The following is a 57671-nucleotide window of genomic DNA, read 5'->3' as shown; positions in this document are numbered from 1 at the left end:
ACTGTGCGCGCAGGGGGCCTTGACATGCCCCGATTGGGCGCTGGAGGCGCCCGTGGCCGTGTTAGGTTCCCTTGCGAAGCCACACAACGGGACAGGTGAAACGGTGCCACTTCCTTCTTTGACCCCGGAGCAGCGAGCGGCGGCTCTGGACAAGGCCGCGGCGGCGCGGCGTGAACGAGCCGAGATCAAGAACCGGATCCGGCATTCGGGAGCGTCTCCGACGGAGGTGCTCCACGAGGGACAGACGAACGACGTGATCGGCAAGATGCGGGTGAGCGCGCTGCTGCAGTGCATCCCCGGTGTGGGCAAGGTCCGCGCCCAGCAGATCATGGAGCGGGCGGGGATCTCGGAGACGCGGCGGGTGCGCGGCCTCGGCTCGAACCAGATCGCCGCGCTCGAGCGCGAATTCGCCGAGTGAGCCGAACCGAAGTTCTCCCCGGCTCGTTGGACACTGGTGTGACGATGACCACGCACCCGAGGAACCAGACAGACAACCCGGCCGGCTCCGGCCGGGCCGGCAGGTCGACGACCGGGGGAGCTGTGCTGACCGTACTGGCCGGGCCGACGGCGGTCGGGAAGGGCACGGTGGCCGCCGACGTCCGGGAGCGCTACCCGGACATCTGGATCTCCGTTTCGGCCACGACCCGCAAGCCCCGGCCGAACGAGGTGCACGGCGTGCACTACCTGTTCGTGTCCGACGCCGAGTTCGACCGGATGATCGCCGACGGTGAGTTGCTGGAGTGGGCGGTGGTGCACAAGGCGGCCCGCTACGGCACCCCGAAGCAGCCGGTGCTGGACAAACTGGCCGAGGGCCGCCCGGCCCTGCTCGAGATCGACCTGCAGGGTGCCCGCCAGGTCCGCGAGTCGATGCCGGAGGCGCAGTTCGTCTTCCTGGCCCCGCCGAGCTGGGACGAACTGGTCCGGCGCCTGGTCTTCCGCGGCACCGAGACTCCGGAGGAGCGGGAGCGCCGGCTCGAGACCGCGACCGTCGAACTGGCCGCCGAGAAGGAGTTCGACGCGACGATCGTGAACGCGTCGGTTCGGGAAGCCGCTGATCAGTTGGTAAAGTTGATTCGATCACCCTCCATCTCTGGAAAGAGCTGACCTTGTCTGGCAACCAGCCCGTCGCCATCGGCATCACGTCGCCGCCGATCGACGACCTGCTCACCCGCACCGACTCCAAGTACAAGCTGGTGCTGTACTCGGCCAAGCGGGCGCGGCAGATCAACGCCTACTACTCGCAGCTGGGCGAAGGCCTGCTCGAGTACGTCGGTCCGCTGGTCGAGACCCACGTTCAGGAGAAGCCGCTCTCGATCGCGATGCGCGAGATCAACGAGGGCGTTCTGACCTGCACCGACATCGACCCCGAGGCCGAGGCGGAAGCCGCCGCCGCGGAGAAGTCCGAGTAGTTCTCGGGCGATGGCGACCGGGTCCGCCGGCGTGGGCCGGCCGAATGTAGTGCTCGGAGTCGGCGGCGGTATCGCTGCGTACAAGGTCTGTGACCTGCTGCGACGGCTGACCGAGTCCGGGCACAGTGTGCGGGTGGTCCCGACCGCGGGTGCGCTGGAGTTCGTCGGTGCGGCGACCTGGGCCGCACTGTCCGGTCAGCCGGTGACGGCCGATCCGTTCGACAACGTGCATGAGGTTCCGCACGTCCGGATCGGCAAGGCCGCCGAGCTCGTCGTGGTCGCTCCGGCCACCGCCAACCTGATCGCCAAGGCCGCCCACGGCCTGGCCGACGACCTGCTCACCAACACGCTGCTGACCGCGCGCTGCCCGATCCTGTTCGCGGCCGCGATGCACACCGAGATGTGGGAGCACCCGGCCACTCAGGCGAACGTCGCCACCCTGCGGTCCCGTGGCATCACCGTGCTCGACCCGGCCGTCGGCCGGCTCACCGGCACGGACACCGGCCGCGGCCGGTTGCCCGAGCCGTCGGAGATCTTCGCGATCAGCCAGTTGATGCTCGCCGACGAGGCCGCCCGCGCCGCCGGTCATGAGGTCGCCGACCTCACCGGCAAGCACGTCCTGGTCAGCGCCGGCGGGACCCGCGAACACCTCGACCCGGTCCGCTACCTCGGCAACTCCTCGTCCGGCAAGCAGGGCTACGCCCTGGCCCGCATCGCCGCCGCGCGCGGCGCCAAGGTCACGCTGGTCGCGGCGAACTCCGAGCTGCCCGATCCGGCTGGCGTCCAGGTCGTCCCGGTCGTCAGCACCGGCGATCTGTACGACGAGATCACTGGTCGCGCCGCGGACGCGGACGCGATCGTGATGGCGGCCGCCCCGGCCGACTTCCGTCCGGCCGAGGTCGCCGAGCACAAGATCAAGAAGACCGAGGACGGTGCGGTCCCCGCGATCAACCTGGTGCAGAACGTGGACATCCTGCAGACGGTCTCGCACGACCGCCGCCGGGCGAACCAGGTGATTGTCGGCTTCGGCGCCGAGACCGGCGACGCGGAGCACTCGGTGCTGGAGCTCGGTCGCGCCAAGCTGGAGCGCAAGGGCTGCGACCTGCTGGTCGTCAACGACGTCTCCGGCGGCAAGGTCTTCGGCAGCGACCTGAACGACGCCGTCATCCTCGACCGCGACGGCGGCGCCCTCCCGTTCCCGTCCGGCAGCAAAGACGCGCTGGCCGGAGTGATCTGGAACCTGGTCGCGGCTCACTGGAAGTAGAGGACAGGACCTGTCCGCTTCGGCGGTTAGCGTCGGGGTATGGAGATCAGCTGGCAGGCCGTCGTCGCCCGGCGGATGAAGCGACACCACCTGACCGACCCCGGTGCCACTCCGGTCGACGTCGTACGGGCGATGTGTGGGGCGCATGCCCAGGTGTTGTCGGCGGGGGAGATGTCCGTGGCTCTCCGGCTCGCGGATGCCACCCGGGAGACGGTGCAGCAGGCCGACGGACTCGTGAAGACGTTCGGGCCACGCGGGACCGTGCATCTCCTGCCGCTCGACGATCTCCCGATGTGGACCGGGGCGCTCTCCGCTCTGCCGACCGGGCTCGCGCCGCCCTTCATGCGGATGACTCCGGAGCAGACCGCGGAAGTCATCGCCGCCATCGGTGAAGCGCTCGCTCACGACGACCTGACCGTCGACGAACTCTCTGACGAGGTCGTACGGCGTACTGGGTCCTGGGCGGGTGACCTGGTGATGCCGGCGTTCCAGGGCTACTGGCCACGGTGGCGGCAGGCGATCTCGGTCGCGGCCAACGCCGGCGTCCTCTGCTACGGACCCAACCGCGGCCGCAAGACGACGTACTCGAACCCGCACCGCTTCCAGCCGTTCGAGCCGATGAACGGCGACGCAGCGCTCACCGAGCTTCTCCACCGCTACCTGCACTCCTACGGACCCGCGACGCCGCAGCAGTTCGCCCGCTGGCTCAACACGACGCCGACCTTCGTCAAGCCGTACTTCGCCGGCCTCCCGCAGGTGCAGCTCGACGGCCAGCCCGCCTGGCACGCACCAGGCGACGGTGACTTCGACGACGAGCCGCCGCGAGGCGTCAGGCTGCTGCCGTACTTCGATGCGTACGGCGTCGGCAGCTACCCGAGAGAGCTGTTGTTCCCGGGCAAGGCCTTCACCCGGGCACTCGCCCGCGGGCAGGCCGGCAACTACCCGCTTGTGCTGATCGACGGCATCGTCGCGGGCGTCTGGCACCACAAGAAGGCCGGCCGGACGGTGCACGTCACCGTCGAGGCGCTCACCTCCCTCAACCGCACGCGACGCCGGCAGCTCGAAGCCGAGGTGGACCGGTCGGCTGCGATCCTGGCCTGCACACCGTCGCTCACCGTGGGCGACGTCGCGGTCGGTCCGCACGCCTGAAACCCGACCCTCTGTCCACGATATGGCCGCGAATCCCGTATAGTGGAGGAATTCGGAGGGTCGCCGGGACGCGGGCCGAAACTGCTGGCATACTTCCCAAGATGCATCGCCAACCGTCGGTGCATTTGGGGGGATCGCGCGGCTGCCGCAGACAGCCGCGTGGCACAAGAGGAATCCGAGGGAGAACTGTGGCGAGGCGCCTTTTCACGTCCGAGTCCGTGACCGAAGGTCACCCGGACAAGATCGCTGACCAGATCAGCGACTCCATTCTCGATGCCCTGCTGGCCGAGGACCCGCGCAGCCGGGTCGCGGTGGAGACCTTGATCACCACCGGGCTGGTCGTGGTCGCGGGTGAGGTCACTACGGCGGCGTACGTCGACATTCCGGGGATCGTGCGGGCACGCATCCTCGAGATCGGGTACGACTCGTCGCTGAAGGGCTTCGACGGCGCGTCCTGTGGGGTGCAGGTCGCCATCGGCAGTCAGTCGCCCGACATCGCCCAGGGTGTCGACACGGCGTACGAGACGCGCTCGGACGCGTCGGAGGACGCGCTGGACCTGCAGGGGGCGGGCGACCAGGGCCTGATGTTCGGCTACGCGTCGAACGAGACGCCCGAGTTGATGCCGCTGCCGATCACCATCGCGCACCGGCTGTCCGAGCGGCTGTCCGAGGCCCGCAAGGACGGCACGCTGGCCTACCTGAGGCCGGACGGCAAGACCCAGGTCACGGTCGAGTACGACGGTGACAAGGCGGTCCGGATCGACACCGTGGTGGTGTCCAGCCAGCACGCGGCCGACATCAGCCTGGACTCGATGCTGACGCCGGACATCAAGAAGCACGTGGTCGACCCGGTGCTCGAGCAGTTCGACATCGACTCGGCCGGCTACAAGCTGCTGGTGAACCCGACCGGCCGGTTCGAGGTCGGCGGCCCGATGGGTGACGCCGGGCTGACCGGCCGCAAGATCATCATCGACACCTACGGCGGGATGGCGCGGCACGGTGGTGGCGCGTTCTCCGGCAAGGACCCGTCGAAGGTGGACCGTTCCGCGGCGTACGCGATGCGCTGGGTGGCGAAGAACATCGTCGCCGCCGGGCTGGCCGACCGGGTCGAGTGCCAGGTCGCGTACGCGATCGGCAAGGCCGCGCCGGTCGGTTTCTACGTCGACACCTTCGGCACCGAGTCCGTGCCGGTGGACAAGATCGCCGACGCGGTCCGCGAGGTGTTCGACCTGCGTCCGGCCGCGATCATCCGCGACCTGGACCTGCTCCGGCCGATCTACGCCCAGACCGCCCGCAACGGCCACTTCGGCCGCACCGGCGCGGACTTCACCTGGGAGCGGACCGACCGGGTCGAGGCGCTGAAGGCCGCGATCAACAAGTAGTTGTCCACAGGGGGACGGCAGTGCTCACGCGCACTGTCGTCCCACCGGACTAGAGTTTCCCGGTGACATCGAACGGGGACTCGCCGGAGCAGCTGACACTGCTGCGGGATACCGTTCGCAAGTCCCGGACCAAGGAGCCGGCCGGCATCACCGAGACGTTGCCGGTGGCCCGGATCGCGGTCGATGTGTCGCTGCCCCATCTGGACCGGCCGTTCGACTATCTCGTGCCCGAGGATCTGGCCGCGGCGGCGCAGCCCGGTGCCCGGGTGAAGGTGCGCTTCGCCGGCAAGGACCTGGACGGGTTCGTGCTGGAGCGGCTGGAGTCGTCCGACCATGAGGGCAAGCTCGTCCGGATCCGGAAGGTCGTGTCGCCCGAGCAGGTGCTGACGCCGGAGATCGCCGACCTCTGCCGCGCGGTCGCCGATCGGTACGCCGGAGTGTTCGCGGACGTGACGCGGTTGGCGGTGCCGCCCCGCCACGCGAAGGTCGAGGGCGAGGCGCTGCGATGCAACCAGCCCGCGCCGCCACCGGTGTCCACCTCGCGCTCCGAATGGTCGCAGTACCCGGCTGGGTTCCTGGACGCGATCGCGCGATCGGAGTCGCCGCGTGCGATCTGGACCGCCGTGCCTGGGGCTGATTGGCCGCTCGCGTTCGCCCAGGCCGCGGCTGTGTGTGCGGCGTCGGGGCGGGGTGCGTTGCTGTTGGCGCCGGATGCGCGCGATCTCGAGCGGTTGGCCGCGGCGTGTACGGCGGTGCTCGGGGAGGCGGGGTTCGTCACACTGTCGGCGGATCTCGGGCCGACCGCTCGCTACCGCGCCTTCCTCGCGGCGTTGCGGGGGTGTGCACGGGTGGTGATCGGGACGCGGGCGGCCGCGTTCGCACCGGTGGCGGACCTTGGGCTGGTCGCGTTGTGGGACGACGGTGACGACTCGTACGCCGAGCCGCGGGCGCCGTACCCGCATGCTCGTGAGGTGTTGATGCTGCGGGCGTTCCGGCAGAAGTGTGCGGCGTTGGTCGGTGGGTTCGCGCGGTCGGTGGACTCGGCGGCGCTGATCGAGTCAGGCTTCGCGCACGAGCTGATCGCGGACCGGAGTGTGATCCGGGCGGCGGCTCCGGCGGTGCACATCGCGGGGGAGTCGGACACGGATCTGGCCCGCGACCCGGCCGCCCGCGCGGCGCGGCTGCCGCATCGGGCCTTCGAGATCGCCCGGGAGGGGCTGCGGTCCGGGCCGGTGCTGGTGCAGGTTCCGCGGGCCGGGTATCTACCGAGCCTGGTGTGTCAGACGTGCCGAGCGCCGTCGCGGTGTTCGACGTGCGGCGGGACATTGCGTCGTACCGGGGGACCCGGACCGGCGAGTTGCAGTATCTGCGGACGGCCCGCGGCCGACCACCGTTGCCCGGAGTGTGGTGACACCCGCATGCGCGCCGCCGTCGTGGGAGCCCGTCGTACGGCGGAGGAGTTGGGGCGAGCCTTTCCCGGAGTGGTGGTTCGTACGTCGGGGGGCGACAACGTGCTGGACGTCGTGCCGGACAAACCGGCGCTCATCGTCAGTACGCCGGGCGCGGAACCGGTCGCGGAGGGGGGCTACAGCGCGGCGCTGCTGCTCGACACGTGGCTGATGCTCGCCCGCCCGGATCTGCGCGCGCCGGAGGAAGCAGTACGGCGGTGGTTCAACGCGGCGGCTCTGGTCCGGCCCGCCCGCGATGGCGGCACAGTCATCCTCGTCGGTGAGCCGTCGGCGCTCCCGCTGCAGGCAGTCGTCCGTTGGAGCCCAGAAGGCTTTGCCACGCGCGAGATCGAGGAGCGCCGGGCCGCGCGTCTCGCGCCCGCTGCGAAGCTCGCCGAACTCACCGGACCCGCCGACGCGGTCGCCGACCTCATCACTCGGCTGCGCCCGCTGCTACCAACCACGGCCGGCCTCGAGGTCCTAGGCCCTGTCGACGTCGACGACGAGACTGTCCGAGCGGTGGTCCGTACGCCGCGATCGGCTGGAACCGCCCTCGCGCGCTCGCTCAAGGAAGCCCAGTCCGCGCGCACGACGAAGAAGAACCCCGGCTCCGTCCGAATCCAGGTGGACCCGCCCAGCTTTGGTTAGGCCGTGCCTTAGGCGGTGGACGCCAGGGGAGTGGCGGCGGTCAGGAGTTGGCTGCCGAGGGAGGTGCGGTAGTAGAGCACGGTCCGGCCGTCGCGGCGCGAATCGACCACACCGGCGTTCCGCAGGATGCCGAGGTGCACGCTCAACGTCGGCGCGGACACCCCGAGCTGATGGGCCAGATGCGTCGTCGACATCGGCAGATCCAGGTGACTCACGATCGCGGCCCGGGTCCGCCCGACCAGGTCGGCGAGCGGCGAGTCGGCCGTCTCCAGCCGGTCCTCCCAAAGTCGCCCGAGACCGCGCGGCGGGTACGTGATCGTCGGCACGTGCGGCGCCGCGGTCACCGCCAGCGCGGCCGGCCAGTTGAACACGCACGGCACCAGCAGCACACCCTGGCCGGTCATTGGCTCGCCGTGGCAGCAGAACGGCCGCTCTATCACGATCCGATCGCCGGTGAAGCGGACGGACGGATGCAGGCTCCGGAACAGCCGCTCCAGCCCACCACTGGCCAGCTCGTCCAGCCGGAAGGCCAGATCCTCCTGCAGCAGCGACCGCATCCGCCGCCAGTCGGGCTCGATCGCACGCCGCCAGTACGTCTCCAGCGACGAGGTGATCAGCTCCAGCGCCTTGGCCGGGTGGGCGATCAGGTCCGGCAGCAGGGGATGCGGATTGTCTGCCTGCACGTGGCCGATCTCGTTGACCACCAGATGGTGTGGCGTGGCGGCGATCGTGGCCAGGCCCGACTCCAGGCTGGTCGACCGGCGGGGTGGCGCCGGCGTCATGAAGTCGGGGATGTAGCCGACCGGCGGAATGAGTGCCCTCAGCAACGTCAGATCCGGGCCCTCGATGATCGGCCGCACCTTCTGCAGCCACGGCCCGTGCACACTGCGCGCGGTGTTGTTGCTGAGCGCCCGAACACTGGTCACTGCCTCCCACACCGGTGAGAGCGCGAACCGGATCCGGCCGACGTCGCCGGCGTTCAGGCTGATCGTGATCACCCGAGCAGGCTACCCCTCGATTAGGCCTGTGCCTAATGTTCGACACCGCCCGAGCTCACCGGGAGAGTTGTCACCATGAGTGCTGTCGCCGTCGAGTCCCCTGCGCCCGCCGCCCTGCCGAGGGCTTTCTGGGCACTCTGGGTCTGCCAGCTCGTCAACCGGCTCGGCAGCTTCGTGCAGCCGTTCCTGGTCCTCTACCTGACCCACGACCGCCACCTGTCGGCCGGTACGGCGGGTGCCGTCGCGGCCGCGGTCGGAGCCGGTAGCGTCGCCGCCCAGCTCAGCGGTGGCTGGCTGGCGGACCGGGTCGGGCGCCGCCTGACCATGCTGACCTGCTTTTTCGGCACCGGCGCCGCCCTGATCCTGCTCGGCTCGGCCCGGTCGATGGCGATGATCTGGGTGACCGCCTTCCTGGTCGGCCTGCTCGGCGACCTGTTCCGTCCGGCCGTCCAGGCGACCGTGGCCGACCTGCTCGAACCGGGCGAACGCGTTCGGGCGTACGGCCTGCTGTTCTGGGCGATCAACCTCGGCTTCTCGGTGTCCACCGTGAGCGCGGGCGTGCTGGCCTCGGTCGGCTACGGCCTGCTGTTCTGGCTGAACGCCGGTACCTCGGTGATCGCGGGTCTGGTGATCTGGGCGATGGTGCCGGAGAGCCGACCGACACCTGAGGCCGGCGTACCGCGCCGGCCGCTACTCCCGGTGGTACTGCGAGACACCGTGTTCCTGCTGATGATCCTGCTCCAGATCGGCTACGCGACCATCTACATGCAGGGCTATTCGACGCTCCCGCTGGCGATGGCGGGCGACGGACTGCCGTCCTCGACGTACGGGTTGGTGATCGCGCTGAGCGGCGTGGTGATCGTGCTGATCCAGCCGTTCCTCGGCAAGTGGCTGGTGCGGATCGACCGGCCGAAGCTGCTCGCGGCGTCGATGCTCGTGGTCGGTCTCGGGTTCGGGATCGGTGCCGTCGTCCACACCTGGTGGGGTTACGGGCTGTCGGTCGTGGTCTGGACGGTCGGCGAGATCGGCTTCGCGGCAGTCATCGGTGCCGTGTTCGCCGACCTCGCTCCGATCGACCTGCGGGGCCGCTACATGGGTCTGGCCGGGATGGCCTTCGGAGTCGGCACGGTGATCGGCCCTCTGACCGGGACCAATGCCCTCGAGCACTTCGGACCGACTGTTACCTGGCTGGGCTGCGCCGTACTCGGCGTGGTGATCTTCATCGGGCAGTACTCGCTGGCGCCGGCGCTGCATGCGCGGGCTGCCGCGAACGCGGCGACCGCATGAGGTGAGCCGTGACCACGGTCGCGGCGATGACCGCGGTCGCGATCCAGAAGGCTCGGTGCGGTGTCGCCGGGTGGTGCAGGAACACTGTGCCCAGGCCGGCGACGCCGAGCGTCCCGCCGAACTGCTGGACCGCGTTCAGCAGGCCCGCCGCTGACCCGGTCTCGTGCGGCTGAACCCGCTGGAGCGCTTCGGTGAAGAATGCGGTTGTAAACAATCCGACACCGGCGCCGCCGAGGGCGAGCCCGGGGAGCAGCCGGTAGTTGGCGATGACGATGCCGACCAGCAGTACGCCGAGACCGACGTACATGAGCCGTGAACCGAAGCGGCCGATCAGCCACTGACCGGCGATCCACGCGGTGATGCCGGTCGCCGCCGACCACGGCAGCAACGCGAGGCTCGAGCGCATGACGCCGTGATGGAGCGTTAGTTGCTGATGTAGTACGACGACCAGAGTGAGGCCGCTCATCACCGCGAAGAACAACGTTGAGGTGACGAGGGCTGCGCCGAAGCCTCGGTGGGTGAACAGACTCAGCTCGATCAGGCGGCCGCGGCTGTAGCGCTGATGCAGTAGGCACACGCCGAGCAGTGCGGCACCGGCGGGGAGCAGGTACCAGTTCTGCGACTGCAGGATCGGGTAGACGACGAGCGCCGTACCCGCGGTGAGCAAGACGGTGCCGACGAGGTCGACGGCAGGTCGATGCGGCGACTTGGACTCGGGAAGTAGATGCGCGAGCCCGAGGACGGCGAGGCCCAGGGGGACGTTGACGAGGAACACGGCCCGCCATGACGTGGCCTCGGTGATCAAGCCGCCGAGCAGCGGACCGGAAATGCCGGCAAGGCCCATCACCGGGCCGATGGTGCCGAGAGCCTTGGGCAACTCCGGTCCCTCGAAGCTGGATCTGATCAATCCGATTGTCTGCGGGATGATCAGCGCGGCCGCCACGCCCTGCACGACCCGCGCTCCGATGAGTACGCCGGGCTGTGTCGCCAGGGCGCACGTGCTCGACGCCATCACGAAGCCCGTGACCCCGATCCGGAACATCCGCCGCCGGCCGAAGACGTCGCCGAGGCGGCCGCCGGTGATCAGTAGCGCGGCGAACGGCAGGGTGTAGGCCGCGCTGAACCAGGGGATGTCGGACGCTCGGCCGCCGAGGTCGGCGTGGATCACCGGCGCCGCGACCTGGACGATCGTCGCGTCCAGCAGATTCATTGCCTCGGCTACCAGTAGGGCGATCAGCCCGATCCATCGTTTCTGCATGCGCCAACTGTCAACGGCAGTGGCTTGGTAGTTCCAAGTTCTGGTCGATATCTGCGCATATCTTCCATGTGAGCGCCTATTTCGACATGATCTTCACATGCTGGATGAGATCGATCGCGCTGTGATCCATGCGCTGCAGATCGACGGGCGGGCGCCGTACAGCCGGATCGGGGAGGTCCTGGAGGTATCGACGCAGACGGTTGCACGCCGGTACAACCGGCTGCGGGCGGAGGCCGGACTGCGGGTGGCCGGTCTGCCGGATCCCCAGCAGGCTGGGCGTTCCCAGTGGTTCGTCCGGCTGACGGCGACACCTCAGGCTGCGCAGGATCTCGCGAGTGCTCTCGCGCGGCGGCCGGACACGAGCTGGATCAAGCTGGCATCGGGTGGCACCGAGATCATGGCGATTGTCCACACCACGCCGAGCGACGGGAACGCTTTGCTCCTGCACGACATCCCGAGGACTGCCGGCATCACGTCCGTGTCGGCGCAGCACCTCCTACATCTGTACGTCGGCGGCCCGACGGCCTGGCGGGGTCGCGCGAAGAGCCTGACGCCGGAGCAGGAGACCACGTTGCGTCGGGTGGTTGCGCCTATCGGTCAGATCCGCCCGCTTGATGCCGGTGATGCGAAGCTCCTCACCGCGCTCGGTGAGGACGGTCGCGCCACGCTCGCGGACCTCGCCGTACGCACTGGCTGGTCGGCGGCGACCGTCGCGCGGCGGCTCGACGAGCTGCAGCACACCGGCGCGCTCTTCTTCGACGTGGACGTCGACCCGGCCGCGCTCGGTGCCACCACCAGCGCGATGCTCTGGCTCTCGGTCCCGCCCGCGCACCTGGACGCCGTCGCCCGCGCCCTGGCCGAACACGACGAACTCGCCTTCGTCGCCGCGACCACCGGCCGGACGAACCTCGTCACCCAGGTCCTCTGCCCTGACCCCGCAGCCCTCCACACCTACCTGACGGACCGCCTCGGCGCGATCGACCACATCACCGCCCTCGAGACCGTCCCCGTCCTCCGCACCGTGAAGGCCGCCGCACCCTTCACCCCCAGTCTCGTAGGGTTGCGGGCATGACTGAGCGGACGATCGACGCAGTGGTGTTCGACATCGGCGGAGTGTTGCTCGACTGGAGCCCGGACTACCTGTACGCCGACCTGATCCCCGACGAGCTCGAGCGGACCCGGTTCCTGACCGAGGTCACCACCCCGGCGTGGAACCACCAGCAGGACGCCGGCCGGCCATGGTCCGAGGCGATCGCGGAGCTGACGAGTCTGCACCCGCAGCACGCCGACCTGATCGAGGCGTACGACACCGGCTGGCTGACGATGGTGAAGGGCGTCTTCGAGGACACCGCCGCGGTCGTCACCGAGATCCGTGCGCTGGGCATCCCGACGTACGCGCTGACCAACTTCTCGGCGGAGAAGTGGGAGGTCGCGCGGGAGGCGTTCGGAATCCTCACCCGCTTCGACGGCGAGATCGTGTCGGGCGTCGAGCAGACGGTGAAGCCGGACGAGAAGATCTACCGGATCCTGCTCGAGCGCTTCCACCTGGACGCGGCGCGCACGTTCTACACCGACGACATGCAGTACAACGTCGACGGCGCTCGCGCGGTCGGCCTCGACGCGGAGCGGTTCACCGGCGCCGCCGACCTCCGCGATCAGCTCCGTGCCCGGGGCATCGCACTACAGTGAACCGGTGACCTCTGTGCCGGACGACCGCTCATCGTTGATCAGGTCCGACGACCGCGACACGGCCGTCGAGCGTGTTCAGGAGGCCTACACCAGTGGGCTCATCTCGCACGAGGACATGGATCAGCGCCTCCACCAGGTGCTCACGGCGACGACCCAGCACGACATCTATGCGGCTCTGTCCGGGCTTCCCGCGCCGGATGCCGGCACCACGTCGACGATCTCTGCTGCCTCCGGGCGCATCCGGCGGCGCGGCGAATGGCTGGTGCCCAGGACGCTGAAGGTCCACTCCTCGTTCGGGCGCGTGCGACTGGACCTGTCCCGGGCGATCATCAAGCATCGGGTCGTGGACATCGAGCTGCAACTCGGCACCGGCGGAGCCAAGATCATCGTGCCGCGCGATGCGATCGTCGATGTCGAAGGCCTGCGCACCGGATGGAAGGACTCGCAGTACCAACCGCCACGGCAGACCGGTCCAGCAGGACCGACGATCCGGATCTCGGGGTCCATGGGGTTCGGGAAGCTGAGAATCCGCCACTCGCGCCGCTAGGGCGTGTCTCCCTAGGCGACGGCTGCTGATATCGCCTCGGTGTACGTCGGGCTGCCGGACAAGTCGGCGGCTTCGACGTACACCGTGTTGTCCTGGCAGGTCATCGGTGTGAGCACGGTCCCGGGCTTGCCGGCGTACATACGCTGTGGACTGCCGAGACCGGGGCGCCAGCGGTTGATCTGGTAGACGTCCTCGCGACCCGTGACGGTCCGGGTCTCCCAGAGGATCCAGTTGCCGCAGGCAATGATGGTGTCGGTGACGACCGAGCCGAGAGGGCGGGCGGGGGAGTCGGCGGACTCGCGGACGTACGCCTTGCTCTGGTACTGGTCCGGGTCGGTGGCGCCGACCTCCGACCACACCGTTGCCCCGCGCACCGATGCGCCGCTCCACTGGATGCACCTGGTTGCCGCCGGCACCGGCTGGGCCGGACCGCCGGTCAGCGGTGCGGTCAGGAGGCGCTTGCAGCGGCGGGTGGTCTCGGGCGCGGTGATCTCGCTGAACGTGACCGAGTCCGCCGAAACCACCGGATCCGCGACGTACCCGGGGTCGGCGACGCAGGTGACAGTCCGTCCCTTCAGCGTGGCGAGGTCGGCGACGATCAGGCAGGACCGGTTGCGTGCATCGGTCGAGCTGTAGACGAACGTGCCGTCGTACGCGCCGATCTCGGGTTCGGAGACCTTGGGGAGCTGGGACAGTTCGGCCGAGCGGCCGGTGGTCAGGTCGTAGCGGAACACCTTGATCTCGGGCGCCGGACCGTCGGACCGGATGTCCTCGATCAGGGCCCAGTGGTCGTCGATCACCACCGGCGACTGCGCGACGAAGCCGGCGGCCGGGGCGTGCCGGATCACCACCTTCTTACTGCTCCGGTCGGTCACGGTGGTGATCCCGGCCTCGTCGCTGGCGCGGGTGACGACGTACTTGCGCTGTTGGGTGACCAGGTGCAGGCCGTCCACCGGTTGCCGCATCACCTTCGTCCAGGCCGGGACCGCCGTACCGGAGTCGGTCGGCGGGCCCGGCGTTCCCGTCGGGGTCCGGCTCGGTGGGCTGGACGGCGGGGGGCTCGGCCCGTCCTTCGAGGAGGACGAGCAGCCGGCCAGCAGGAGGACGAGAACGGTGCCTACGGCAACGGTGGCACGACGCATCCGGTCAGAGTCCGATGTTCTTGAAGGAGTTGGCCAGGGTGGCGTTCAACAGGGCGGACGCCGGGATGTTCTTCGGTCCGTCGGTCACGTTGCCGCGGCTGTTGAACCGGCGTTCGTTGAACACCTCGAAGATTGCGATCGTGTTCTTGGCCCGGTCGTAGCCGCGGCCGACCTGGTAGTGGCCGCTGTGGTTGAAGGCGAGGTAGGGAAAGTACCGCTTGAGCAGTTGCACGTGCTCGATGACGGGTGCCTTGTAGACGCCGAGGTGCTTCTCGTGCACGGTCATGAACGTCTTCGAGTTCCAGCCGGACACGTTCTGCACGATGTAGGTGCCGGCGGACTTCGGCCAGGCCGTCTTCAGGTTGGTCTGCTTGACCATCGCTGAGATCGCCGTACCGGACGTGGTCGCGCCGAGGTCCTTGGCCCAGGACGCCTGCGTGTCCTTCTGGTTGTCGTCGGCCCAGTCGATCGACTGGAACGTCGCCGGCCCGCACCAGTACCCCTTGTCCTGCGAAGTCTGAAACCCCTTCATGATGTACGCCGACCCCGGAGCCACAACCGGCACCACAGACGGAGTCACGGGTGTAGGAGTCCCCTGAGTGGGCGCAGTCCGCGTAGGCGTCACCGTCGGAGCAGCAGTAGGCGCAGGTGTCGCGGTCGTGGTCGCCGTGGCAGTAGGCGTTCCGGCCGCCCCCTCCGCCGGGCCACCTGGCCCCGCCCCGTCGTCCGTCCCCTCCTCTTTCCCGTTCGCCGTCGGCGCGGCCGACGGCGAACGGGGCTCAGCCAGGAGCCGCAGGTCTCGCGCTTTTGCCCGCCCATCCCAGGCGGCTCGCATTTCGTCCAGTTCGGTGGCGACCCGGGCGCTCTTCGGCATCGCCGCGCGTTCCGCCACGAAGGCGGCCGGGGTCAGATCCCCGGTCGGGATGTCCTGCTCGACCCCGACCTCACCGTCCGCGCGAACGGCCGGCGGGCTCACCACCTCCTGCAACTGAGCCCCAGTCGGCACCTGGTCGACAAACCCCAGCCCGAGGCAGTAGTTCTCGTCCTCCAACGTGAAGCAACGCAGGATCGACGACGCCTGCGCAGACGTATCCGCCGCCTTCAACTGCAGATCGTTCGGCGACGTCTCCGTCACCTGCTTCACCACATCACTCCACGATCGCGCCGCCTCAGGCTCGGCAACCGCCTCGCTCGGCGGCGTGGCAGTTGGGGCGGTAGTCGGAGCGGTAGTCGGGGCGACCGTGGGCTCCGCAGAGGGGACCACAGTGCGAGGCGGTCCGGAGGTCTCCGGGTCGCGCGGTTGGTAGGCGGCTGCGGTGAGGGGTGCCTGTGCAAGCAGTGCACCCAGGAGGATCAGAGTTGCCCCCCGTGCTGCTGTGGGCATTGGGTCTCCCGTTGGGCGTGTGACGACAGTGACTGAGGGTACGCCTGAGACCACAGTACGTGCTTGTGGCAACAATGTGGAGAGCCCCCTGCCCCCTGAATCCACTCCCGGTGCCAACTAGACTTGGCCGGTCCCGGTCCGTGGAACGCTGTGGAGAGTCTGTGTCGGTCCAACCCATCCGCCTGTTCGGCGACCCCGTCCTGACCACCAAGGCCGAGCCGGTCGTCGACTTCGACGCCGAGCTGCGCCGCCTGGTGGCGAACCTCACCGACACCATGCAGGACGCGCCCGGCTCCGGCCTGGCCGCGCCGCAGATCGGCGTCGGCCTGCGGGTTTTCACGTACCACGTCGAGGGCGAACTCGGGCACCTGATCAACCCGGAGCTGACCCTGTCCGCGGACGAGCAGTTCGGCCCGGAGGGCTGCCTGTCGATCCCTGGACTGACCTTCGACTGCCGCCGCGCCCTGTCCGTGATCGCCAAGGGTTTCAACATGTACGGCGACCCGGTCGTGATCGAGGGCTCCGACATGCTCGCCCGGGCGATCCAGCACGAAACCGACCACCTGGACGGCATCCTCTTCGTCGACCGGCTCGACACCGTCACCCGCAAGCAGGCGATGAAGGCGATCCGCGAGGCCGAATGGTCCGGCCTCAGCGGCCCGCCGCAGGTCAGGATCTCGCCCCACCCGACGAACGGATTCGGCTTGTGAGACTCGTCTTCGCCGGTACGCCGGAACCTGCTGTCGCCGCGCTGAAGGCGATCGTTGCCAGCCGCCACGAACTCGTCGGCGTCGTGACCCGTCCGGATGCGCCCGCCGGCCGCGGCCGCAAGCTGGTCGCCTCCCCGGTCGCGCAGTACGCCGAGGAGCTCGGGGGCATCGAGATCCTCAAGCCGGTCAAGCCGCGGGACCCGGACTTCCTGGCCCGGCTGACCGAGATCGCCCCGGACTGCTGCCCGGTGGTCGCGTACGGCGGTCTGCTGCCGCAGGCGGCGCTGGACATCCCGCCGCGCGGCTGGATCAACCTGCACTTCTCGGTGCTGCCCGCGTGGCGTGGTGCCGCGCCGGTGCAGCACTCGATCATCGCCGGGGACGACGTGACCGGCGCGAGCACGTTCCGCATCGTGAAGGCGCTCGACGCCGGCCCGGTGTACGGCGTACTGACCGAGCCGATTGGTCCGCACGACACTTCGGGCGACCTGCTCAGCCGGCTGGCCGAGTCGGGCGCGAAGCTCCTGGTCGACACGCTGGACGGGATCGAGGCCGGAGTACTGGAAGCGCGGGAGCAGCCGGCCGACGGCGTGACGCTCGCGCCGAAGATCACCGTCGAGGACGCGGAGCTGGATCTGGCCGCGCCGGCGCAGCGCGTGGATCGGGTGGTGCGTGGGTGCAACCCCGCGCCGGGCGCCTGGACGACGTTCCGTGGCGAACGGTTGAAGGTGCTCGCGGTCCGGCTGACCGACGAGGAACTGAAGCCGGGGGAGTTGCGCGCGACCAAGTCGAGCGTCACGGTCGGAACCGGGAGCAAGGCGGTCGAGCTGGTGACGGTGCAGCCCCAGGGCAAGAAGCCGATGGCCGCGGCCGACTGGGCCCGCGGTGTCCGCCTGACCGACGAGGACCGGTTGGGACCGTCCGGTGAGTGACCGGAGTCCGCGCAATCGGGCGCCGCAGCGTCGGCCGGATCGGGTGCGCGGGGTTGCGTATCAGGTCATCCGTCAGGTCACGGCCGAAGGTGGCTACGCGAACCTCGCTCTCAACAAGGCACTCCGCGAGCAGCGACTCAGCGGTCGTGACGCGGCGTTCTGCACCGAGCTCGTGCACGGCACACTGCGCTGGCAGGGCACGTACGACGCCTTCCTCGCCCGCAGCGTGTCGCGCCCTCTCGCCGATCTCGACCCCGAGCTGCTCGACCTCCTCCGTCTTGGCACCCACCAACTCCTCCGGATGCGCGTCGACTCGTACGCCGCGGTCTCCGAGATGGTCACCCTCACCCGAGCCGAGATCGGCCAGAAACGCAGCGGCCTGGTCAATGCGGTTCTCCGCAAGATCAGCCAACGCACCCTCACCCAATGGATCGACACCGTCGCTCCGCCGGTCGAGGAGGATCGCCTCGGCCACCTGGCGATCGCCAAGGCCCACCCACGCTGGGTCATCGAGGCCTTCGCCCAGGCTCTGGACGATGACGTCGAAGCACTGCTGGACGCCGACAACGAGCCGCCTCGGGTGACGCTGGTGGCTCGGCCTGGGGTGTCCGATCTCGACGAGTTGGTGGCGGCGGGTGCTACTGCGGGGCGGTGGTCGCCGTATGCGGCTGTGCTGGAGGGCGGGGGTGATCCCGGCCGGATCGACGCCGTCGCGACCGGGCGAGCGGGCGTGCAGGACGAAGGCTCCCAACTGGTTGCGGTCGCATTGGCGACGGCCGAGGTTGAGGGCGACGACGCGAGCTGGCTGGACCTGTGTGCAGGACCCGGCGGGAAGTCGGCGTTGCTGGCAGCCCTCGTGAATCAGCGCGACGGTCAACTGACGGCAGTGGAGCCCCTCAAGCACCGCGCCGAACTCGTCCGCTCGAACCTGCGCGCGATCCCGGGGGAGCACAAGGTACTCATCGGCGACGGCACCAAGCCGACCTGGCCGGCCGGTTCATTCGACCGCGTGCTCGCCGACGTCCCGTGCAGCGGCCTCGGCGCGCTCCGCCGCAGGCCAGAGGCCCGCTGGCGACGTACGCCGGAAGACGTCGCCGAACTGCGCCCACTCCAAGAGGACCTGCTCGACTCAGCCATCACCTCGGCCCGCCCGGGCGGCGTGGTCGCGTACGTCACCTGCTCCCCGCATCCCGACGAGACCCGAGCGGTAGTGGACGCAGTACTCGCCAAGCGCGACGACGCCAAACTCGAGGACGCCCGCCCGCTGTTCCCCGGCGTACCCGACCTCGGCGACGGCCCCGACGTCCAACTGTGGCCGCACCTGCACGGCACGGACGCCATGTACCTCGCGCTCATCCGCCGGACCTAGAGGGGCCACCACCTGGACCTGCTGTCAGGTGCAAGAGGCGGGACGGTCATGATAGACGGGTGACAACGATCGCCCCGGCGCCTCGCTCGACCCGACAGCATCACCTGATCGGGCTGACCGCCGCCTTCGGCATCGGCATGCTGGTGGCGGTCCAGTCCCGGCTGAACGGCGAGCTCGGCGACGTCCTCGCCGACGGCATCGCGGCCGCCCTGATCTCGTTCGCCACCGGACTCGCCGTCCTGATCGCCGGTGCCGCGCTCGTGCCGCAGATCCGTCACTCACTCGGCAACGTCTGGCGGGCTATCCGTACGCCGATGCGCGGGCACGGCGGCCTGCGCTGGTGGCAATGCCTCGGGGGCCTCTCGGGTGCCTTCCTTGTCGCCACCCAGTCGATCACCGTGTCGGTGATCGGCGTCGCGGTCTTCACCGTGGCCGGCGTCGCAGGCCAAGCGATCAGCAGCCTCGTCGTCGACCGGCTCGGCTTCGGTCCCGCCGGCCCGCAGGCGTTCACCACCGTCCGCGTTGTCGGCGCGCTGGTCGCGCTGGTCGCAGTAGTACTGGCGGTCTCGGATCAACTCGGTCACCCCGACGGCCTGCTGCTGGCGATCCTGCCCGCACTGGCCGGACTCGGCGCCGCAGTCCAGCAGGCGATCAACGGACGAGTCGCGCGGACCGCTTCACCGGATGCGTACGGCGCGATCGCGGCCGGCGTGGTCAACTTCCTGGTCGGGTTCGTCGCGTTGCTGCTGGTGTTCCTCGTCGATCTCGGGTTCGAGGGCTTGCCGCACCACCTGCCGAGCGAGCCGTGGCTGTACCTGGGCGGCTCCTGCGGCGTGATCTTCATCAGCGCCGCGGCCGCCGTGGTCCGCGTGGTCGGCGTGTTCGTGCTCGGCCTCGGCACGATCGCCGGTCAGTTGATCGCGAGCCTTTTCATCGACCTGTTCCTCCCGGCCGCCGACAACGCGGTCACTTCCCCGGTCGTCGCCGGGACCGTGCTGGCCCTCGCCGCCGTCGTGATCGCGGCGGTGCCGAACCTCCGCCGCCACTAGCCCGTCGTCGCCGTCGCCACGACCGCCGGCTTACGCCGCAGCGACGCCAACAGCCCCTGCGAGACTGCGACGCCGAGCAGTACGACGAGGCCGCCGACCGGCTGGTACCAGGTGAGGTGCTCGTGCAGCACGATCACGCCGACCAGGATCGAGAACACCGGCATCAGGTACGTCACCATCGACGCACGACTGGCGCCGATCAGGCGGATGTTGCGCATGCTGAGCACGAACGCGAGTCCGCTGCCCAGGGCGCCGAGCGCGAGCACGCTGGCGATCACCTCGATGGACAGCGACCAGGGAGCAGGCGGTGCCTGCCCTGTCACGATCGGCGCCACGATCGCCAGTTGAACCGTTGCGCACAAGAACATGCTGGCCGACAAGGCGGTCCCGGACAGGGAGGTGCTCGCGACGAAACGCTTCTGGTAGGGGATCACGACGCCGTAGCTGACCGCCGCGAGCATGCACAGCGCCTGCCCGAGCAGGTCCGCACCACCGTCGACGTGCCAGGCTCCGAGGACGACCAGCATGCCCCCGAATCCGACGACAAGACCGGCGACCCGCTGCGCCGAGAACGTCTCGGTCCGGAAGACCAGTACCGCCATCGGCAACACGATGAGCGGCGTGATGCCGTTCCAGATGCCCGCCAGCAGGGACGGGATCCGCTCCTCGCCGAACCCGAACAGGGTCCACGGGATCGCCGAGCCGGCGGCGCCGACGACGAAGGAGTGCATCCACAGCCGCGGGTCGCGGGGAAGCGGTTCGCGCTTGATCGCGAGGATCACCAGCAGCACCGTCGCGCCGGCGATCACCCGCCCGAGCGCGAGGTACAGCGGGTGCAGTTCGCGCACCCCGACGGAGATGAACAGGAAGCTGCAACCCCAGATAGCCGCGAGGGCCAGCATCGTCGGGAGCCAGGCCTGCAGCGGGACCTGGTCAGTAGTCGTCTCGGTGCTCACTCCTGACATCCTGCACTACCTGATGGACAGTTCGTATATATCTGCCCGGCATCGGGCAATGGTCGTGGGAAATAGCCACCCGGTGACTGAGGTCTTGTCCGGCGGGGGAGGATGACGGCCATGGGTGCCTTCGACGTGATCTCGGTCCGCAAGCAGTTCCCCGCGCTCGACGAGGGCGCCGCACACTTCGACGGTCCGGGCGGCTCGCAGACGCCGCGCGTGGTCGCGGACGCCGTCGCGGCCACGATGGTCTCGGCGATGGCGAATCGTGGTCACCTCACCGCGGCCGAGCGTCGGGCCGACGAGATCGTCGTCGCCGGCCGCGCGGCGATGGCCGACCTGCTGGGTACGGATCCTCGCGGCATCGTCTACGGACGCAGCATGACCCAGTTGACGTACGACTTCTCCCGCACCCTCGCCAAGTCCTGGGGACCCGGCGACGAGGTGATCGTTTCGCGCCTCGACCACGACGCGAACGTCCGCCCGTGGGTCCAGGCCGCCGAGGCCGTCGGCGCGACGGTCCGCTGGCTGGGCTTCGACACCGAGACCTCCGAACTGGACGACATCGCGCCGCTGCTGACCGACCGCACTCGCCTGGTCGCCGTCACCGGCGCGTCCAACCTGCTCGGCACCCGACCCGATGTCGCCCGCATCGCGGATCAGGTCCACCAGGCGGGGGCGCTGATCTACGTCGACGGTGTCCACCTCACCGCCCACGCGCCGGTCGATGCGACGTACGCCGACTTCTACGCGTGCTCGCCGTACAAGTTCTTCGGGCCGCATCTCGGTGTGCTGACGGCAGCGCCCGAGTTGCTCGAGACGTTGCGGCCGGACAAGTTGCTGCCGTCGGCGGACGTCGTACCGGAGCGCTTCGAGTTCGGCACGCTTCCGTACGAGCTCCTGGCCGGGACGACCGCGGCGGTCGACTTCATCGCCGGACTCGGTGGGACCGGGAGCACCCGTCGTGAGCGTCTGCTCGACTCGCTGCGGCTGGTCGAGGAGCACGAGGACAACCTCCGGGAGGACCTCGAATCCCGGCTGGCTGCCATCGCTGGGATCACGCTCCACGGCCACGCATCCCGCCGTACGCCGACCCTGCTGTTCACCGTGGACGGCTGGGAACCGTCGGCGGTGGCCGCACGCCTGGCGGCGGCCGGCGTCAACGCTCCGGCCGGCTCGTTCTACGCCTACGAAGCCGCCCGCCACCTCGGTCTGGGTTCGGCTGGCGGGGTCCGCGTTGGCCTCGCGCCGTACACGGACCAGTCCGATGTGGACCGTCTCGTGGACGCGATCGCCCGTCTTGACGATTAATCAGGCGACTATCTAAAGTCTGTGGGGAAATTCGTTCGAGGGGGTTGGGTGAGAGAACCGAGCGCGGTCTTCGTCCAGGTCGGTTCTGCGGACGCCATGACCACGACGGTCCGGAACGGCACGACCTGGTCGGCTGCCGGAGTCGAGGTGGACTGGTCCAACGGCGCAGTCGACGTGGCCGCCGCCGCTGTCTCGCGAGTCGCCCTCCGCTGGGCCGAAGCCTTGCCCGCCGAAGCCCTCGTGCTCGGCGACGCCTGGGAGCGCTCGTACGGCGACCTGCAGTGGCGCCATCTGCAACCCGAGCGACTGCTCCCGTGGTACTTCCTCACCCACGATCCGCGGACCGGCAGCACGACAGGCGCCGGCGTAGAGGTCCAACCGAATGCGTTCTGTGCGTGGACGGTCGACGCGGATGGGTTCACTCTGTGGCTAGACCTTCGCAACGGTGGCGGCCCGACCCAGCTGAACGGCCGGACCCTGACCGCCGCGATCGTCCGGAGTTTCGACGACGCCGGCACCCCCTGGCAGACCGTGGAAGCGGCGGTCGCCACCATGAGCTCCCGGCTACCGGCACGACCTGAGCCCGCGCCGGTAGTCGGGGCCAACAACTGGTACTACGCGTACGGCCAGAACTTCGACGAGAAGGCGGTGCTCAAGGACGCCGCCACGATCGTCGAGCTGGCCGACGGTCACCCGGTCAAGCCGTTCAGCGTGGTCGACGACGGCTGGTACCCGGGCGGTATCGCGTCCGGCGGTCCGTGGGACCTCGGCAAGCCCGGTGTCTTCGACGACATGGCCGGTACTGCGGCCGCGATCAAGGAGCTCGGCGCCCGGCCCGGCCTGTGGTTCCGCCCACTCCTGGTCCGCGAGGCCGGCCCGTGGAGCCGCCCCGGACCCGGCAACGGCCGCGCACTCGACCCGTCGTACCCCGAGGTCCTGGATCTTGTCCGTGCGGATCTGCAGCGGTTCAAGGGCTGGGGTTTCGAGCTGGTCAAGCACGACTTCAGCACGTACGACGTCTTCGGCCGGTTCGGACCGGCGATGGGGTCGCGGCTGACGGACAGCGGTTGGCAGCTCCACGATCCGACGCGGACGACGGCCGAGATCGTGCTGGCGTTCTACCGCGAGATCCGGTCCGCGGCTGAGGGCGTCGTACTGATCGGGTGCAACACCGTCGGGCATCTCGCGGCGGGGCTGGTCGACGTACAGCGCACCGGTGACGACACCTCCGGCCGGGACTGGGAGCGGACCCGGAAGATGGGCGTGAACACGCTCGCGTTCCGGCTGCCGCAGCACAACCGGTTCTTCACCGTCGATGCGGACTGCGTCCCGTGTACGCCGGAGACGCCGTGGGAGCTGAACCAGCGCTTCCTGGATCTGGTCGCCCGGTCGGGGACGGCGCTGTTCGTGTCGGTCGATCCGGCGGCTCGGACGGAGCAGACGGACCGGGCGTTGAGCGACGGTATTCGGTTGGCGCTCAGCGGCGGAGACGCGTCCGGGATCGAGCCGGTGGACTGGCTCGTGAACACCACACCCAACGCGTGGCGGACGGGGAGCGGGACCATCGACTACGACTGGTCACGTCCGTGGGGTGCGGACCCGGTGTCCGGCTGATGGGGGAGTTGTGAGCGTTCGCCGGGGCACGAACCTCGATCGCGTCGGCGGTTTCAACGACGCGGTGGTCCTCGACGCGATCCGCCGCAGTGCCCGACTGAGCCGGGTGGAGCTTGCCGAGGTCACCGGTCTGTCCGGCCAGGCGATCTCCAACATCACTCGCCGACTGCTCGACGCGGGACTGGTCCGTGAGGCCGGTCGGCAGAAGAGCACCGGCCTGGGCAAGCCGCGCACACTGCTCGAGCTGGAACCCGCCGGCCAGTACGCCGTCGGCGTTCACCTCGACCCTGCCGTCGTGACCGTCGTCGTCCTCGACCTCACTGGCGACGTGATCGCGCGTCGCAGCGTGGGTACGCCGCACGCCGACGACCCGGAGGTCCTGATCGACGGGATCGCGGCCACGATCGAGGACGTGATCACCGAGGCCGGGGCACCGCGCGATCGCGTGACCGGTGTCGGGATCGCCGCGCCCGGACCGATCGACGTCGATCGCGGCGTAGTCGTCGACCCGCCCAACTTGTCCGCCTGGCATCTGGTCCCGCTACGAGACGAACTGCACGAGCGGATCGGCCTGCCGGTCCTGCTGGACAAGGACGTGACGGCGGCAGCGTCGGCCGAGAAGTGGGCCGGCGGAGGCGGCAGCTTCGTCTTCTTCTACCTCGGCACGGGTGTGGGCGCCGGGCTCGTGATCGGCGACGAGGTGGTCCGCGGATCGTCCAGCAACGTCGGCGAGATCGGTCACGTGATCGTCGACCCGGACGGCCCGGTCTGCTACTGCGGACGCCGCGGCTGCGTCGGCGAGACCAGCCAGCCGCGCTACCTGGTCCAGCAGGCGATGCAGGCCGGAGTACTTGCTCAGGGCATCGACCTGGACGATCGCGGTGCGGTCGACGCGGCGTTCGCCCGGCTCTGCTCGGAGGCCGAGGACGGGCCGGGGCTCGCGCGCGAGATCGTCGCGGTGCTGGCCCAGCGGATCGCCAAGGTGGTCGAAGACATCGCGAACCTGCTCGACCTCGAACGCGTGGTGTTCGGCGGCCCGCACTGGGAGCAGCTCGCGCCACTGCTCGGCGACGCGGTCCGCGTCGCCCTCGAGGAACGGTTCCTGGTCCGCTCGGTGCACCCGTTCGAGGTCGCCGGTACGGCGCTCGGCGTCGACGTCGGTGCGATCGGCGCGGCCAGCCTGGTGCTCGACCAGACGTTCTCGCCCAATCCCTCGGTCCTGCTGCCCGACCGTGAATTCGTTGCTGAAAGGTGATGTGTCGATGATCGATCCCGAGGTTCTGTCCCGCGCCACCGAGGCGGTTCGCCGGGCGACCGGCGACGAGGTGATCGCGGAGATGTTCCGGCGGTCGATGGCCGAGAACCTGCCCGCGGTGGCCGAACGGCTGCCGGACGGCACGACGTTCGTGCTCACCGGCGACATCCCGGCGATGTGGCTGCGCGACTCCGCCGCCCAGCTCCGGCCGTATCTGCTGCTGTGCAAGGACGATCCCGCACTGCAGGACATGCTGATCGGCGTCCTGCACCGCCAGCTCGAGTACGTCGTCCTGGACCCGTACGCGAACGCGTTCAACCGCGAGCCCAACGGCGAGGGTCACACCGACGACGAGACCGAGATGTCGCCGTGGGTGTGGGAACGCAAGTACGAGATCGACTCGCTGTGCTTCCCGCTCGACCTGGCCTACCGGCTGTGGCGGATCACCGGACGGGCGGATGTGATCGACCAGCGCCTGCGGGCCGCGGCCGACGCGATCATCGACCTGTGGACCGTGGAGCAGGACCACGAGGCGAGGTCGCCGTACCGGTTCCAGCGGGATGAACCGGACATGCTGCCGTCGGACACCCTGGCCCGCGAGGGGCGCGGCCGGCTGACCCGGCCGACGGGGATGTCGTGGAGTGCGTTCCGGCCGAGTGACGACGCCACCGAGCTCGGGTTCAACGTGCCCGGCAACATGTTCGCCTCCGTGGTGCTCGGCTACCTGCAGGAGATCGCGGCCGAGGTGTTCGCGGACGAGTCACTGGCCGCGCGGGCCAAGGAACTCAAGGCCGACATCGACGACGGCATCGCGCGGCACGGCATGGTCGACCACCCGGAACACGGCCGGATCTACGCGTACGAGGTGGACGGCGCCGGGGCCACCCTGCTGATGGACGACGCCAACATGCCGAGCCTGCTGTCGATGCCACTGAGCGGCTACGCCGCGGCTGACGATCCGACGTACGTCGCCACGCGCCGGCTGCTGCTGAGCGCCGAGAATCCCTTCTACTACAGCGGAACGCACGCCGCCGGTATCGGAAGTCCGCACACGCCGACGGACCAGGTGTGGCCGATCGCCCTTGCGGTGCAAGGTTTGACGAGCGCGTCGGCGGAGGAGCGCCAGCGGTTGCTGGAGCTCCTCCGAGACACCACGGGTGGTACCGGCCAGATGCACGAGTCGTTCCACGTCGAGGATCCGGCCAACTTCACCCGCGAGTGGTTCTCCTGGGCGAACGCGATGTTCTGCGAGCTCGCGCTGGTTCACGCCGGGATCAGGTGACGTCCCGCCGCCGGGTCGTCCAGGCAGCCAGTCCGGCAAAGACCGCACAGTAGGCGAGCAGGGTCAGGAGGGCACGGCCGCCGCTGACCGCATCCCGCACTCCAGGAGGTGCGTCGGCCGCGGTGATGCCGGTGACGGCGAACACCAGCGATCCGGCGTTGGTGCCCGGCAACGCGTTGGACACCACGTCGAGGTCCGGCAGCAGGCTGCTCACGACGCCGGCCAGCAGGGTCTCGATCCCCAGGATCCACACAACGCCCAGCCCGATCGGCAGCGCGACGTTGCGGAAGGCAACCGCCAGGACCGCGCCGGCCAGGCACCACATCATCAGCACCAACCAGCCGCCGGCGAGACCGCGCAGCAGGTCGAGCGGTCCCGGCCAGCTCGTCGAGCCGTTCTCGGCCGCGGCGATCCCGATACTGCACAGCGCAGAGGCGACGAAGATGCCGAGCACCCAGACCACGATCATGGTGCCGAGGGCGAGGAACTGTGCGGTCAGTACGGAGGCCCTACCGGGCCGCTGGGTGAGGATCGTTTTCAGCGTGCCCCAGGTGTACTCGCCGCCGATCACGATCGCGCCCAACACCAGGGCAAGCGCACCGGCGAAGATCGGATAGCCGCCGATCGTGTTGTCCAGCACGTGGCTCGGCAGCATGCCCTCGAGGACCTGGGCCCTCGGTACGCCGTCGGTCCCCGGGTTGTCGTCGCCAGTGGCGTAGCCGAGGTACGGCAGCAGATAGCCGAAGATCAGGCTCAGCACCAGCCCGGCGCCGAACAGCACCCACACCGCCGATCGCTTGCGGAGCTTCAGCAACTCCGCGCGGTAACTACCCAACATCGGTCTTCTCCTCGCTGGTGGTGAGCTCGAAGAAGATGTCTTCCAGAGCCCTCTCCGTGCTGTGCAACTCCGACACCGCGATCCCGGCCTCGACCAGGACCCGGTTCACCTCGGCGGCCCGGTCCGGGGCCACCTTGACCCGCAGCGTGTCGTCGTACAGGTGGACCGTGCCGGTGCCGAGGAAGTCGGTGAGGACCGACTGCGCGGTCTCCCGCGGTGTGGCCCGGACCACCAGTTCCTGCTCGCCGCGCAGGTCCTCGACGTTGTGCTCGGCAACCATCCGGCCGGAGTTGATGATCCCGACCCGGTCGCAGATCTGCTGCACCTCGCCGAGCAGATGGCTGGACAGCAGCACCGTCCGTCCCTCGGAGCCGAGCTCCCGGATCAGCCGGCGCATGTCCCGCATCCCGGCCGGGTCGAGCCCGTTGGTCGGCTCGTCCAGGATCACCAGCTCCGGGTCCTTCAGCAGCGCGGCCGCGACCCCGAGCCGTTGCTTCATCCCCAGGGAGTACGTCGAGAACCGGTCCTTGGCCCGATCGGCGAGATCGACCAGGTCCAGGACCTCATCGATCCGTTCCCGCGGCACCTCGGCGTACTCGGCCAGCAGCCGCAGGTTGTCCAGACCGGACAGGTACGGATAGAACGCCGGCGACTCGATCATCGACCCGGTCCGCCCGAGGACGTCGGCCTGTCCCGGTGCGCCACCGAGCACGCGGACACTGCCGCTCGTCGGCGCGATCAGCCCGGTCAGGATCCGCAAGGTGGTCGTTTTCCCGGCGCCGTTCGGTCCGAGGAACCCGTAGACCTCCCCGGGCAGCACCGTCAGATCGACCCCGTCAACCGCCAGGGTGTCGCCGTACCTCTTCGTCAACCCGGTCACCTCGACCAGCGGAGCAGCTGTCTCGTTCATAGCAACGAGACTGCCGGTCGAGCGCCTGGCGCCGCGTCGGCCCGGGGGAGTGACTCCGGCTACCGCGACGGGAGTACTCAGATCTGGTGGATGTGAATCGCCAGGCCATCACAATCGTCGCGCGCTGCGAAAGCCACGCTCAGACGAGCACTCCCGCGTGCATTGTGATGGGCTGGGCGACCGCTACTCAGCCGAGCCAGCCGGGGCGGACGAGGCCGGTCTGGTAGGCGACGACGACGAGCTGGGCGCGGTCGCGGACGCCGAGTTTGATCATGGCGCGGCTGACATGGGTCTTCGCGGTGGCGGGGCTGAGCACGAGGCGCTCGGCGATCTCGTCGTTCGACAGGCCCTCGCCGACCAGGGCGACGATCTCCTTCTCGCGCTCGGTCAGCACGTCGAGCTCCTTGCTGGCGTGCGGCTGCCGGCTGCGCGTCGCGAACTCGGCGACCAGCCGCCTGGTCACGCCGGGGGAGAGGAGCGCATCGCCGCGCGCCACCACCCGCACCGCCTGCAGCAGCTCGACCGGCTCCGTGTCCTTGACCAGGAACCCACTGGCCCCGACCCGCAGCGCCTCGAACACGTACTCGTCCAGATCGAACGTCGTCAGGATCACCACATGGACGTCGGCCAGCGCCTCATCGGCTCCGATCAGCCGGGTCGCCTCGAGCCCGTCGGTCCCGGGCATCCGGATGTCCATCAGCACGACGTCCGGCTTCTCCGCCTGCGCGACCGCGAACGCCTCGGCCCCGTCGGACACCTCACCGATCACCGTGATGTCGTCCTCGGCGTTGAGCAACGACCGGAACCCGGCCCGCACCAACGCCTGGTCATCCGCCAGCAGCACCCTGATCATGCGCTCACGCTAGAGCATGCGTCAGGCCAAGCCACTGCGTCAGGCGAGTCCGGCGTCGTGCGCGAGGAGGGCGATCTGGGTCCGGTTGCCGAGCTCCAGCTTGGTCAGGATGTGCGAGATGTGAGCCTTCACCGTCGCCAGGCTCATGTACAGCTCAGTGGCGATCTGCGCGTTCGCCTTCCCCTGCGCGACCGCGAGCATCACGTCGTACTCCCGTGGTGACAGCCGCTCGAGCGCCTGCTGTGCCGTCGTGTGCGCGTCCGCCTGGGTGGCGGCCCGGTCCATCAGCCGCCGGGTGATCGCCGGCGACAGGATCGGGTCGCCCGCGGCCACCCGTCGTACGGCGTCGACGATCTGCGCCGGCGGGGTGTCCTTCAGCAGGAACCCGCTCGCCCCGGCGCGGAGCGCGTGCAGCACGTTCTCGTCGGTGTCGAACGTCGTCAGGACGACGACCTCGGGGGGATTGGTCCGGGCCCGGAGCCGGCGGGTCGCGACGATGCCGTCCACCCGGGGCATCCGCAGATCCATCAGCACGATGTCGGGGAAGTGCGCGTCCACCGCGGCCGGGACCTCGTCGCCGTCGGCCGCCTGGCCGACCACCGCGATCCCGTTCGTCCCGTCGAGCATCATCTCCAGGCTGGCCCGGACGAGCGCGTCGTCGTCCACCACCAGCACGCGGATGGTCGCGTTCTCGTTCCCGGTCATGCGGGCCACGGTAGCGAGGCTTCGAGCCGGAACCCGCCGCCGGGCGCCTTTCCGTGGTCGAGCGTGCCGCCGGCCAGGTGGACGCGTTCGGTCAGGCCGACCAGCCCGGTCCCGCTGCCCGGGGTGAGCGGCGTTCCGTTCGATGCCGGGTTGATCAGCTCGATCCGCAGGCCGTCGCCCGGTCCGCCGGCCACGGTCAGCCGGACCGGATGCCCGGCCGCGTGCTTGCGTGCGTTCGTGAGCCCTTCCTGCACGACCCGGTACGCCGTCCGTCCGGTTGCCGGAGGCAACGTCGTCGCGTCGGCGACATGGTCGTCGTACGAGACCGTCGTACCCGCCTCGCGGGACTCGGCCACCAGCGCGGGGAGATCGCCGAAGGTCGGCTGCGGCCGCCCACCGGGCATCTCGTCGATCTCGGTGTCGCGCAGCACGCTGATCACCTCTCGCAGTTCGTCGAGCGCCTGGTGGACGCCGGAGCGGATGACCCCGGCAGCCTTGGCGAGCTTCTCCGGTGACGAGTCCGGCCGGTACTCGAGGGCGCCTGCGTACGTCGCCAGCAGCGACAACCGGTGGGCGAGAACGTCATGCATCTCGCGGGCCATCTGGGTCCGCTCCAGAGTGCGCGCCTCGGCGACCCGCCGGCCCTGCTCGGCCTCGGCGCGCTCGGCTCGCTCGCGCAGAGAGTCGACGAGTTGCCGGTGGGCTTGGTTCCACTGACCCCAGCCGAGCAACGCGGCGTGGACGGCGACGTCGAGGATGGCGAACCACAGGTAGGTGATGTTGCCGTCGGAGCGCCAGAGTCCCTGGACGAGGTGGCCGGCGGTCCCGGCCAGCGCGACGAGGGCTGCCGTACGCAGCGGGAACCGTTGGGCAACCGTGAGTGTGCCGACGGTCGAGGGCGGAGTGCCGGCGGGGGAGAGGGCTGCGAGTACGGCCAGGCCGAGCGCGGTGGAAACGGGCCGGCGGGGCAGCAGAAGGAGGAGTCCGGTCGAGACGATCCCAACGATGATGTCGAGCGGTAGCCATTGGGTGTCGCCAGTACTGGCCACCCGGCCGTAGATGCTGGCGGCCGACAGGACACCGACGAGGGCCACGCCGACCAAGTACGCCCAACGATTCCGCCTCACGGGCGCACAAACCTCCATGCCGCCGACCCTAGGGCCGGGCTGCCGTTCCCCACCACCGACCAAAGTCGATCCCTTCCCGACTTCGGACCAGCCCACCAGAGTCCTTCGCCGAGTCGAGGCGACCCGTGTCCCCGGCCGTAGCCGTCTTTTGGTCGTCGGAGTGCTTCGCGGGCTGGGGACTGCTCGCGATCCTGGAACGCTGCTAAGGAGTCTGCAACTGAGCCGCCTGGTAGAAGCCCCGGATATGCGCGGTCACCAACTCGGCCGCGCTGTCCGGCTCGCCCGCACGGATCGCCGCCACGATCGCGCGGTGCTCGCCTCGCAGCGTGACGGCCATTGCCTCCCAGTCCGGCAGATTGGGTACGGCGGCCAGCACGTACCCATGAATCGCGGATCGCAACGACGCCATCACCGCGGCGATCAGCACGTTGCCCGCCAGCCCGGACAGCGCCACATGGAACTCCGCATCGAGCAGGTGGAACTCCTCCGGCGACAACCCGTCGGCGTCCATCCGGTCCAGCAGGTCATCGGCGATCTTCAACTCGGCCACGTCCAGCCCTGGCGCGCGGCCGGCGGCCTCTCGCGCGGACCACGACTCCAACAGGATCCGGGTCTGCACGACGTCGCTCATCGGCAGGTGATTGGTTGCCAGGTGCAACCGCAGTACGGCGGTCAGCGGTGACACCGGTTCCGCGACGATCACCGCGCCGGCCTCCGGACCAGACCCGGTCGCGGTCCGCACCACGCCCATCGCTTCGAGGACCCGGACGGCCTCGCGCACCGAGGGGCGGCTGATGCCCAGTTGCTCGGCCAGCGTCCGCTCACCGGGCAGCCGCCCGCCGATCCGCAACCGCCCGGCGGCCAGGTCGGCCTCGACCCGGTGCAGGACCAGCTCGTAGTTCTTCACGCGACAACCCCCGCCTCGGTTGTGGGCGACTCTACCTGTGTGGTCGGACCACACGCTATGCTGTGGTCCGACCACACGATCAGGTGCGCCTGCTCGTCCGCCGAACCGGCCGTTCCGGAGTTCTGATGACCGATCGACAGCTGCCCAAATGGTCCGAGCTGAAGCCGCTGCTGCGGCCGAAGCCGATCACGGTGAACGCGACCGACCGCCGGCTGGAAAAGGCGCTCACCATCACGGACCTGCGGGCGATCGCCAAGCGCCGGACGCCGCGGTCGGTGTTCGACTACACCGACGGAGCGGCCGAGGCGGAGATCAGTCTGCGCCGCGCGCGCCGGCTGTTCGCGGAGATGGAGCTGCAGCCGTCGATCCTGCGCGACGTGTCCGACATCGACCTCGGGACATCGATCCTGGGTGGGCGGTCCGAGCTGCCGTTCGCGTTCGCGCCGACCGGGTTCACCCGGATGATGAACCACGAGGGCGAGAGCGCGGTCGTGAAGGTCGCCGAGGAGCTCGGCATCCCGTACGCGCTGTCGACCATGGGCACCACCTCGATCGAGGACGTCGCCGAGGCCGCGCCGGCCGCGCGGAAGTGGTTCCAGCTGTATGTGTGGAAGGACCGCGACGCCGGTGAAGACCTGGTGAAGCGGTCGGCCGCCGCGGGCTACGAGGCCTTGATGCTGACAGTCGACGTACCGGTCGCCGGTGCACGGCTGCGCGACGTACGGAACGGCTTCACCATCCCGCCGCAACTGACGGCCAAGACTGTGCTGGACGCATCGCTGCACCCGGCGTGGTGGGCCAACCTGCTGACCACGCGGCCGCTGACGTTCGCGTCGCTGTCCACGTGGGACGGCACGGTCGCCGAGCTACTGGACAAGCTGTTCGACCCCACGATGACCATCGACGACCTCAGCTGGCTGCGCTCGATCTGGGACGGTCCACTGATCGTCAAGGGCATCCAGACCGTCGACGACGCCCGACGGGTGGTCGATGCCGGCGCGGACGCGATCGTGCTGTCCAACCACGGCGGCCGCCAGCTCGACCGGGCTCCGACACCGCTGCGCATCCTCCCGGACGTTCGCAAGGCGGTGGGCAGCGACGCCGAGGTCTACCTAGACACAGGCATCATGTCGGGCGCTGACATCGTCGCGGCGATCGCTCTGGGCGCGGACGCGTGTCTGGTCGGCCGTGCGTACCTGTACGGCCTGATGGCCGGCGGCCAGCGCGGTGTGGCGCGTGCTGCGGAGATCCTGACCAAGGAGGTCCGCCGCACGATGGCGCTGCTGGGCGTCTCGCAGGTGGCGGACCTCAACCCGTCACACGTCCGACTGCCGGAGTAGGCCGCTACAGCGGCAGGTTGGCGATGATGCGCAGGCCACCCGTCGGCGTGCGGATGGCGGTGAGCGTCCCGCCGAGGGCGGTGGCTCGCTCACGCATGCCGATGATGCCGTTGCCTTCCTTCGGCGGGCCTGCGAGGGACTGACCGTCGTCGTCGACCTGCAGTACGAGCGACTGTTCGCCGTACTGGATGCGGACGGTCGCCTCGCTCGCCTTCGCGTGCCGGACGATGTTGGTGAGCGACTCCTGGATGATGCGGAACGCGGCCCGGTCCAGTCCGGTCGGGAGCTGATGCGGATCGCCGTGGACGACGGTGTGGACCTCGAGGCCGGCCATCGATGTCCGGCTGATCAGATGCTCGAGCCGTTCGAGTCCTGCGACCGGTTGGCGTGGCGCGGTCTCGTCGGACTGCCGCAGGATGCCGACGATCGAGCGCAGCTCCACCAGGGCTTCCTTGCTGGCGTCCTTGATCGCCGAGAGCGCCGGTCCGGCCTGTTCGGGCTGCCGGTCGACCAGATGCAGCGCGGTCGAGGCCTGCACATTGATCAGCGAGATGTGGTGCGCCACCACGTCATGCAGCTCCTGTGCGATCCGCAGCCGTTCCTCACCGGCCTTCCGCAGCTCCGCCTCCCGGCGGGTCCGGGCTGCAGCCATGACGCGGTCGCGGTGCGCCCGGAAAAGCTCGGCAACGAAGCCGAGGACGACGAAGCACGTGGCGACGAGGAGAACCTGGTACACACCATCCTCGTTGATCCCGAGCACCAACCGGCCGAGGAGGTGCCCGACGTACAAGGTGATGAGGCCGGTCCAGCCTGCCAGCCGGTAGCCGCGCCGGATCACGCTGAAGACCGCGATCACGAACGCGAAGATCACCGGGCCGTACGCGTACTGCATCAGCATGTAGACGAGCGTCGAGCCGACCGTTGCCCACAGCACCGGAATCGGCCGGGTCTGCAGCCAGTACAGCGACACCGTCCCGATCAGCACCAGGACGACCATGAACCAGTCGGCCGCCCGGCGTTCCGGCTCGCCCCGGGACGCGCCGAGCGAGCCCACCACGCCGATCAAGGAGAGCACCAGCGGCAACGCGATCCGCCGCACCCGGGCCAAGGCGGTGGGTGCGGTTTCGGTTGTCAGGTCAGTCGTGCTCACAGTACGAAACCGTACGGGGCCGCGCGGTCAGGTGTCATCGTCGCCACGGAGTACTTCGTTCTGCTCCGCCGGGAGTATCCGGAGTCAGTACTTGACTTTGTAGATCTTCTCCTCGTACGCCTTGCCGTAGTACTCCTCCAGCTCGGCCAGATCGGTGTCCTTCCGCTCGAGGGTCTTCGCGATGGTGGGCCGGTTCGCCATCGCGGTCGGGTCCCAGGTCTCGGGCTTCCACAACCGCGAGCGCAGGAACGCCTTCGAGCAGTGATGGAAGACCTCCTCGATCTCCACCAGCAGCGCGAGCTGCGGCCGGTTGCCCTTCACGATCATCTCGTCGAAGAACGGCGCCTCGCGGACGATCCGGGCCCGGCCGTTGATCCGGAGCGTGTCACCGCGGCCCGGGATGAAGTAGACCAGGCCGACGTGCGGGTTGGAGAGGATGTTGGTGAAGCCGTCGACCCGCCGGTTGCCGGCGCGCTCGGGGATCGCGATCGTGCTGTCGTCGAAGACCTTGGTGAACCCGGCCGGGTCGCCCTTCGGCGAGACGTCGCAGCTGCCGTCGGCGGCGGACGTCGCGATCAGGCAGAACGGCGAGACCGACAGCCACTGCCGGTCGAGCTCGTGGAGCTCCTTGCGGGTCTTGTTGGCGACGGGACCTAGCGGCTGCGGGACCACGCTGCGCAGCTCGTCGTACGTCGTGATCTCGACCAGTCCGGGGATGTCCATCAGACGGCGTTCTCCTTTGCCGGCAACGGCTGGTCCGTCTCGCTGACGGTCCTCGTCCGTGCAGCCCATCGTACGGCGGGACCAGTTGCGCAACTGGTCCCTAGGAACAGTGCACCCACAGCGATCCAGCCGATCGGACCCCACCCCAGGACCACTGTGGTCAGCAGCGCCGGACCGAGCATGCGAGCAATCGCAGGGCCGGTGCCGAAGAAGCCCTGGTACTGGCCCTGTTTGTCGGCCGGCGCCAGTCCGAAGCTGATTTCCCAAGCACCGGACGCCAGCTTCATCTCGCCGAGCGTCAGCAGCGCAGCGGCGGCGACCAGTACGACGGCCGCAGTCCAAGTGCTCATCTTGGCGGCGGAGATGGCGAACACCGCGCACGCGGCCAACATCGCGACTCCGGCGAACCGGACCGAGCGGGTGGCGGTCCGCAGGTCCCGAACGCTGCGGGCGATCCGCACCTGGAAGAACGTGACTCCGAGCGTGTTGACGATCAGCAACGAGGCGACCACCCAGTCCGGTGCGTCGGTGCGCGAGACGATCCACAGCGGTGCGACCAGGCTGAGCAGCGGCATGAACAGCAGCATGATCGAGTTCAGCAGCGCGAGGACGGCGTACGGGCGGTCGTGCAGTACGGCGAGCCGCGGCTCACCCTTCACGCGCAGTCTGACCGCCACCGACGGCACGCGGTGGAGCAGTCGGGCCGCGATCAGGAAGCTGAGCGCGTCCAGTGCGAAGACGGTCAGGTACGCCGTTGATGTGTCGAAGCGGAGCGCGAGGCCGCCGAGTGCGGCGCCTGCTGCGAGGCCGGCGTTGACTGTGGACTGGAGGAAGGCTCGGATGCGGGTGCGCTCGGCCGGCGTGACCAGACCGGCCAGGAGTGCTTGCCGGGCGGCGGTGAGACCAGTCTGGCTGCAGGCGTAGACGATCGCAGCGACCAGGAACAGAGCGAAGCTGCGGACGAAGAGGAACGAGCCGACCGAGGCCGCTGTCGTCAGGGCGAGCAGGACGGCTGTGCCGCGAGCGCCCCGACGGTCGGCGAGGTTGCCGAGCGGGACACCGGTGAGGAAGCCGACCAGCCAGGCGATCGTGAGGCCGAGGCCGACCTCGGCGGTCGACAGTCCGACAACCCGGGTGAAGAAGAGTGCCGAGGTGACGATGAACGCGCCGTCGCCGACGGAGTTGGCCAGCTGCGCCATCGCGAGGTCGCGGGGTGCTCCGGCCGGCGGCAGGATGTTGCCGCGTCCGCTGCGGATGCGGTCTGTCGTGATGCTCATCGGAGTCTCCCTCGGCTCGGTCTGCTTCGAGCCTAGGAGCGCAGCGGCCCAGCAGGCAGATCCACTTCATGCCTCCTGTGGTGGGCCATTTGTGCCTGCGGGAATTGGTCTGTGGATAACTCTCTGGGGCGGCCGGAACAACGGCACTTTGTAGGTATGAGCTTCCAGAACCTCCCACCCACGTGGACCAACCAGCCCTTGTCCGATCCCGCTCGCGCCGCCGATGTCGTCGACCTGATGGTCACCCTCGGCGACCGGCGTCGCGGCACCTTCACCGTTCTCCTCTGCGACCCCGACAACCACTACCGAGCAGCCCTGACCCTCGACCTCCCCGAAGACTTCGCAGTTCCGATCGAGCACGTCGCCTCGCACCACCACCGCGCCGGGAGTCCCGACGCCCCACATCACGAGCGCGCCGGGACTGCCGATGCGTCGCACCACCACCGCGCCGGGACTGCCGGCGTCTGCTCATCCGCGCTGGACCCGATCCTGCCCGCGGTCCGAACGGCGCCAGGCACCGGTCTCATCCTGGCTCTGGGCCGCCCAGGACCGCCGTTCCAGCCGGAGGTGGACACCGAGTGGGCCGAAGCCGCCACCCGCATCTGCCAAGCCGCCGACGTCCGCCTCCTCGGCTTCTACGTCGCCTCGGCCGACCACGTCTACCAACCCCAACTCCAAACCCAAGCCGCAGCCTGACCACCCAGCACCCATCCGCAGCCAAACAACCCCACCGCACGACGGGTCAGCGGACGCCTCGGGGGCGGAACTGGATGCTGATGCGAGGTCCGACCCGCCCGGACGCCTTGGGGATCGCGTGTTCCCAGGTGCGCTGACACGAACCACCCATCACGATGAGGTCCCCATGCCCGAGCGGATAACGCACCGTCGAACCCACCGGCCCACTCGCCCCACCCGGCCGCGGTCGCAACGCGAGCACACGCGGCTCCCCGACCGACAGAATCGCGATCATCGTGTCCTCGTGATTCCCGCGCCCGATCCGATCCCCGTGCCAGGCGACGCTGTCCCGCCCATCCCGGTAGAAACACAACCCCGCCGTCCGGAACGGCTCACCCAACTCGTCCGCATAGTGCCCACTGAGCAGATCCCGAGCCTCATCCAGGATCGGCACCGGAAGCTCCTCGTTCTCCCCGTAAAAGCACAACAGCCGCGGTACGTCGACCACCCGGTCGTACATCTGCCGCCGCTCGGCCTGCCACGGCACATCCCGTGCCAACCGCTCGTACACCTGATCGGCCCCGGTCAACCAAGCTGGCAACACATCGATCCACGCCCCGAGCCCCAGCTCCGTCCGCCCGACCCCCGCCAGCGAACCCAGCGCAGGATCCTCGAACGCATCCAGCAACGACCCTTGAAGCCCAGCAGCCATGAACCCCACCATACCCGAGATTCGAACATATGTTCCCCTGGATCTCGTGACCGTTGGCCTGGTGGATGTGATGTCTCAGGACATCGGTGACGGTTCCGCATCAGGACATCGGTGACAGTTTCGGGGGTCTTGGTGGTGACACTTCGGTGAGTCGGCGGGGTCGGTGATTGCCGGGGCCGGTCGCTGCGCCTGTGCCGAAGAACGAGTCGCCACCGTCGCCACTTCCGCCAGCCAGTTGCCTCTACGTCTCGGTAAGTGTGGGCCAGGCGGGCCCCTCGACAGTCCCAGCCAGCCAAACGCGGAAAGGCGCGCAGCCACCTCTTCTCTGCCAGAATCCAATCTGCGACGACGTAGATGCGCGAATCCTGGGTTGGGAACTGATGCCGGACGAACCCGATGCCGAGATCCGACGCCGGGTCGAACAGGCACTGGGCCGGCCGACCACGACGTGGGCAGTTCCCGATACCGGTTGGTCGGGGGCGATCCGGTACTCAGTCGGATTGGCCGACGGCACGCGCGTCTTCGTCAAAGCCGCCACCGACGACGATACCGAGCGCTGGCTCCGCACCGAACACCTTTCCCTGCAGCACGTTCCCGAGCGGTTCGCGCCAACGATCATCGCGTGGCTCGACGAGCCCGGCCGCCCGATTCTCGTCACTGAAGATCTCAGCCGGGCTCACTGGCCGGCCAGCCATCAGGGTGTGAATTGGCGCCCCGGCGATATCGATCTCCTACTCACCGCTGTCGCCAATCTTTCACAGATCGAGGCACCGAACGTTTTCTCACCCACACCGCGAACGCGCGCTCGCTGGCCCGGCCTACTGTGCGGCCCGGACCGAACGGCCTTCCTCGAATTGCAGCTGTGCTCGGAGAAGTGGCTCGACAACGCCGCACCGCAGCTCATCGCCGCCGAATCCCGCTGCGACGAGGACGGAATGAGCCTGGTGCACGGGGATCTTCGCAGCGACAACATCTGCATCGACGGCGACCGGGTGGTTTTCGTCGACTGGAGCCATACCTCACGCGGCAGCGCCGACTACGATCTGGCCGGGTTGCTCCCGACCCTGCACCTGGAAGGCGGCGCCCTTCCCTACGACGTCATGCCCGACGGCGCACCCTGGGCCGCCGCCGGTGCCGCCACGCTCGCCTATCGCGTTCACCACGATTCCCTGCCGGACTGGGTGGTCCCGGTGATGATCCGGCTGATCGCGATCGACCTGTCGTGGGCAGCGTCATCGCTGGGGCTTCCGTCGCCCGACGGCACCGCCCCGCGCTAGCCGAACAATTCTGGATCATCCCGGTCCGCGTTCTGGCCACCGATCGCGAAGAATCGGCGAGCCGGACGCACCCGGGCCGGTGCAGAACCTGGCCGACCTCGAAGGCGAGATCCTCATCGAGCACACCAGACCCGCGCTCCGGAGTGACCTACGTCGGTAACGGCCGCCCTCGCGGCCCACGCCAAGACCCCTGAACCGTCACCGATGTCCTGAGACATCACAGGTTGGCCTGGTGGATGCAGCACATGGTCCGACCGCATCCGGCCGAGGACCTGCACCGGCAGATCTCCCGGCAGGTACGCGATGCGGGAGCGTCGTAGCCCCGCGCGCGATGCCGGCGGGGATGTCGGCGATGCTGTGGGCGTGGAGTACGTGTCCAGAGTGCCGCGACCGCCGCTGGACGGGCTGATCGACGACCTCTACTACCTGGAGGGTGCGCCGCCGTACGCCCGGCTGACGCTGCCGGCAAGTCCGGCGGCGCTGCTCATCGTCAACCTCGCTGCGCCGTTCCGCATCCGCGCCGGCACCGACGTCGAGATGGCCGAGTACGGCGACGGCTGCGTGGTCACCATGCCGACCCGCGCGTGGGAGTTCGGCTACCCACCCAAGTCCCGGTCCGTCGGCGTGCACTTCAAGCCGTGGGGGCCGGCGCCGTTCCTGCCGATGCCCGCGTCCGAGCTGGTTGACCGGCCGGTGACGGTAGAGCAGGTTTGGGGTCGGCCCGCCATTGCTGAGCTGCGAGACCGGCTGGCCACGGCGGACGGACCGCACGAGATGCTGACGCTGCTCGAGGAGGAGCTGATGCGACGGCTGTGCGAGACCGCCGGCCTGGGGCTGGTCCGCCATATGAGCAGTGTCACCGCGGCGACCAGCGGGGCGGTGGCGATCGGCGACCTGAGCGTGGCAGCCGGTGTCAGCAGTACTTATCTGGCACACCGCTTCAAGGAGCTCATCGGCGTCACGCCGAAGCGGCTGGCCCGCGCCTACCGCTTCGCCGCCACCGTGTTGGCGATCAACCCCGCCGTACCGATCGACTGGGGCGACCTCGCCGGTGGCGCAGGCTACTTCGACCAGGCCCACTTCGGCCACGAGTTCCGGGCGTTCACCGGGCTCACGCCGACCCGGTACGTCGAAGTCCGGCGGCAGTTCCTGCGCGAACATCCCGGCCACGCGCTGGACGGCTGGCCGCTGCCGGCGGATTGATTTCTTACAAGATCGACAGCTCAGGGCACGCCAGAATGGGCACACCCCAAGCAAAGGAGAGCCCCGTGAGCAAGGTGGTCATGTACGGCTCGGTGTCGGTGGACGGCTTCATCGCGGACGAGAATGACCAGCCCGGACCGCTGTTCGACTGGTTGACGAGCGGCGACGTCCCGTTGGACGAGAGCGGCTACGTGAAGGTGTCGCAGACGTCGTACGACTACACCCGGCCGTACTGGGACCAGATCGGGGCGACAATCGCCGGCCGCCACGTCTTCGACCTGACAGACGGCTGGGACGGGAAGCCTCCGAGCGGGATCGACCACGTGGTCGTCGTGACACACCGGCCGGAGCCCGAGGGCTGGGATCCCGAGGCGCCGTTTCACTTCGTCGACGGCGTCGAGGCAGCCGTGGCCAAGGCGCAGGAGCTTGCCGGTGACCGCATGGTCGAGGTCGCCGCCGGCGACGTCGGCGGCCAGGTGCTTGCCGCGGGCCTGATCGACGAGGTGCGCATGGACGTCGTACCCGTCGTGTTCGGGTCCGGCAAGCGCTACTTCGGGTCGGTCCACGCGCAGCACCTCTTGGAGGATCCTGACGTGGTAATCCAGGGCAACCGGGTGCTTCACCTGCGCTATCAGGTGCGCCGCTGACCGATCTGAGCGGCCCTCGACAAGACCCTTGATTGGCCTGGTGGATGGACAAGACTTTGGGCGACCGCGCAGGGTTGTGACACCGGCTGGTGGAGGATTGATGGCTCGACTGATGATCCGCAACGTCTCGGTGCTGGTGGTGCCTGAGGCGGGGGAGTGCCGGATCGACGAGTTTCAGGATCTGCATGTTCACGACGACCGGATCACTGCTGTCGCCCCGACCGGAGCCGACCTCCAGGTTGGGCTGGAGGAGGAGGCAGGTGCGCTGGGGGAGGTGGAGGTGATCGACGGGACTGGGTTGCTCGCTGTGCCAGGCTTGGTGAACTCGCATACGCACAGTCCGATGGTGATGATGCGGGGCGCGGCCGAGGACGTGTCGATCGATGACTGGTTCAACCAACGGATCTGGCCGATGGAGGTCAATCTGACCCCGGATCGGGTGCGCGTCGGAGCACGGCTGGCGTGCGCGGAGATGCTGCTGGCCGGCGTGACCACGTTCGTGGACCACTACTTCTACGCCGACCAGATCGCGCGGGCCGCGCTCGAGTCCGGCATCCGCGCCGACCTTGCCCCGACGTACTTCTCCTCGACAGGCCCAGAAGCCATCGACGCAGCCATCGCGACCACCCGCGACCTCAGCACCCTCAACCCGCGCATCACCGCCAGCCTCGGCCCACACGCGACGTACACGGTGACGGACGAGGACCTTCGTCGTACGGCGGACATCGCGCGAGCCGAGGGGCTCCGGATCCATCTGCACGCGGCCGAGACCGAGGAGCAGACCGCTTCGTCGGTGGACCGACTCGGTGTCACCCCTATGGAGGTCCTCGACCGGACCGGCGTGCTGGACGCCGGTGCTCTGATCGCGCACGGCTGCGGCATCCGGGAGTCCGACCTGGCGATCCTCGAGCGCCATGCCGATCGCATCGCGGTCGCCAGTTGCCCGAAGGTCTATCTGAAGCTCGCGATGGGTTCGGTGACACCGATCCGAAGCCTGCAGTCGATCGGTGTGCCGGTCGGCGTCGGCACCGATGGAGCAGCGGTCCACAACACGCTCGACGTCTGGGAGTCGATGCGCATGGTCGCCCTCACCCAGAAGCAACGCGAACAGGACGCCGAGTGGATGACCATCTCCGACACCCTCCGCCTCGCCACCCGGGGTGGCGCGAAGGCGGCCGGTCTCCCCGACACGATCGGCGCCCTCGAACCGGGCCGCCAGGCCGACATCGCCCTGGTCGACCTCTCCGGGCCGCATTGCCAACCGCTCCACGACGCCCGGGCGGCTCTCGTGTACTCCGTTCGCCCGTCCGACGTCGTCACCGTCCTCGTCGCCGGCCAGGTCGTCGTACGCGATCGCCAACTCACCACCATCGACCTCGACGAGGTCCTCGCCGAAGCTCGCGACCTGGCCCACACCCTCGTGGACCTCTCGAAGGGCGGCGCCGTCCAGCACTACACCCCCTGACGAACAGCAACGCCCCGGCCGACTCGACCGGGGCGTGCTGAGGGTGGTGCGTCAGCGGATGGTGAGGAACTTGTTGGGCGTGTACACCGCGGCGTGGTCCGCGTCGCCCGGGAACCAGACCCGGTAGGCGATCGTCCCTCGAGCGGCCGGCTTGATGCCGAACGCGTACCGCCCGTTCGAGGCGAGCTTCACCGAGGCGATCGACTTCCGGACCCGGTTGCCGTACTGCTGCAGCGCGCTGGACGTCAGGTTGTTGCCTGCCGCGCACTCTAAGCTTTGGGGCACGACTTCGAGGAGGCGTGATGGCGGCATCGGGCTCCGATCTGTCCGGCTGGCGGCGAGGACCGTTCACCGGCGCCGGACTGACCTACGACTGTTTCGAGAACGGGTCCGGTCCTGGAGTCGTGCTGATCCCCGAGGTGCCGGGACTCACACCCGAGGTCCAGTCCTTCGGCGAGCATCTGGTCGGCGCGGGGTTCACCGTCGTCATTCCGTCGCCGTTCGGTACGCCGGGACGCGACCCGAGCATGGGCTACGTGCTGCGGACAGTCGCCCGCCTGTGCGTGTCCAAGGAGTTCCGGGCCTTCGCGACGGACGCGGAACGGCCGATCACGAAGTACCTGCGGGCCGTTGCCGCCGACCTGGCCACCCGGACGCCGGGCCGTGGGGTCGGGGTGATCGGGATGTGCTTCACCGGCGGGTTCGCCCTGGCCGCAGCCGTCGAGGAGTCGGTGACCGCGCCGGTTCTCAGTCAGCCGGCGGTGCCGTTCCCGGTGACGCGCGCGATGCGGCAGGACCCGGGTCTGTCCCGGCGGGAGTTCGAGATCGTCAAGGAACGGACGCGGAACGACGGACTCTGCGTGCTGGGTCTGCGGTTCAGCAAGGACCGGGCGGCGCCGCCGGAGCGCTTCGCCACACTTCGCGCGGAGCTCGGTGACGCGTTCGAGGTGATCGAGCTCGACTCCGGCCCGGGCAATCCGGACGGCTTCACGACCTCGGCCCACGCGGTCGTCACCCACGAGGTGCGGGAGAACCCGCCGAACTCGGCGTACCGGGCGCGTGCTCGGACGGTCGAGTTCCTCCGCGAACACCTTGTGGAGAAACGCGAAACTCAACCGCACGATTGAACTCTGCGGTAACCAGCCGACCGTCACAGCGTGCCGAGTAGCTATGACCGTCGGTGCCGAAATGTTAAAGCGGTGTCGAGGAATACGCAGCGTGTGAGTATCCGGACTCCGGGTGGGGAACCATACCGAAAGCTGGGGTGGATCGTTGCGTTCTGCAATTGAGGGGGAGCAGTGGGTGACGCTCGGTGATTTCCTCTGGTATCAAGCGCCGAGGACATGGCACGATCGGCCCCCGGAGCACATCAGGGGGCAGGCATGGCGATGGCCAGGCACTTGAAGAGTGAGGCTGTATGAACGGGCGGACAGCACAGGACAGCCGGCTCCCGGTCAACGGGACCGCGGCGGCCGACGGGGCCAACGGTCACGGCCCGCAGCCGCAAGCTCCACTCGGCCACGTTCCGGCGGACCAAGGGGCCGACGAGCACAGAGCTCCCGCGGAGCATCGCGACCACAAGAAGCGGGGCCGCGGCAAGGCCGCGCAGAACGCTCCTGCACGCGACACCGGTGCTCGACCAGCCAACCCCGCGAGCGGGCCCGAGGCTGGTCCTCAGGCCGGCCCCCAGAATGGCCCGGAGAACGGCCCGGAGAACGGTCCCGAGCAGGTGCATTGGTCCCAGCGGCCGAGCACGCGGGTGAACGGTACGCCGCTGGGCGAGTTCAACACTCCGGTCCGCGTCGACGAGATCGCGGTCGCAGCGATGGCCCTGTCCGAGAACCTGCAGGCCGCCACCCGTGGCATGCCCGAGTCCGTCGAGTTGCGCCGGTTCCGGCGTGAGCTCGACCAGGCCGCGAGCACGTTCCGCACGATCGCCGGCGAGCTCGAGGCGACCGCCGGCAGCCTCGTCCGCCTGGCCGCGAGCGAAGCCCAGGCCTGCGGCGTCGGCTGGGGCGTCTGCCCCGAGCACGGTCTGACGCTGATGAACGTCGGCGACACCGTCACCTGCCACATCCTCGGCTGCCACCGGCAGAACGAGGGCGCCGTCGAGCGCTGCCAGCACCCGGTGGCCTACCGCGTCGTGGACGCGGCCGGCCCGTCACTGCTGACCTGCGCCGGACACGCCATCGCCTGCCGCCTCTACCTCGACAACCCTGTCATCACCGCCGCTGCAGACAGCATGGAGCTCTTCTAGGCCGGCCACGGCTGCGTGGGCCGGGTTGCCGTCACGGGCGCCTGGCCCTTGAACATCCGGCCGCCGTCGTTGGTCAACCGCAGGTAGTAGTCCGACGTACACGCCGTACCCGTCCTCGTCGAGGGCGCGGATCCCGGAGCCGGCCGGAACCCAGGCACCGCCCTCTGCGGTCTTCGCGATCTGGTTGCCCTCGTTGTACTCGTCGAACATCGAGATGTAGACACCCTGCACCCCGACGCGGGTGAGGTTGTAGAACTGGCGCCACATCAGGTCGCCGTGCCGCCGGTGGCCGGACTGCAGGTCACAACATGTTGAACGCGTGGTGCACGTCGAGATAGCCGGGCCGCGAGTCTTCGTTCCCGGGCAGCCAGTGCGTCGGTACGCCGCCGATCACGTAGCACCCCTGGCCCTTCAACCAGTTGACGACATCGAGGCAGACCGACGCCGGCCATGCCTTGTTCGCTTCGTCGAAGCCGAAGCCCCAGATGCATACGACCGGCTTGCCGTTCTGCCGCGCGTACGCCGGTGACGAGGTGTACGCACTCATCTTCGCCGTCCAGTCCGCCTTCATCTCCGACTGCATGTTGGTCCAGCCGGTGGCGTCGTACATGATGTAGAACTTCCTGCCGTACTGCTCCGCGGCCTGCCGGACCTTGACGGCCATCGCGTCGCGGGTCGGCCCTTCGCCACCGGTCGGGTTGAACCGCTGGAGGGCGGCCGTGTCGCAGCCGTTCTGCTGCATCCACTGGAAGTGTGTGACGGCGGCTGGCCCCAGTTGTTGCTCCAGTGCCACCACCCGTTGATCGGTGCACCGTCGCCACCGCAGGCGAACCAGCCCTGGTAGCCGACGGTCACCTTGCCGACGACGTCACCGGGTGGATTGGCGGCGGATGCGACCTGGGGGACTGCCCCGGCCAGAGCGGTGGCGGCAGTCGAGGCAAGGAAAGTACGGCGGGAGAGCTTCATGGGGCGGACTCCTGTCGGGGGCGGAGGAAATCTCGAACAGACTCTTGCAAGAAAGCGATCGCGACAAGGCCTTGACGGCTCCACCGCTGATACTTAGTTTGTTGGCTCAACAGACAAAGTCTGAGGGAGGGGTGGCCTGATGACGCTGACCGACGGCCGCCGTCCGGGAGACCGAGCCGTTGCCGCGGACCACGTGTCGCTGCGCCGCAACAACCTCTCCGTGGTCCTGCGCCACGTCCGCGAGTCCGGGCCGAAGTCACGAGCCCGGATCGCCGCCGACACCGGCCTGAACAAGGCCACAGTCAGCAGCCTGGTCGCCGAGCTGGTCGAGCGCGGCCTGCTTCGCGAAGGCCCGGCCGACTCGACCCGCGCCCTCGGCCGGCCCGGCCAACTGGTCGAGCTGGACGGCAGCGGCGTGTGTGGCATCGGTGCCGAGATCAACGTCGACTACATCGCCGTCTCCGCCCTCGACCTGGCCGGCGACACCGTCATCGAACGCCGCGACCCGCTCGACGTTGCCCACCTCGACCCCAGTACGACGCTCGACCGGGTGGCCGACCTCGTCCGCGAGGCGGTGACTGCCGTGCAGGCGCGCGCCGGACGGTTGGCCGGCGTGACCGTCGCCGTGCCCGGTCTCGTCCAGCGCGACACCGGCGCCCTCAAGCTCGCGCCGAACCTCGGCTGGGGCGAGGTCCAGGTGATCCAGGAGATGCGGTCGCGGCTCGGCGGACCGTCGTACCCGCTGCACGTCGACAACGAGGCCAACCTCGCGGCCCTGGCGGCGTACTCGGAGCTGCGCAAGAACACGCCGGTGCAGGATCTCGTGCTGCTGACCGGTGCGGTCGGTGTCGGCGGCGGGATGGTGTCGAACGGACACCTGCTCCGCGGCGGACGCGGCTACAGCGGCGAGGTCGGCCACATGCCCGTCGCGCCTCCCGGCCGGATCTGCGGCTGCGGGCGGACCGGCTGCTGGGAGACGGTCGTCGGCCTGAGCGCACTGTTGCACAAGGCAACGGACAGGGACGACCCGGTCCGGGACCCGTCCCTGGACGTGGAGCAACGGCTGGCCGGGATCACCCGGCGGGCCGAAGCGGGGGACGCGCGCACGCTGAGCGCGCTGAAGGACGTCGGTACCTGGCTGGGGATTGGGGGAGCGATCCTGGTGAACATCCTGAACCCGGACGTGCTCGTGCTCGGCGGCTACTTCGCCGTCCTCGGGCCGTGGTTGAAGGAACCGCTGGAGAAGGCGATCCGCGACCGCGTGATCGCGCCGGACGGCGGCGGCTGCCAGGTGGTCCGCTCGGACCTCGGGTTCGCCGCGGCGGTCCGCGGCGGCGCGCAGATCTCGCTGGAGCAGGTCCTGGTCGATCCGACCGTGATCGGCCGCGTGGGCTCGGGGGTGGCCCGATGAACGATCTGCTCATGATGACCGGGATCGTCAAGGAGTTCCCGGGCGTACGAGCGCTCGGCGGCGTCGACCTGGACGTCCGGGCCGGCGAGGTGCACTGCCTGCTCGGCCAGAACGGCGCCGGCAAGTCCACGCTGATCCGGGTACTGACCGGCGCTCACCAGCCCGATGCCGGCGCGATCCGGATCAACGGCGAACAGGTCCAGCTGAACAGCCCGACCGCCGCGATCCAGCGCGGTATCGCCGCCATCTACCAGGAGCTCGACCTGGTCCCCGAACTGTCCGTGGCCGAGAACATCTTCCTCGGCCACGAGCCGGCCCGCTTCGGCTTCAGCCGCCGGCACGAGGCGACGGCCAGGGCCCGAGAGATCCTGCAGGGCCTGGGGCACGGCGAGATCCCGGCGCATCGGTCCGTCGGTTCGCTGCCCGCCGCCGGCCAGCAGGTGGTCAGCATGGCCCGCGCACTGTCGCGGGACGCACAGCTGATCGTGATGGACGAGCCGTCCGCGGTGCTCGATCCCGAAGAGGTCGCCAACCTGTTCCGCGTCATCCGCGGCCTGACCGCGCGCGGCGTGGCGGTCGTCTACATCTCACATCGACTCGAGGAGATCCGCCAGATCGGCGACCGGGTCACCGTGCTCAAGGACGGCGCGACCGTCGCCACCGGCCTCGACGCCCGCGCGACCCCGACCAAGGAACTCATCCGGCTGATGACCGGCCGCTCGATCGAGTACGCCTTCCCGCCCCGCCGGGAGATCCTCAGCACGGCGCCCGTCGTCCTGGAGGTGGAGGACCTGACCCGGCCGGGCGAGTTCGCCGGCATCGGGTTCACCGTGCGGGCCGGCGAGATCGTCGGGCTGGCCGGGCTGGTCGGCTCGGGGCGGTCCGAAGTCCTCGAGACCGTGTACGGCGCCCGCCGGGCCACGACCGGGTCGGTCCGGGTCAACGGCGTGACACTGCGGCCCGGCCGGGTGCAGGCCGCGGTGAAGGCCGGCGTCGGGCTGGCGCCGGAGGAACGCAAGAGTCAGGCGCTGCTCCTGGACGAGGCCGTGTTCAAGAACATCACGGTGTCCAGCATGGGGCGGTTCGCCAGCGGGGGGTTCCTGAACGGCCGCGCCGAGCGGGAGGCAGCCACCGGGCTCGCCAGAGCACTGGATGTCCGCCCGGCCGGGGTGGAGTATCCCGTGCGCAACCTGTCCGGCGGGAACCAGCAGAAGGTCGTGCTGGCCCGCTGGCTGCTGCGGGAGTGCCGCGTGCTGCTGCTCGACGAGCCGACGCGAGGCGTCGACGTCGGCGCGCGGTCGGAGATCTACGCGTTGATCCGCAATCTGTCCGCCAACGGGGTCGCGATCGTGCTGGTCTCCAGTGAGGTCGAGGAAGTGCTCGGTCTGGCCGACCGGGTCGTCGTACTGCGGGAGGGGCGTGCCGTCCACATCGGGCCCGCGCAAGATATCGACGAGCATCAGGTCCTGGACCTGGTGATGGAAGGAAGTGCGGTGTGAGTGACGAGATCGCACCTCAAGACACAACTGCATCGACCCAGGCAACCGTCACCCAACCGGCCGCCCCGCGGTCCGGCGGCCTGCTGAACAGTGGCCTGGGGCGCAACCTCGGTCTGGTGGTGGCGCTGGTTCTGCTCTGCATCGTGGGAGTGATCACCGCGGGGGACACGTTCGCCACTGGCGCCAACGTGCTGACGATCCTGCGGCTCGCCGCCGTGATCGGCGTGGTCAGCATCGGCATGACGTTCGTCATCACCGGCGGCGGGATCGACCTGTCCGTCGGCGCGATGGTCGCGCTGGCGTCGGTCTGGGCCACGACGGTGGCCACCCAGCAACTGGGGTCCGACCTGCACTGGATCTTCATGGTCACCACCGCGCTGGTCGTCGGTGCCGCCTGTGGTCTGGTGAACGGCCTGCTCATTGCCTACGGCAAGATCGTGCCGTTCATCGCAACGCTGGCCATGCTGGCAGCCGCCCGTGGTCTGGCCGAGATCATCTCCGACCGGAAGACCCAGATCATCACGGTGAACTCGTTCGTCGACTTCTTCGGCGGATCGCTGATCGGCGTACCGGTGCTGGTGTGGATCTTCCTGCTGGTCGCCGCGGCCGGCTGGGTGCTGCTGAACCGGACCACGTTCGGCCGCCGCACCTTCGCCGTCGGCGGCAACTCCGAAGCCGCCCGGCTGGCCGGCATCAGGGTGCAGCGCCATACCGTCGCCCTCTATGTCCTGGCCGGGCTGTGCTGCGGGATCGCCGCGGTGATGCTGATGGCCCGGACGACGACCGGCAGCGCGACCCACGGCCAGTTGTACGAGCTGGACGCGATCGCGGCCGTGGTGATCGGCGGCACGCTGCTGTCCGGCGGCCGCGGCACGATCGTGGGCACCGTCTTCGGTGTCCTGATCTTCACGACTCTGAACAACGTCTTCACGCTGAACAACCTGAGCATCTCCGCCCAGTCGGTCGCCAAGGGGGCGATCATCGTGATCGCCGTCCTCCTCCAGCAGCGACTCGCCGTCCGGGCAACCAGCCAATGAATCGCCACAAGGAGGGGACAACGATGTCCGCACGAACACTCGCAAGCGTTGCCATCGCCGGTCTGGGTGTGCTCGCCCTGGCCGCCTGTACGAGCAACACCCCGAAGGCCGAGGAGAGCGACAGCGCCCCGGCACCGGCAGTCGCGGCCGGGAAGAACGACGAGCCCGGCCAGAAGGTGCGGATCGGGTTCTCCGCGCCGGCCGCCGACCACGGCTGGATGGGGGCCATCACCAAGGCGACCCAGGCGGAGGCGAAGAAGTTCTCCGACGTCGAGCTGATCGTTGCCGAGGGCACGAACGACGTGAACCTGCAGATCAGCCAGGTCGAGACGTTCATCAACCAGAAGGTGGACGCGATCGTGCTGCTGCCGTTCGACGGCGCGGCGCTGACCCCGGTGGCGACCAAGGCGATGGAGGCCGGCATCACGGTGGTGAACGTGGACCGTGAGTTCGACAGCCCGTTCGCGGCCCGGACCACGATCCTCGGTGACAACCACGGCATGGGTGTCTCGGCCGGCACGTACGTCTGCCAGCAGCTGAAGGGCAAGAAGGACGCCGTGGTCGCGGAGATCGCCGGCATCGACTCGCTGCCGCTGACCCAGGACCGCAGCAAGGGGTTCAAGGAGGCCCTGGCCGACTGCGGCCTGAAGGTGAGCAACCGGGTCGCCGCCGAGTTCACCGTCGAGTCCGGTGAGAAGGCCGCGGCCAACCTGCTGCAGGCGGCGCCGAAGATCGACGCGATCTGGAACCACGACGACGACCAGGGTGTCGGCGTGATGGCCGCGATCAAGAACTCCGGCCGCAAGGAGTTCTTCGTCGTCGGCGGGGCCGGTTCGGCGAACGTGATGCGGGACATCAAGTCCGGCAACTCGTTGCTGAAGGCCACCGTCATCTACCCGTCCACGCAGGGCGCCGACGGCGTCCGGCTGGCCCGGCTGCTGGTGCAGAAGAAGGCCCTCGGCGACCTGGTGGAGGTCGAGGTGCCGCGCACCGTGCAGCTGTACGCGCCGGTCGTCACCAAGGACAACGTGGACCAGTACATGCCTACCGCATTCGAGAGCTGACACGAGGAGAGTCATGACGAACCTGGGCATCGGCCTGATCGGCTACGCGTTCATGGGAGCGGCCCACTCGCAGGCCTGGCGGAGCGCGCCGCGCTTCTTCGACCTGCCGCTGGACCCGGCGATGAACGTGCTCTGTGGCCGCAACCCCGACGCCGTCCAGGCGGCCGCGACCAAGCTCGGCTGGAAGGAGACCGAGACCGATTGGCGCAAGCTGCTCGGCCGCGACGACATCCAGCTGATCGATGTCTGCACGCCGGGGGACAGCCACGCCGAGATCGCGATCGCCGCTCTGGAGGCCGGCAAGCACGTCCTGTGCGAGAAGCCGCTGGCCAACACGGTCGAGGAGGCCGAGGCGATGACGGCCGCGGCGGAAGCGGCCAGGGCCAAGGGGATCAGGTCGATGGTCGGGTTCACCTATCGCCGGGTGCCGGCGATAGGCCTGGCTCGCCAGCTCGTTGCCGAGGGCAAGCTCGGGACGATCCGGCACGTCCGGGCGCAGTACCTGCAGGACTGGATCGCCGATCCGGAGGCGCCGCTGTCGTGGCGGCTGGACAAGGAGAAGGCCGGCTCGGGCGCCCTCGGCGACATCGGCGCGCACATCATCGACCTGACGCAGTACATCACCGGTGACACCATCGCCGAGGTGAGCGGTCAGCTCGAGACGTTCGTGAAGGAGCGTCCGGTCGCGGCCGAGCACTCGGGCCTGGCCGGTACGGCGGGCACCGAGCGCGGACCGGTCACCGTGGACGACGCCGCGGTCTTCCTGGCGCACTTCCGGTCCGGTGCGCTCGGCGTGTTCGAGGCGACCCGGTTCGCGACCGGGCGGAAGAACGCGATCCGGATCGAGATCAACGGCAGTGACGGCAGCCTCGCGTTCGACTTCGAGGACATGAACCTCCTGCACTACTACGACGCGACCGAAGACGCCAGGACCGCGGGCTTCCGCCGGATCCTCGCCACCGAGTCCGCCCACCCGTACGTCGAGGCGTGGTGGCCGCCCGGCCACCTGCTCGGATACGAGCACGGGTTCACCCATCAAGCCGTCGACCTGGTGACCGCGATCGCCGAAGGAGCCGATCCGACGCCGTCGTTCGCCGACGGGCTGCGGGTCCAGCGTGTGCTGGCCGCGGTCGAGGCCAGTTCGACCTCCCGACAATGGCAGGAGATTTCTGAATGAACGGCTATACCCCGACCAAGGACGACAAGTTCTCCTTCGGTCTGTGGACCGTCGGCTGGCGAGGCGTCGACGTGTTCGGTACGGCGGTCCGCCCGGCGATGGACCCGGCCCACGCGGTCGAGAAGCTCGCGGAACTGGGCGCCGCGGCAGTCACGTTCCACGACCAGGACGTCGTACCCGACGACGCCACCCGCGGACAGGACCTCGAGCGTTTCACGAAGGCCCTGGCCGACACCGGCATGGTCGTCGAGATGATGACCACCGACCTGTTCAGCCACCCGGTCTTCAAGGACGGTGGGCTGACCGCCAACGATCGCCAGGTCCGGCGGTACGCCCTGGCGAAGGTGCTCCGCAACGTCGATCTCGCGGCCGAACTGGGGGCGACGACCTATGTGCTCTGGGGTGGTCGCGAGGGTGCGGAGTCCGGCGGGTCCAAGGACGTGCGAGCGGCGCTCGACCGGTACAAGGAGTCGATGGACCTGCTCTGCGCGTACGTGCGCGAGCAGGGCTACAACATCCGGTTCGCGCTCGAGCCGAAGCCGAACGAGCCGCGCGGTGACATCCTGCTGCCGTCGATCGGGCACGCGATCGCGTTCATCAACGATCTGGCGGACCCGGAGCTGGTCGGCATCAACCCCGAGGTCGGCCACGAGCAGATGGCCGGCCTGAACTACGCGCACGGCATCGCGCAGGCGCTGTGGCACGGGAAGCTGTACCACATCGACCTCAACGGGCAGCACGGTCCGCGCTTCGACCAGGACCTGCGGTTCGGTGCCGGGAACCTGCGGGAGGCCTTCTGGACGGTCGACGTACTGCAGGGATCCGGGAACCAGCCGGCCTACGACGGCTACATCCACTTCGACTACAAGCCGCCGCGGACCGAGGACGAGGAAGGCGTCTGGGAGACCGCGCGGGGCTGTATGCGCAACTACCTGATCCTGCGCGACAAGGTTCAGGCGTTCCGCGCCGACCCCGAGGTTGCGGAGGCGCTGGCCGCCGCACGTGTGGCGGAGTTGTCCGAGCCCACCCTGGCCGAGGGTGAGAGCCTGGCCGACCTCCGCAACTCCAAGTACGACCGGGAAGCGCTGGCCGAGCGCGGTCTCGGGTTCGAGAAGCTGGACCAGTTGGCGATGGAGCACCTGCTCGGCGTTCGCTGATCCGGTTGTAACACTCCCGCGCAGGGCAGAGCACGGGATCTGTAGTGATGGAGCGCGCGCCCTTATCCGACCCATGAGGAGCTCCGCATGATCCAGCTACGCAGGCACGGCACCTTGTTGTGTGTTCTCGTGCTCGCCCTGATCGCGGCGATGTTGACGCCGTTACCGGCCCGGGCTCATCCCGGCCACGGTGACGAGACCTTCAACGCCCTGATTTTCAGCAAGACCGCCGGCTTCCGGCACGATTCGATCCCGGCCGGCATCCAGGCCGTCACCGAGCTCGCCGCGGCCAACGACTTCACGGTCACCGCGACCGAGGACGCATCGATGTTCAACGACACCGAACTGGCGAAGTACGAGGTCGTCATCTGGTTGTCGACGACCGGCGACGTCCTGAACGCCGACCAGCAGGCCGCCTTCGAGCGCTACATCCGGGGTGGTGGCGGGTACGCCGGTGTGCACGCGGCGTCCGACACGGAGTACGACTGGCCCTGGTACGGACAGCTCGTCGGCAGCTACTTCGACAGCCATCCGGCCGGTACGCCGGACGCGACGGTCAAGGTGGAGGACCACGCACACCCGTCCACCGCGAACGCGCCGACTGTCTGGCCGCGGACGGATGAGTGGTACAACTACCGCACCAATCCGCGCGGCAGCGTTCACGTGCTCGCATCGCTGGACGAGACGTCGTACACGGGCGGCACCATGGGCCCGGAGCACCCGATCACGTGGTGCCAGGACTACGACGGCGGCCGTGCCTGGTACACCGGTATGGGGCACACGATCGCGTCGTACGCCGAACCTGCCTTCCGGGAACTGCTGCTCGGCGGGATCAAGACCGCGGCCGGTGTCGAGCCGGCGGACTGTGGCGCGTCGCTGAGCGACAGCTACCAGAAGGTCACGCTGGACGACGACACGTCGAACCCGATGGAACTGGCGATCGCCGCCGACGGCCGGGTGTTCTACATCGACCGGAACGGCGCGGTGAAGATCGTCACGACGGACGGGTCCGTGGTGACCGCGGGAACGCTGGATGTCTACACCGGACAGGAGTTCGGCCTGCTCGGGATCGCGTTGGACCCATCGTTCGCGTCCAACGGTTTCGTCTATCTGTACTACTCTCCGGCGGGCGCTGAGCCCTTCGACCGAGTCTCGCGGTTCACGGTGACTGGTGACACCCTCGACCTCGCGAGTGAGAAGCAGGTGCTGCGGATCGACACGCAGCGGGACCAGTGCTGCCACGCCGGCGGTGCGCTGGAGTTCGATGGCGACGGCAACCTTTTCGTTGCCACCGGCGACAACAGCAACCCGTTCGACTCCGACGGCTATGCGCCGATCGACGAGCGACCTGGTCGTGCGGCCTGGGACTCGCAGCGCAGTGCCGCCAACAGCAACGCCCTGAACGGCAAGATCCTCCGCATCCACCCGTCGGCAGATGGTTCGTACACGATCCCGGCCGGCAACATGTTCCCGCCCGGTACCGCGAAGACGCGGCCGGAGATCTACGCGATGGGCTTCCGTAATCCCTTCCGGATCGGGATCGACCCGACCACGAACCACCTGTTCGTCGCGGACTACGGACCGGACGCGGGCGCGGTCTCGCCGACGCGCGGTCCGGACGGGCGGGTCGAGTGGGACATCATCGACAAGCCGGGCTTCTACGGATGGCCGTACTGCGTCGGTGCCAACACGCCGTACAACGACTACGACTTCGCCACTGGTGCGTCTGGCCCGACCTTCAACTGCGGCGCGCCGGTGAACGAGTCGCCGAACAACACCGGTATCACGCAACTCCCGGCCGCCATTCCGGCGACGCTGTGGATGGGCAAGTCGACGAGCGGCGTACCGGAGATCGGTGGCAGCGGTGCACCGATGACGAGTGGCGCGTATCGGTTCGATGCCGCGAGTACGTCGGATCGCAAGTGGCCGGCGTACTTCGACGGCAAGGCCGTGTTCGCCGACTGGAACGACAGCCGGCTGTTCTCGGTCCAGCTGAACGACGGCCGCAGTGGCGTGACCGATGTGTCGCGGATGCTGCAAGGCTTGAACTTCATCCGGCCGCACGCGCTGCAGTTCGGGCCGGACGGTGCGCTGTACGTGATCGAGTGGGGGAGCGGGTTCGGCGGCAACAACGCCGACTCGGGGATCTACCGGATCGACTATGTGCAAGGGAATCGGGCGCCGATCGCGCAGTTCAGCACCGACAAGACGTCCGGGCCGGTGCCATTGACGGTGGCCTTCGACTCGACCGGCTCGCGGGATCCTGACGGGCAGCCGGTGACGCTGGCCTGGGACTTCGACGGGAACGGTACGACGGACAGTACCGAGGCCAAACCGTCGTACACCTACTCGACGGCCGGCGTGTTCACCGCCCGGCTGACCGTGAGCGATCCGGACGGCCGGACAGCGGTCTCGAACCGGACGATCACGGCCGGGAACACCGCGCCGACGATCACCGTGGAGGCGCCTGTCGACGGCGGGTTCTTCGACTTCGGCGACACGATCCGGTACAAGGTGACGGTCACCGACCCCGAGGACGGGGTGGTCGACTGCAACGACGTCATCACGCAGCCGGCGCTCGGGCACGACGAGCATGCCCACGGCTACGAGCAGTACCACGGCTGCGAGGGAACGTTCCCGCTGCCCGGTGACGAGGGGCACGTCGGAGCGAACATCTTCGGCATCGTGACCGTGACGTACACCGACAAGGGTGCGCCGGGGACGGGCAAGATCACCTCGCAGAAGGTGGTCCAGTTGCAGCCGAAGACCCGCGAGGCGGAGTACTTCGACGAGACCGGTGGGCCTGGCGCCGCGCCCGGCGTACAGGTCGAAGACACCGGTGACACGGCCGGTGGTGGGAAGAACATCGGCTTCATCGAGGACGGCGACTGGTGGGGCTGGAAGCCGACCAACCTGAGGGCGATCGGTCAGCTCCAGTTGCGCGCCGCGTCGCCCGAGCTGGGTGCGACTGTCCAGGTCCGGCAGGGTTCACCGACGGACGGTCCGGTGGTGGCCACCATCCAGGTGTCACCGACGGGCGGCTGGCAGACGTACGGCGACTTCACGGGTGCGGTCAGCGGGGCGTCGCTGGAGAGCGGTCCGCTGTACTTCGTGAAGACCACCGGGCAGCTCAATGTCAACTGGGTGCGCTTCATCGGCAAGGGTGTGACGGAGAACGAGCGGCCGGCGGTGACCGTCGACGCTTCGGTCACACAAGGCAAGGCGCCATTGGCGGTCGACTTCACGGCGACGGCGACGGATCCCGAGGGTGATCTGCCGTTGTCGTACGCGTGGAGCTTCGGCGACGGCGCGACGGCCACCGGTGCGTCGGTGAGCCACACCTACACGACAGCCGGGACTCATACCGCCGTGGCGACGGTGACCGACTCGCGTGGCGCGGCCGGTACGGCGAAGGTCGTGATCACGGTGGACTCGCCTTCGCTGCCGACTTGTCTGACCGGACGGTCGGACGGGTTCGACGGCGCCGCCCTGGACACCGGCCGCTGGTCGGAGGTTGTCCGGGGCAACCAGGAGCTGGCTGTTGCTGATGGCAAGCTGTCGGTGCCGTTGACCGCGACCGACATCTACGGGACCGGGAACACAGGCACACCGAACATCGTGCTGCAGCCGTTGCCGGCCGGTCCGTGGCAGGCAACGACCAAGGTGATGTTGCCGGCCCGGCTCGCGTATCAGCAGGCTGGGCTGATCGTGTACGGCGACGACGACAACTACGCCAAGATGGTGATCCAGGGCCGGTCCACGGGCGCACCGTCGGCCGCCGATCGGATCTTCCAGTTCATTCGCGAGGAGGCCGGCGTACCGAACGAGGTCGCCGCGTCGAACACAGCGAACCTGGGAGCGACGTACCCGGACACGGTGTGGGTGCGGTTCACGTCGGACGGCTCTTCGCTGACAGCGGCGTACAGCGCGGACGGAGCGACGTTCGTCCAAATGCCGGAGACGAAGCAGTTGGCCGGGATCTCCAATCCGCGGATCGGGCTGTTCGGGCTGACCAACCGGACCGAGGCGTTGCCGATCACGGCGTCGTTCGACTACTTCACGATCACGCCGGACGACACGGCCGAGCAGCCCGCGCCGGACGACGAGTTCGCAGGTACGACGCTCGACGCGTGCCGCTGGTCGGACGTCGTACGACCGGATCCCGCGGCGTACCGGCTGGCCGATGGTGGGCTCGAGATCGACACCAGCAAGGGCGACATCTACCAGGGGACCGCGACCAATCCGCGCAACCTGATGCTGCAGCCGGCGCCGGACGGGGACTGGACGATCGAGACGAAGGTGGATGGTTCCTCCTTCGACGAAGCGTTCCAGCAGGCCGGGCTGCTGGTGTACGCCGATGACGCGAACTACGTGAAACTCGACCACCTGACGACGAATGCGGCGGGTTCCGCGGTCACCCGAGCGCTGGAACTGCGCAGCGAGGTGGGGGACGTGGTTCAGTCACCGCAACCCAATGCGCCGGCTCCTACGCAGGGTGTCTGGTATCTCCGGCTCTCGAAGTCCGGATCGACGTTCACCGGCTCCTACAGCCCGGACGGCCTGGCGTGGACTGCCCTGCCTCCGGTGACCAACGCGGCGCTCGGATCGGCGTCCTTCGGTGTCTATGCGTTCGGAGTCGACCAGACGGCGTCGAAGACCGCGAAGTTCGAGTACTTCAAGCTGGTCCGGGACACGGTTGCGCCGTCCGTCACGTTGTCGGTGAATCCGTCGACACCGTCGGGTCTGGCGGGTTGGTGGACATCCGCGGTGACTGCCACCGCGATGGCGATCGATGACCAGGGCGGGCAGGTGTATCTGGAGCAGAAGGTCGGAGACGGCGACTGGTCCGAGTACACCGCGCCGGTGTCGTTGACGGCTGATGGGACGCACACTGTGGCGGTCCGTGCCAGTGACACGGCAGGTAACGTGTCGGCGCCCACGTCTGTCACCGTCAAGATCGATCGTACGGCGCCCGCCGCAGTGGTGACCGGGATGTCGTCCGGCGGTTCGCTCGGCGTCGCCTCGACGGTGGCAGTCGCGGCGACGGCGTCGGACGCGTTGTCCGGACCGGCCGGGGTGACACTGGCCGTCGACGGACAGCCGGTGACCACGCTGGACGGCGTCGTTCTCGGGCTTGGGGCGCACACACTGACGGCCACGGCGATGGATGCTGCGGGCAACAAGTCGGTGACCACGGTCCCGTTCACCGTG

The 57671-nt window shown here is 69.0% G+C and carries 52 protein-coding genes (1 of these 52 only partly in view); 34 read left to right on the top strand and 18 right to left on the bottom strand.

The genetic code is table 11. From position 1 onward, the window contains the following. Window positions 1-103 precede the first annotated feature (103 nt). From mihF to AB0I34_RS12310, 7 genes are all read left to right on the top strand, one after another. On the top strand, window positions 104-418 hold the full coding sequence (mihF, locus tag AB0I34_RS12340; protein ID WP_132320042.1) for an integration host factor, actinobacterial type: 315 nt from the start codon (window positions 104-106) through the stop codon (window positions 416-418). 44 nt (window positions 419-462) lie between these two features. Next, window positions 463-1104 (top strand): guanylate kinase, encoded by a 642-nt coding sequence (gmk, locus tag AB0I34_RS12335; RefSeq protein WP_360443786.1) that lies wholly within the window; start codon window positions 463-465, stop codon window positions 1102-1104. Window positions 1105-1106: 2 nt separating this feature from the next. After that, window positions 1107-1409 (top strand): DNA-directed RNA polymerase subunit omega, encoded by a 303-nt coding sequence (rpoZ, locus tag AB0I34_RS12330; protein ID WP_130388473.1) that lies wholly within the window; start codon window positions 1107-1109, stop codon window positions 1407-1409. 10 nt (window positions 1410-1419) lie between these two features. Beyond that, window positions 1420-2673 carry a bifunctional phosphopantothenoylcysteine decarboxylase/phosphopantothenate--cysteine ligase CoaBC gene (coaBC, locus tag AB0I34_RS12325; RefSeq protein ID WP_360443781.1) on the top strand — a complete coding sequence of 418 codons (1254 nt, stop codon included), beginning with the start codon at window positions 1420-1422 and terminating at the stop codon, window positions 2671-2673. A gap of 39 nt (window positions 2674-2712) precedes the next feature. Beyond that, window positions 2713-3822 carry a winged helix DNA-binding domain-containing protein gene (locus AB0I34_RS12320; RefSeq protein ID WP_360443778.1) on the top strand — a complete coding sequence of 370 codons (1110 nt, stop codon included), beginning with the start codon at window positions 2713-2715 and terminating at the stop codon, window positions 3820-3822. A 188-nt stretch (window positions 3823-4010) separates the two neighbouring features. After that, complete coding sequence (metK, locus tag AB0I34_RS12315; RefSeq protein WP_360443775.1) at window positions 4011-5204, top strand: methionine adenosyltransferase; 1194 nt, start codon at window positions 4011-4013, stop codon at window positions 5202-5204. A gap of 62 nt (window positions 5205-5266) precedes the next feature. After that, complete coding sequence (locus tag AB0I34_RS12310; RefSeq protein ID WP_360443772.1) at window positions 5267-7300, top strand: primosomal protein N'; 2034 nt, start codon at window positions 5267-5269, stop codon at window positions 7298-7300. Window positions 7301-7308: 8 nt separating this feature from the next. Here the strand turns inward: AB0I34_RS12310 and AB0I34_RS12305 are convergent, their stop codons facing one another. Then, window positions 7309-8298, bottom strand: a complete 990-nt coding sequence (locus tag AB0I34_RS12305; protein ID WP_360443769.1) for a helix-turn-helix domain-containing protein — start codon at window positions 8296-8298, stop codon at window positions 7309-7311. Between the two features lie 75 nt (window positions 8299-8373). Between AB0I34_RS12305 and AB0I34_RS12300 the strand changes: the two genes are divergently transcribed. Then, entirely contained in the window at window positions 8374-9585 is a 1212-nt protein-coding gene (locus AB0I34_RS12300; protein ID WP_360443766.1) for an MFS transporter, read from the top strand. Here AB0I34_RS12300 and AB0I34_RS12295 read toward each other — a convergent pair. Next, window positions 9518-10843: an MFS transporter gene (locus AB0I34_RS12295; RefSeq protein WP_360443763.1), complete on the bottom strand. Its 1326-nt coding sequence runs from the start codon at window positions 10841-10843 to the stop codon at window positions 9518-9520. The two genes, AB0I34_RS12300 and AB0I34_RS12295, sit on opposite strands and share 68 nt — an antisense overlap. A 97-nt stretch (window positions 10844-10940) precedes the next feature. Between AB0I34_RS12295 and AB0I34_RS12290 the strand changes: the two genes are divergently transcribed. The 3 genes from AB0I34_RS12290 to AB0I34_RS12280 are packed head-to-tail and all read left to right on the top strand — an operon-like array spanning window position 10941 to window position 13079. After that, window positions 10941-11915 (top strand): AsnC family transcriptional regulator, encoded by a 975-nt coding sequence (locus AB0I34_RS12290; protein WP_360443760.1) that lies wholly within the window; start codon window positions 10941-10943, stop codon window positions 11913-11915. Next, a complete protein-coding gene (locus AB0I34_RS12285; protein WP_360443757.1) occupies window positions 11912-12532 on the top strand; it encodes an HAD family phosphatase in 621 nt (206 codons plus the stop codon). Before AB0I34_RS12290 ends, AB0I34_RS12285 begins: the two co-directional genes overlap by 4 nt. A 4-nt stretch (window positions 12533-12536) precedes the next feature. After that, on the top strand, window positions 12537-13079 hold the full coding sequence (locus tag AB0I34_RS12280) for a DUF1707 domain-containing protein (protein WP_360443754.1): 543 nt from the start codon (window positions 12537-12539) through the stop codon (window positions 13077-13079). 11 nt (window positions 13080-13090) lie between these two features. Here AB0I34_RS12280 and AB0I34_RS12275 read toward each other — a convergent pair whose 3' ends face one another. Together AB0I34_RS12275 and AB0I34_RS12270 are read right to left on the bottom strand one after the other, a co-directional pair. Next, complete coding sequence (locus AB0I34_RS12275) at window positions 13091-14221, bottom strand: hypothetical protein (protein ID WP_360443751.1); 1131 nt, start codon at window positions 14219-14221, stop codon at window positions 13091-13093. A gap of 4 nt (window positions 14222-14225) precedes the next feature. Next, window positions 14226-15365, bottom strand: a complete 1140-nt coding sequence (locus AB0I34_RS12270) for a hypothetical protein (protein ID WP_360443748.1) — start codon at window positions 15363-15365, stop codon at window positions 14226-14228. A gap of 401 nt (window positions 15366-15766) precedes the next feature. Between AB0I34_RS12270 and def the strand changes: the two genes are divergently transcribed. Genes def through AB0I34_RS12250 form a run of 4 tightly spaced genes read left to right on the top strand, consistent with a single transcriptional unit; the run spans window position 15767 to window position 19665 of the window. Then, window positions 15767-16315 carry a peptide deformylase gene (gene def, locus AB0I34_RS12265; protein WP_360443745.1) on the top strand — a complete coding sequence of 183 codons (549 nt, stop codon included), beginning with the start codon at window positions 15767-15769 and terminating at the stop codon, window positions 16313-16315. Continuing rightward, a complete protein-coding gene (fmt, locus tag AB0I34_RS12260) occupies window positions 16312-17247 on the top strand; it encodes a methionyl-tRNA formyltransferase (protein ID WP_360443742.1) in 936 nt (311 codons plus the stop codon). The genes def and fmt overlap by 4 nt, the downstream gene beginning before the upstream one ends. Beyond that, complete coding sequence (locus tag AB0I34_RS12255) at window positions 17240-18616, top strand: transcription antitermination factor NusB (protein ID WP_360443739.1); 1377 nt, start codon at window positions 17240-17242, stop codon at window positions 18614-18616. Before fmt ends, AB0I34_RS12255 begins: the two co-directional genes overlap by 8 nt. 59 nt (window positions 18617-18675) lie before the next feature. Further along, the gene (locus tag AB0I34_RS12250; RefSeq protein ID WP_360443736.1) at window positions 18676-19665 is read left to right on the top strand and encodes a DMT family transporter; all 990 of its coding nucleotides are present in this window, start codon (window positions 18676-18678) and stop codon (window positions 19663-19665) included. Here AB0I34_RS12250 and AB0I34_RS12245 read toward each other — a convergent pair. Next, window positions 19662-20621, bottom strand: a complete 960-nt coding sequence (locus AB0I34_RS12245) for a DMT family transporter (RefSeq protein WP_360443733.1) — start codon at window positions 20619-20621, stop codon at window positions 19662-19664. The genes AB0I34_RS12250 and AB0I34_RS12245 overlap by 4 nt on opposite strands. Before the next feature lie 120 nt (window positions 20622-20741). On the opposite strand from AB0I34_RS12245, the gene AB0I34_RS12240 reads away from it, so the two are divergent. The 4 genes from AB0I34_RS12240 to AB0I34_RS12225 are packed head-to-tail and all read left to right on the top strand — an operon-like array spanning window position 20742 to window position 26083. Further along, window positions 20742-21932, top strand: coding sequence for a cysteine desulfurase-like protein (locus tag AB0I34_RS12240; RefSeq protein WP_360443730.1), 1191 nt, complete (start codon window positions 20742-20744; stop codon window positions 21930-21932). Window positions 21933-21980: 48 nt separating this feature from the next. Continuing rightward, complete coding sequence (locus tag AB0I34_RS12235) at window positions 21981-23546, top strand: hypothetical protein (protein ID WP_360443727.1); 1566 nt, start codon at window positions 21981-21983, stop codon at window positions 23544-23546. Window positions 23547-23556: 10 nt separating this feature from the next. After that, entirely contained in the window at window positions 23557-24801 is a 1245-nt protein-coding gene (locus tag AB0I34_RS12230; RefSeq protein ID WP_360443724.1) for an ROK family transcriptional regulator, read from the top strand. A 7-nt stretch (window positions 24802-24808) separates the two neighbouring features. Then, the gene (locus tag AB0I34_RS12225) at window positions 24809-26083 is read left to right on the top strand and encodes a glycoside hydrolase family 125 protein (RefSeq protein ID WP_360443721.1); all 1275 of its coding nucleotides are present in this window, start codon (window positions 24809-24811) and stop codon (window positions 26081-26083) included. Here the strand turns inward: AB0I34_RS12225 and AB0I34_RS12220 are convergent. The 6 genes from AB0I34_RS12220 to AB0I34_RS12195 all read right to left on the bottom strand — a co-directional run bounded on the left by AB0I34_RS12220 (window position 26076) and on the right by AB0I34_RS12195 (window position 31423). Continuing rightward, window positions 26076-26921, bottom strand: a complete 846-nt coding sequence (locus AB0I34_RS12220) for an ABC transporter permease subunit (RefSeq protein WP_360443718.1) — start codon at window positions 26919-26921, stop codon at window positions 26076-26078. The genes AB0I34_RS12225 and AB0I34_RS12220 overlap by 8 nt on opposite strands. Further along, window positions 26911-27831, bottom strand: coding sequence for an ABC transporter ATP-binding protein (locus tag AB0I34_RS12215; protein WP_360443715.1), 921 nt, complete (start codon window positions 27829-27831; stop codon window positions 26911-26913). Before AB0I34_RS12215 ends, AB0I34_RS12220 begins: the two co-directional genes overlap by 11 nt. Window positions 27832-28018: 187 nt before the next feature. Beyond that, window positions 28019-28684 (bottom strand): response regulator transcription factor, encoded by a 666-nt coding sequence (locus AB0I34_RS12210; RefSeq protein WP_131514913.1) that lies wholly within the window; start codon window positions 28682-28684, stop codon window positions 28019-28021. A 39-nt stretch (window positions 28685-28723) separates the two neighbouring features. Next, on the bottom strand, window positions 28724-29389 hold the full coding sequence (locus tag AB0I34_RS12205) for a response regulator transcription factor (protein WP_360443711.1): 666 nt from the start codon (window positions 29387-29389) through the stop codon (window positions 28724-28726). Next, window positions 29386-30516, bottom strand: coding sequence for a histidine kinase (locus tag AB0I34_RS12200; RefSeq protein ID WP_360443708.1), 1131 nt, complete (start codon window positions 30514-30516; stop codon window positions 29386-29388). The genes AB0I34_RS12205 and AB0I34_RS12200 overlap by 4 nt, the downstream gene beginning before the upstream one ends. Window positions 30517-30718: 202 nt before the next feature. After that, window positions 30719-31423, bottom strand: coding sequence for a FadR/GntR family transcriptional regulator (locus AB0I34_RS12195; protein WP_360443705.1), 705 nt, complete (start codon window positions 31421-31423; stop codon window positions 30719-30721). 125 nt (window positions 31424-31548) lie between these two features. On the opposite strand from AB0I34_RS12195, the gene AB0I34_RS12190 reads away from it, so the two are divergent. After that, window positions 31549-32763 (top strand): alpha-hydroxy acid oxidase, encoded by a 1215-nt coding sequence (locus AB0I34_RS12190; protein ID WP_360443702.1) that lies wholly within the window; start codon window positions 31549-31551, stop codon window positions 32761-32763. 4 nt (window positions 32764-32767) lie between these two features. Here the strand turns inward: AB0I34_RS12190 and AB0I34_RS12185 are convergent, their stop codons facing one another. The 3 genes from AB0I34_RS12185 to AB0I34_RS12175 all read right to left on the bottom strand — a co-directional run bounded on the left by AB0I34_RS12185 (window position 32768) and on the right by AB0I34_RS12175 (window position 35913). Then, window positions 32768-33913: a sensor histidine kinase gene (locus AB0I34_RS12185; RefSeq protein WP_360443700.1), complete on the bottom strand. Its 1146-nt coding sequence runs from the start codon at window positions 33911-33913 to the stop codon at window positions 32768-32770. Window positions 33914-33997: 84 nt separating this feature from the next. Then, a complete protein-coding gene (locus tag AB0I34_RS12180) occupies window positions 33998-34636 on the bottom strand; it encodes a pyridoxamine 5'-phosphate oxidase family protein (RefSeq protein ID WP_360443697.1) in 639 nt (212 codons plus the stop codon). Continuing rightward, window positions 34636-35913, bottom strand: coding sequence for an MFS transporter (locus AB0I34_RS12175; RefSeq protein WP_360443694.1), 1278 nt, complete (start codon window positions 35911-35913; stop codon window positions 34636-34638). The genes AB0I34_RS12180 and AB0I34_RS12175 overlap by 1 nt, the downstream gene beginning before the upstream one ends. A 156-nt stretch (window positions 35914-36069) precedes the next feature. Between AB0I34_RS12175 and AB0I34_RS12170 the strand changes: the two genes are divergently transcribed. After that, window positions 36070-36609 carry a hypothetical protein gene (locus tag AB0I34_RS12170; RefSeq protein ID WP_360443691.1) on the top strand — a complete coding sequence of 180 codons (540 nt, stop codon included), beginning with the start codon at window positions 36070-36072 and terminating at the stop codon, window positions 36607-36609. Window positions 36610-36655: 46 nt separating this feature from the next. Here AB0I34_RS12170 and AB0I34_RS12165 read toward each other — a convergent pair whose 3' ends face one another. Beyond that, on the bottom strand, window positions 36656-37300 hold the full coding sequence (locus AB0I34_RS12165) for an alpha-ketoglutarate-dependent dioxygenase AlkB (RefSeq protein ID WP_360443688.1): 645 nt from the start codon (window positions 37298-37300) through the stop codon (window positions 36656-36658). Window positions 37301-37680: 380 nt separating this feature from the next. On the opposite strand from AB0I34_RS12165, the gene AB0I34_RS12160 reads away from it, so the two are divergent. From AB0I34_RS12160 to AB0I34_RS12145, 4 genes are all read left to right on the top strand, one after another. Further along, window positions 37681-38577 (top strand): phosphotransferase, encoded by an 897-nt coding sequence (locus AB0I34_RS12160; protein WP_360443685.1) that lies wholly within the window; start codon window positions 37681-37683, stop codon window positions 38575-38577. Window positions 38578-38940: 363 nt separating this feature from the next. Further along, window positions 38941-39780, top strand: a complete 840-nt coding sequence (locus AB0I34_RS12155; RefSeq protein ID WP_360443682.1) for a helix-turn-helix domain-containing protein — start codon at window positions 38941-38943, stop codon at window positions 39778-39780. 65 nt (window positions 39781-39845) lie between these two features. Further along, entirely contained in the window at window positions 39846-40427 is a 582-nt protein-coding gene (locus AB0I34_RS12150) for a dihydrofolate reductase family protein (RefSeq protein WP_360443679.1), read from the top strand. A gap of 100 nt (window positions 40428-40527) precedes the next feature. Then, window positions 40528-41892, top strand: coding sequence for an amidohydrolase (locus AB0I34_RS12145; RefSeq protein ID WP_360443676.1), 1365 nt, complete (start codon window positions 40528-40530; stop codon window positions 41890-41892). A 51-nt stretch (window positions 41893-41943) separates the two neighbouring features. On the opposite strand, the gene AB0I34_RS12140 is transcribed toward AB0I34_RS12145, so the two are convergent. Then, the gene (locus AB0I34_RS12140) at window positions 41944-42177 is read right to left on the bottom strand and encodes a hypothetical protein (RefSeq protein ID WP_360443673.1); all 234 of its coding nucleotides are present in this window, start codon (window positions 42175-42177) and stop codon (window positions 41944-41946) included. Between the two features lie 17 nt (window positions 42178-42194). On the opposite strand from AB0I34_RS12140, the gene AB0I34_RS12135 reads away from it, so the two are divergent. Continuing rightward, window positions 42195-43019: a dienelactone hydrolase family protein gene (locus AB0I34_RS12135; RefSeq protein ID WP_360443670.1), complete on the top strand. Its 825-nt coding sequence runs from the start codon at window positions 42195-42197 to the stop codon at window positions 43017-43019. Window positions 43020-43309: 290 nt separating this feature from the next. Next, a complete protein-coding gene (locus tag AB0I34_RS12130; RefSeq protein WP_360443667.1) occupies window positions 43310-44149 on the top strand; it encodes a hypothetical protein in 840 nt (279 codons plus the stop codon). Here the strand turns inward: AB0I34_RS12130 and AB0I34_RS12125 are convergent. Both AB0I34_RS12125 and AB0I34_RS12120 read right to left on the bottom strand, forming a co-directional pair. Beyond that, the gene (locus AB0I34_RS12125; RefSeq protein WP_360443664.1) at window positions 44146-44307 is read right to left on the bottom strand and encodes a hypothetical protein; all 162 of its coding nucleotides are present in this window, start codon (window positions 44305-44307) and stop codon (window positions 44146-44148) included. The two genes, AB0I34_RS12130 and AB0I34_RS12125, sit on opposite strands and share 4 nt — an antisense overlap. Window positions 44308-44450: 143 nt before the next feature. Beyond that, the gene (locus AB0I34_RS12120; protein ID WP_360443661.1) at window positions 44451-44891 is read right to left on the bottom strand and encodes a hypothetical protein; all 441 of its coding nucleotides are present in this window, start codon (window positions 44889-44891) and stop codon (window positions 44451-44453) included. Between the two features lie 363 nt (window positions 44892-45254). Here AB0I34_RS12120 and AB0I34_RS12115 point away from each other — a divergent pair, with 363 nt between their 5' ends. The 7 genes from AB0I34_RS12115 to AB0I34_RS12085 form a co-directional block, all read left to right on the top strand. Further along, window positions 45255-46526, top strand: coding sequence for an ROK family transcriptional regulator (locus AB0I34_RS12115; protein WP_360443658.1), 1272 nt, complete (start codon window positions 45255-45257; stop codon window positions 46524-46526). After that, entirely contained in the window at window positions 46523-48025 is a 1503-nt protein-coding gene (locus AB0I34_RS12110; RefSeq protein WP_360443655.1) for a sugar ABC transporter ATP-binding protein, read from the top strand. Before AB0I34_RS12115 ends, AB0I34_RS12110 begins: the two co-directional genes overlap by 4 nt. After that, window positions 48022-49062 carry an ABC transporter permease gene (locus tag AB0I34_RS12105; protein ID WP_360443652.1) on the top strand — a complete coding sequence of 347 codons (1041 nt, stop codon included), beginning with the start codon at window positions 48022-48024 and terminating at the stop codon, window positions 49060-49062. Before AB0I34_RS12110 ends, AB0I34_RS12105 begins: the two co-directional genes overlap by 4 nt. 23 nt (window positions 49063-49085) lie before the next feature. Further along, window positions 49086-50126 carry a substrate-binding domain-containing protein gene (locus AB0I34_RS12100; protein ID WP_360443649.1) on the top strand — a complete coding sequence of 347 codons (1041 nt, stop codon included), beginning with the start codon at window positions 49086-49088 and terminating at the stop codon, window positions 50124-50126. Window positions 50127-50139: 13 nt separating this feature from the next. After that, window positions 50140-51303 carry a Gfo/Idh/MocA family oxidoreductase gene (locus AB0I34_RS12095; RefSeq protein ID WP_360443646.1) on the top strand — a complete coding sequence of 388 codons (1164 nt, stop codon included), beginning with the start codon at window positions 50140-50142 and terminating at the stop codon, window positions 51301-51303. Further along, entirely contained in the window at window positions 51300-52460 is a 1161-nt protein-coding gene (gene xylA, locus AB0I34_RS12090) for a xylose isomerase (protein ID WP_360443643.1), read from the top strand. The genes AB0I34_RS12095 and xylA overlap by 4 nt, the downstream gene beginning before the upstream one ends. 87 nt (window positions 52461-52547) lie before the next feature. Further along, a protein-coding gene (locus tag AB0I34_RS12085) for a ThuA domain-containing protein (RefSeq protein ID WP_360443640.1) crosses the window boundary here: on the top strand, window positions 52548-57671 show its 5' portion. The gene runs 249 nt beyond the window's last position; 5124 of the gene's 5373 nt are visible here — the first part of the coding sequence; the start codon lies at window positions 52548-52550; the stop codon falls past the right edge of the window.

This window comes from Kribbella sp. NPDC050281 (assembly GCF_040655855.1).
Taxonomy (GTDB): domain Bacteria; phylum Actinomycetota; class Actinomycetes; order Propionibacteriales; family Kribbellaceae; genus Kribbella.
Note: the sequence above shows the minus strand (reverse complement) of the source record. Positions and strands in the feature narration are given on the sequence as shown.

What these genes read in the sequence shown, in the direction of transcription:
- AB0I34_RS12225 (WP_360443721.1), top strand. Translation starts at nt 24,809, where the DNA reads ATGATCGATCCCGAGGTTCTGTCCCGCGCCACCGAGGCGGTTCGCCGG.
- AB0I34_RS12295 (WP_360443763.1), bottom strand. Translation starts at nt 10,843, where the DNA reads ATGCAGAAACGATGGATCGGGCTGATCGCCCTACTGGTAGCCGAGGCA.
- AB0I34_RS12110 (WP_360443655.1), top strand. Translation starts at nt 46,523, where the DNA reads ATGAACGATCTGCTCATGATGACCGGGATCGTCAAGGAGTTCCCGGGC.
- AB0I34_RS12240 (WP_360443730.1), top strand. Translation starts at nt 20,742, where the DNA reads ATGGGTGCCTTCGACGTGATCTCGGTCCGCAAGCAGTTCCCCGCGCTC.
- AB0I34_RS12100 (WP_360443649.1), top strand. Translation starts at nt 49,086, where the DNA reads ATGTCCGCACGAACACTCGCAAGCGTTGCCATCGCCGGTCTGGGTGTG.
- AB0I34_RS12130 (WP_360443667.1), top strand. Translation starts at nt 43,310, where the DNA reads ATGAACGGGCGGACAGCACAGGACAGCCGGCTCCCGGTCAACGGGACC.
- coaBC (WP_360443781.1), top strand. Translation starts at nt 1,420, where the DNA reads ATGGCGACCGGGTCCGCCGGCGTGGGCCGGCCGAATGTAGTGCTCGGA.
- AB0I34_RS12300 (WP_360443766.1), top strand. Translation starts at nt 8,374, where the DNA reads ATGAGTGCTGTCGCCGTCGAGTCCCCTGCGCCCGCCGCCCTGCCGAGG.
- gmk (WP_360443786.1), top strand. Translation starts at nt 463, where the DNA reads ATGACCACGCACCCGAGGAACCAGACAGACAACCCGGCCGGCTCCGGC.
- xylA (WP_360443643.1), top strand. Translation starts at nt 51,300, where the DNA reads ATGAACGGCTATACCCCGACCAAGGACGACAAGTTCTCCTTCGGTCTG.
- AB0I34_RS12115 (WP_360443658.1), top strand. Translation starts at nt 45,255, where the DNA reads ATGACGCTGACCGACGGCCGCCGTCCGGGAGACCGAGCCGTTGCCGCG.
- AB0I34_RS12210 (WP_131514913.1), bottom strand. Translation starts at nt 28,684, where the DNA reads ATGATCAGGGTGCTGCTGGCGGATGACCAGGCGTTGGTGCGGGCCGGG.
- AB0I34_RS12175 (WP_360443694.1), bottom strand. Translation starts at nt 35,913, where the DNA reads ATGAGCATCACGACAGACCGCATCCGCAGCGGACGCGGCAACATCCTG.
- AB0I34_RS12165 (WP_360443688.1), bottom strand. Translation starts at nt 37,300, where the DNA reads ATGGCTGCTGGGCTTCAAGGGTCGTTGCTGGATGCGTTCGAGGATCCT.
- AB0I34_RS12290 (WP_360443760.1), top strand. Translation starts at nt 10,941, where the DNA reads ATGCTGGATGAGATCGATCGCGCTGTGATCCATGCGCTGCAGATCGAC.
- AB0I34_RS12180 (WP_360443697.1), bottom strand. Translation starts at nt 34,636, where the DNA reads ATGGACATCCCCGGACTGGTCGAGATCACGACGTACGACGAGCTGCGC.
- AB0I34_RS12190 (WP_360443702.1), top strand. Translation starts at nt 31,549, where the DNA reads ATGACCGATCGACAGCTGCCCAAATGGTCCGAGCTGAAGCCGCTGCTG.
- AB0I34_RS12135 (WP_360443670.1), top strand. Translation starts at nt 42,195, where the DNA reads ATGGCGGCATCGGGCTCCGATCTGTCCGGCTGGCGGCGAGGACCGTTC.
- AB0I34_RS12145 (WP_360443676.1), top strand. Translation starts at nt 40,528, where the DNA reads ATGGCTCGACTGATGATCCGCAACGTCTCGGTGCTGGTGGTGCCTGAG.
- AB0I34_RS12095 (WP_360443646.1), top strand. Translation starts at nt 50,140, where the DNA reads ATGACGAACCTGGGCATCGGCCTGATCGGCTACGCGTTCATGGGAGCG.
- AB0I34_RS12220 (WP_360443718.1), bottom strand. Translation starts at nt 26,921, where the DNA reads ATGTTGGGTAGTTACCGCGCGGAGTTGCTGAAGCTCCGCAAGCGATCG.
- AB0I34_RS12120 (WP_360443661.1), bottom strand. Translation starts at nt 44,891, where the DNA reads ATGCAGCAGAACGGCTGCGACACGGCCGCCCTCCAGCGGTTCAACCCG.
- AB0I34_RS12320 (WP_360443778.1), top strand. Translation starts at nt 2,713, where the DNA reads ATGGAGATCAGCTGGCAGGCCGTCGTCGCCCGGCGGATGAAGCGACAC.
- AB0I34_RS12285 (WP_360443757.1), top strand. Translation starts at nt 11,912, where the DNA reads ATGACTGAGCGGACGATCGACGCAGTGGTGTTCGACATCGGCGGAGTG.
- AB0I34_RS12275 (WP_360443751.1), bottom strand. Translation starts at nt 14,221, where the DNA reads ATGCGTCGTGCCACCGTTGCCGTAGGCACCGTTCTCGTCCTCCTGCTG.
- AB0I34_RS12160 (WP_360443685.1), top strand. Translation starts at nt 37,681, where the DNA reads ATGCCGGACGAACCCGATGCCGAGATCCGACGCCGGGTCGAACAGGCA.
- AB0I34_RS12215 (WP_360443715.1), bottom strand. Translation starts at nt 27,831, where the DNA reads ATGAACGAGACAGCTGCTCCGCTGGTCGAGGTGACCGGGTTGACGAAG.
- AB0I34_RS12170 (WP_360443691.1), top strand. Translation starts at nt 36,070, where the DNA reads ATGAGCTTCCAGAACCTCCCACCCACGTGGACCAACCAGCCCTTGTCC.
- AB0I34_RS12205 (WP_360443711.1), bottom strand. Translation starts at nt 29,389, where the DNA reads ATGACCGGGAACGAGAACGCGACCATCCGCGTGCTGGTGGTGGACGAC.